Consider the following 56512-nt stretch of genomic DNA (forward strand, 5'->3'; position numbering starts at 1 on the left):
AAGGTCCGTATAGAAGATATCCAAAAGCTGCTCCAGTTTCTAAACCTCTAAAATTAGGAGAAATACCTTCTCTGTAAAAAGGTAAATTATTTATAAAGGCTTTTGTAAAATAACCACTATTAACTGGAGTAGCTAAATTACCAACACAAGGATCAGCAACTGTTTTTACTGCCCATTGTTCTGCTACGCCAATATCATTTGGTTGTACAGAAGTATCTATGTATTTCTCATCAAACTTAATAGAACTTGTTGATTCTGAGAATGATTTTTGAAAGTCGCTCATTTTTTTAATAGTTTAGTGTTTGATAATTTATTCAGTTGCTGTAATTAATCTTCCAATCAATACGATAAAAACAGCAGGCATTGCTATACCAATTAATGGAACAAAAATTGAGGGTAAAAGACTTGGTAAATCAGATGGCATAGTTCTTTAAACATCTTTAAACACTCTAGTATTTATCTGCGAAATAGTGTTAATTTTATTACTGGATGATATAAAAATTATTAACTTTTTACATGATAAATTTTTTCGCAGTTTTACTTATTATTTTTATAGGAATATTACTTCTAGTTTTTAAAAAAAGAAGCTTTAAAAAGTTAATAAATAAAAGCAATATATATTCTATTAAATTAAACAAAAATAATAAATTTGCATCTGATAAAAATAGTTTTTTATACAATCACGAAGAAAAAAAGTACTCAGTATTTTATAAAAATTCTCAAAAAAATAAAATGATTAGTCTTTTTCAGGGTAATACAGAAAATAAATTAAAGGCATTAAAAATTGCGGAAGAATTGGCTGACAAATCAACATTGCCAATTTTAAGAAAAGGCTTAAGAGATATTTCTCCTGAAGTCGTTGAAATTTCAGCTTTATTAATAAGAAAGTTCAAGTAAATAATCAGTTTTGATTAGCACTGTTTATTGATCTAATTCTGTAAATTGGACGACTTTGACTTTCATGATAAGTCCTAATTAAAAGTTCGCTCAATAAACCAAAGCTAAATAATTGAACACCAGCAATTCCTAATATTAATGCAAACATCAGCAACGGACGATTTCCAATATCCTCACCCATTATTTTTAAAACTATCAAATAAGAACTCATCGCAAGGCTAATGAAAATACTTATAATTCCAACAAAACCAAATCCATACATCGGTCTTGTTAAAAATTTAGTCATAAACCAAACAGTTAGTAAATCCATTAAAACTCTAAAAGTTCTATCAATTCCATATTTACTAGATCCATATTGCCTGCTCCTATGATTCACTTTAATTTCTTTGATTCTTGCACCTTCAATATTTGCTAAAACGGGCAGAAACCTGTGAAGTTCGCCATACAACTTGATATCATCTATTATTTCTTTCTTAAAAGCTTTTAATGAGCATCCATAGTCATGTAACTTCAAACCTGTTACATAAGCTATTAATTTATTCGCTATTTTTGATGGAATCTTTCTATTAATTAATTTATCTTTCCTATCAAACCTCCACCCACAAATCAAATCATAACCATCATTAATTTCTGAAATTAATGTAGGAATATCATTTGGATCATTCTGTAAATCACCATCCAGAGTAATGATGATGTCTCCTTTAGAATAATCAAAGCCAGCTGACATTGCTGCAGTTTGCCCATAATTTTTGCGAAGAGAAATTACTGACAACTCCTTAATTTTGAGAGTTAGCTTTTTCAATACTTGATAAGTCTCATCTTTAGAACCATCATTGACAACAATCAGTTCAAAATTATATTCATGACATGACATTACATTTATAACTTCATTCAATAAAAAACCAATACTCTCACTTTCGTTGTAAACAGGGATAATAATAGAAATTAATTGTTTTATATTTTTCATTTTATATTTGATAATATTTATGTAATTTTAACTTAATTTAGAACATTAAAATTAAACAAAAAAAATCACCACAAAAGTGGTGATTTAAATTATTTAATAAGAATTTAACCAAACTTACCTGAAGTGGATGCAATAACAAATGCACCGAATGTAAGAATGTTTCCAATCGTAAAATGTGCTAGTCCAACTAATCTAGCTTGAACGATTGAGAGTGCAACTGGCTTATCTCTCCAGCCAACAAGATTAGCTATTGGAGTACGCTGATGTGCCCAAACTAATGTTTCAATTAATTCTTGCCAGTAACCACGCCATGATATTAGGAACATGAAACCAGTAGCCCAAACCAAGTGACCGAATAAGAACATCCAAGCCCAAGGAGATAAGGAATTTACTCCGAATGGATTATATCCGTTAATCAGTTGAGCAGAGTTTAACCAGAGATAATCTCTGAACCAACCCATTAGATAAGTTCCTGATTCATTAAATTGTGCTACATTACCCTGCCATATTGCTAGATGTTTCCAATGCCAGTAGAAAGTTACCCATGCCAGTAAATTTAATGCCCAGAACATAGCTAAGTACATGGCATCCCAAGATGAACTATCACAAGTACCTCCACGTCCAGGTCCATCGCAAGGGAATGCATAACCTAAATCTTTCTTATCAGGAATTAATTTTGTTCCTCTAGCATCAAGTGCACCTTTGATGAGTATTAAAGCGGTTGTATGAAGACCTAAAGCGATGGCATGGTGAACTAAGAAATCTGCAGGACCGATAGGTAAGAAAGCACTTAAGGCATCTTGTCTATTGATCAGATCCATCCAGTAATGATTCCCTGGTAATGAATTAGCAGCTAGACTTGCTGAACTTGTAGGATCAGATAGTAGAGCGTTAAAACCATACATCATCTTACCTTGAGCAGCTTGAACAAATTGAGCAAATACTGGCTCAATTAAAATCTGCTTTTCAGGATTACCAAAAGCTACAACAACATCGTTATGAACATAAATTCCTAGAGTATGGAATCCAAGCAACATTGTTACCCAACTAAGGTGACTTATCAAAGCCTCCTTTGTTCCAAGAACTCTTGCTAATACATTGTCTTTATTTAATTCTGGATCGTAATCTCTTACAAAGAAAATAGCTCCGTGCGCAAATGCACCAACCATCAAGAACATGGCTATGTACTGATGATGACTATACAAAGCAGATTGGGTAGTGTAGTCCCTTGCAATAAAAGCGTAAGAGGGAAGTGCACCCATATGTTGCGCTACAAGAGAAGTTGCTACACCAAGTGATGCTAATGCTAGCCCAAGTTGGAAATGTAATGAATTATTTACAGTTTCATATATTCCATCATGGTTAATTCCGAAACTACCTTTATGAGGATCATTAGGGTGTCTTGTATTATGAGCTTCTGTAATTTCTTTAAGGCTATGACCAATACCAAAGGTATTTCTGTACATATGACCAGCAATTACAAAAACCGTTCCAATCGCAATATGGTGATGCGCAATATCTGTAAGCCATAATGCTTCGCTTTGAGGATGAAGACCACCTAGGAAAGTAAAGATTGCTGTTCCAGCTCCTTCAGTTGTTCCAAATACTTGATCTAAAGAATCAGGATTTTGGGCATAAGCTCCCCAGTTTAAAGTAAAGAAAGGAGCTAAACCTGCAGGGTGCGGAAGGACTGTTAACCAGTTATCCCAACCTACATGCTGTCCTCTTGATTCAGGTATTGCAACATGGACCAAATGACCTGTCCAGGCGATACTACTAAACCCAAATAAGACAGCCAAATGATGATTTAATCTTGACTCTGCATTTTTAAACCAAGCTAGAGAAGGTCTGAATTTTGGCTGTAAGTGTAACCAACCTGCAAATAGAGTCCAACAAGCCAAAATACTCATGAAGATTGAAGCTTGGAAGAGTTGCTCATTAGTTCTCATTCCAATTGTGTACCACCAATGGTAGAGACCTGAGTAAGCTATGTTCACTGGACCACTAGCTCCAGCTTGTGTCATTGCTTCTGTGATACCAGATCCAAAATGAGGATCCCATATAGCATGAGCAATAGGACGAACGTGGGTTGGATCAAGTACAAATTGCTCGAAGTTACCTTGCCAAGCAATATGAAATAAGTTACCAGCCACCCAGAGGGCGATTATTGCCAGATGACCAAAATGTGTAGAGAAAAGCTTCTGATAAAGCTTTTCTTCGGTCATACCATCATGACTTTCAAAGTCGTGAGCGGTAGCGATTCCGTACCATATTCGTCTGGTTGTAGGGTCCTGAGCTAGACCCTGGTTAAATGATGGAAATTTTGTTGCCATTGAATTAAAAAGGTGAAGTTCAGGTAATTAGCCCAGGCCGAAAAGGCGAGCATGGAAGAAAGCCCATGTGGTAGCTATACCACCGACAAGGAAATGTGTTACACCTACTGCTCTACCCTGTGTGATAGATAAAGCTCTTGGTTGAATGGTTGGAGCAACTTTAAGTTTATTATGTGCCCAAACAATTGATTCAAATAATTCTTGCCAATATCCCCTTCCACTAAAGAGGAACATTAAACTAAATGCCCAAATGAAGTGAGCTCCTAAGAACATCAAACCATACATACTTATGGATTGACCATAACTTGTTAATACTTGAGAAGCCTGAGCCCAAAGGAAATCTCTTAACCAACCATTAATAGTAATGGAGCTTTGCGCGAAATTACCACCAGTAAGTCCCCATACATCACTCTGCATTTTCCAAGAGAAGTGGAAAATAACTATTGATAAACAGTTATACATCCAGAAAAGAGCCAAGAATACGTGATCCCATGAAGAAACTTGACATGTACCACCTCTTCCAGGACCATCACAAGGGAATCTAAAACCTAAAGAAGCTTTATCAGGGATCAACCTTGAACTTCTTGCATAAAGTACTCCTTTGAGAAGTATCAAAACAGTTACGTGAATTTGGAAAGCATGAATATGATGAATCATTAAATCAGCTGTTCCTAATGGAATTGGAGCTATAGCAACCTTTCCACCAACTTCCACTAAACTTCCATTAAAAACTTCACTTAAAGCTTTGTGAGGTAAAGCTTCTGCAGTACCTGCTAAAAGAGAAGTTCCAACAGCAGATGCTTGAATACTCTGAACCCATTGAGCAAAAATTGGCTGAAGTTGGATTGCAGAATCACTAAACATATCTTGGGGTCTACCCAAAGCTCTCATAGTATCGTTGTGAATATAGAGTCCAAAACTATGGAAGCCTAACCACATACATACCCAGTTCAAGTGACTTATTAATGCATCTCTTGCTTTGAGAATTCTGTCTAGTACATTATCAATATGTTTTGCAGGATCGTAATCTCTAACCATTGCAATTCCAGCATGAGCGCCAGCTCCCACTATGAATAATCCACCAATCCACATGTGATGGGTAAATAATCCAAGAACTGTCATATAGTCAGTAGCAATATAAGGATATGGAGGCATCGCATACATATGATGAGATACAAGTATGCTTATTGATCCCAGCATTGCTAGGTTTACAGCAAGCTGGGCATGTCTACTTTCTGCCATGAACTCAAAAAGACCTTGATGACCTTTAGGAGCAGGGAATAATATTGGGTCTCCTTGCTGTGAATCTAATATTTCTTTCATGCTATGACCAATACCGTAATTGGTTCTATACATATGACCACCAATAATTGCTATTACACCAAAAGCTAAATGATGATGCGAAACATCAGTCATCCATAAACTTCCTGTCACAGGGTTAAGTCCACCTTTGAAAGTAAGGAAGTCTGAGAAAGCTAACCAGTTTAAACTAAAGAAATTACCTGTACCACTTGCTAACCCTGGAAAAATCTGACCGATAATTTGAGGATCACAGAGTTGATGCGGCATAGGCATATCAGCAATAGTAGCTATTTCTTTTCCATTTATGACTAAAGGTGAACCTGCATCAATTGCATCTAAGAGAGCTGCAGTAGGAGCTCCGATATGAATACAATGGCCAGCCCAAGCTAAAGATCCTAGTCCTACTAAACCAGCTATATGGTGGTTAAGCATAGACTCAATATCTTGGAACCACTCCATTTTTGGAGCTGCTTTATGATAATGAAAAATTCCGGCATGAAGCATAAGTGCAGCCATTACTACAGCACCTATTGCTAAAGCCATCAGTTCACTCTCGTTAGTAATTCCCCATGCTCGCCACATGTGGAATATTCCAGAACTGATTTGAATACCGTTGTAGTTAGCGCCTAGATCAGCATTAAGCATTTCTTGGCCAACAATTGCCCATACTTGCTGAGCTCCTGGTTTGACATGAGTTGGGTCAGCTAACCAACCTGAATAATTAGAAAATCTCGCTCCATGGAAAAATGCAGCACTCATCCAAATAAAAATGACTGCAAGATGCCCAAAATGAGCTGAAAAGATCTTTCTTGTTGCTTCTTCAGCATCACCTGTATGCACATCAAAATCATGTGCATCAGCATGCAAATTCCAGATCCAAGTTGTAGTTTTTGGACCTTTAGATAATTTACTTGACCAGAAACCTGGCTTATCTAATTTGGCAAAATCAATAGGTCTTGGATCGGCCTTAACAGGATCTTCCAAAACTTTTTTGTTTTTTTCTCCACTTTCTGGTGGGCTGATGGTCATCTAGCACCTCGAAAATAATTGACATTAAAGCCGATTGATCGGAACTTGAACTTATTTTTAATGATAATGTTCAAGAAAACGAATCCCTCGGAACTTTAGATATTCGTTTCAAAAATAATAAGGCAAAGATTCTTTCGTTATGCATTAACGTAACAAATGTTCTAATGATTGTTACTATATGAATATTTTGTTAAATTCTAGTCTATGACTAAATTATGGGTATTTTTACTCAAATTTTATATAAATTTCTTAAATTTTTTTTTATATTTCAAAGAAAATTTTTAAATCCAGCGACAGGATATAATTTCAAGGTAACTGTCAATAGTTTCTGATTTGAAAGGAATTGCTATAGGTCTATCTAATAACTCGAAAGAAATTTTAATAAGACTAAAAAAAACCGAATTTATCGAAAATATATATATTGCAGGTTATTCAAAAGATGATGGACAAGAAAATGAACTTATCCAAGTACAAAAACCTAGGGAAATCTTACTTAAAAAATGGCCGGAGATAGATTTAATAATTTTTATAGGCTCAATTGCTGCATCAATACGAATAATAAATTCTTTTTTAACCTCTAAAGAACAAGATCCAGGTGTAATTGTTATAGATAACAAATGTTCCAAGATAATTCCTTTAATTGGATTACATCAGTCAAATTCGCAAAATATTGCATATCAAATTGCTAATTTACTTGGTGGCGAAATAATAGAAACTAATAACTCTAACGATCAACGCTTCTTAAATCTTGATGCATTTGGGAATCAATGGGGATGGAAAAGATCTGGCAACATAAAGGATTGGTCAAAACTAGTAATTAAACAAGCTAAAAACGAAGAAATATTTTGCAAACAATTATCTGGAAATTGCTTATGGAGGACTTCAGAGTCAGGGGAGATTATTAATAAAATTGATGAAAAAGAGACCGAAAAAAAAGATTCAACTTTTCACGTAAGTATATTCGAAAATCATGAAACAACTTGGCATCCGCCAGTATTATGGATTGGCATTGGTTGTGAAAGAAATACAAGCAAAGAATTAATAGCAAATTCTTTAAATAATTTTTTTGAGTCAAGAAATTTATCACAGCAATCAATTGCGGGATTTGCAACTATTGATATTAAAAAAGATGAGATAGGAATTTTAGAACTTACTGAAGAAAAAAACTTGCCTATAAAATTTTTTAGTAAAGAAGATCTTTCAAAAATAATTGTTCCAAATCCATCAAATGTCGTGCAAAAGGAAATTGGCACACCTTCTGTAGCAGAAGCCTCTTGCTTACTCGCAGCAGGAGAAGAATCAAAATTATTAGAAGAAAAAAGAATTTTTAAAAATCAATCTGGAGCAGTAACTATCGCTGTAGCAGAATCAAAAAATCAATATAAACCAACCCATGGCGAAATACATATTATTGGAAGCGGACCTGGTGATATCTCCTTCCTAACCAATAATGCAAAAAAAGCACTTTCAAGATGTAATGTTTGGATTGGATATAAGATGTATTTAGATTTGATTAAGCCCCTAAAAAGGAGTGACCAAGTTTTAGTTGAAAGTAAACTTACTGAGGAAAAGGAGAGATGCATTAAAGCTATTAAACTTGCTGAAGAAGGAATAAAAGTAGCTTTAATTTCTTCAGGTGAATCTGGATTCTATGGAATGGCAGGTTTACTTTTAGAGTTTCTTCAAAAAATCAAAAAAAGATATAGACCTTACTTTGAAGTACATCCTGGAATAAGTAGTGTTCAATTAGCGGCTGCTCTTAGTGGAGCACCATTAACAAACGACTTTTGTTCAATAAGCTTAAGCGATAAATTAACTCCCTGGTCTTTAATCGAAAAAAGAATTGAGGGAGCTCTCCTGGGTGACTTTGTTATAGCTTTATTTAATCCTCAATCAGTTGAGAGAAATTGGCAGCTAAAAAGTGTTATTGATAAATGTTTAAAATCTAGGCCAGGAAATACCCCCGTTTTAATAGCTAGACAAGTAGGTAGAGAAAATCAATCAAAAAAATTTTTTAATTTAAACGATATCCCTATTAAAGAAATAGATATGTTATCAATAATAATTATTGGGAATTCTCAAACCACATTAGTAGATGGAATATATCTTACTCCAAGAGGATATTTACAAAATTAAGTTAAATAATAAATTATCTGTTGAATTTTTTTCTTTGCTTTTTTTTTATAAGAACACTAATCTTTTATAATAATGATTTAAGAAAATTAATTGAAAAATATTGGTTTAATTTTGTTTGACATAGATGGAGTAATCCGAAACGTAGAAAATAGTTACAGACTTTCATTAAAAAAAACAGTTTACAAATTTTCCGGATGGGAGCCTAGTTATCTAGATATTGATAATGCAAAAAATGAGGGGATCTGGAATAATGACTGGGATTTAAGTTTAGAACTTATAAAAAGATGTATAAAAAAAGATAACTTAAACCTTAAAATTCCTCTTAGAGAGGAAATAGTAAAATGTTTTGAAGAGTTTTACTTTGGTGGAGATCCAAATAAAGATAGTAAATATTGGTCTGGATATATAAACAATGAAGAGTTATTAGTTGATAAAAAGTTTTTTGATTTATTAAAAAACAATGGAATAATATGGGGTTTTGTTAGTGGTGCAGAGTCCGCTTCTGCAAAATTTATTTTAGAAAAAAGAATTGGACTAATATCACCACCGTTAATATCTATGGGAGATGCCCCTGACAAGCCTGACCCTCAAGGTTTTATTAACTTATCAAAAAAGCTTATTGGAGATAAACTTGGCGAATCAAATATTCCCATTGCATATGTAGGAGATACTATTGCAGACATAAATACAGTTATAAACGCTAGAAAGGAAATACCATCTCAGAAATTCATAAGTATTGGAATAGCACCTCCTCATTTACATTTAAAATCTCGATTAAATGAACGTATTGCATACGAAAAAAATCTACAAGATGCAGGTGCTGACTTAATTCTAAATTCTATTAATGAACTAAAATCTATTAATCTTGCTCTATTTTAAAAAAATATAATTTAAAAGATTTTTCTTTTTAAATACGTAGAAGGAGGAAATCTGACTAAAAATATTTGGCAACGCTAGGCAGAGGAAAATAAGTATTATGAATCGTTCTCACAACATTATTCACAACAAAATTTTTTGATTTTTTTCAAAAACAAAGTGTTTATCTGAAGTTATATATTGCAAAAATTACAAAGCTAAAATTAAAATTATAAAAATTCTTCTAAAAATGGATTTTCGTATAATCGAATTGCAAAAACAACTCTCTGAAAACGAAAAAAATACATTTAACTACAAATACGAAAGGCAAAAGAAAACTGTTTCAACTGGAGTGCTTTTAGCTTTATTTGTTGGCGGGTTTGGTATCCATAAGTTCTGGTTAAGCGAAATAGTTCCTGGAGTGCTTTATTTATTATTTTGTTGGACATTTATACCTTCAATAATTGCTTTAATAGAATGTTTCTTTATGAAAAATACCGTCAATAATTACAATTATCGACTTGCACAAGATATTTTCAAAGAAATAGAAATGCTGAGATAATAGATATAATTTTCAAAAATAATGATTAAATTTAATCCTCCTCAAAACAAATTCACTCAAAAGGATTCTCTTCACTGTAAAAATTAAAGGCTAAAAAAATATTAGCCTCACAACATCCCTCACAACATTTTTTTTGATAATCTATGTCATTGAGAGGCAAACTCAAACATTCAAAATTATCAGTTTTCATTGTTGTTACTTAATTTTCTATATTCTTAGCAACCGCAGGTTTTCTCAGACAACCAATTAGGACGGAGAGGGAGTCTTTCAGAGTGAATCAATATGGAATTAAATGACACCATATGGAAGGGAAAAGTAGGCATTTAAGGTATTTCCTACCCTATTTCCTACCCCCTATGAATAGACCTCAAATTCGCCCAAAAGGGCTGACACGATTGAAGTTTAGTGCTATACTATATGCATACAAACGGGATAAAACAATTTAATACTTACGACACTCGAAAGAGTTTTATTCGGTGGAATGCTCAAACCTCCACCTCCATTCGGAAAAGGCAGAAGATAAACAATAATCCCAGATTTAAAGGTCCTGCGACTGATACAAATTACTAATCCTTATAAACATGAAAGGCGATCATCTTATAAAAGGATGCAAATATTGGGTAAAGAGAAGAGAACTTCGGGAAGGTTGGTGTCCTGAAGTTGCCTAAAAATAAAATAAGAGGGCATTTGTTTGCCCTCTTCGAGTCTTATTCACTTCCTTGTCTACAAAGTCGGGGAAGTGCTTTGACTCCTGAATTATTTTTACTCCTAATTCATGGCAAAAGATAGTCGTGACAACCACAAAGCACTAATACTCGGGTAGAAATACCCTATGAATTTCAAGTAAAAAGGAGGACAATATAAGTGTAGATATAGGAGGTCTTATGAAACTCATTACTCCTTTCACTATTCTCAATCGAAAATTCAATGAAATGGATTTGATTAGAGACGCAATGAAAAAAAGAAGACTAGCAACAGAAAGATTGCATGATGATTACAGGAAAATGTACAAAAATCATCAATTTGCATATTGAAAATAGTTGTACTGAAGTTGCTTAATGATGATTTCCTACACCCATCTATTTCATTTCCTACCCCATTTCCTACACCCTTATACTTAATTTCCGTGATATTGTGTGAATATACCTGACTTACTATTTTCTTCTAATTAACTGGTATAACTTAATTCTGGGATTCTATGAATTCTTCTGACACCTAATAATCACGGAGAGGGAGGGATTCGAACCCTCGACAAAAGTTACCTCCTGTAACTCCTTAGCAGGGAGCCGCTTTCAACCACTCAGCCACCTCTCCAGTTCTTATACATTATCAATTTTTTTGCAAACATTCAAAATTTTTTATTTAATCGAAATGTCTAATCAACTTGAACTCTCGGTAATCTATTTTTAAAAGAACAAAGAATTTCCCACGGGATAGTATTAGATTTTCTTGCCCATTCAAGAGGAGAAATTGTTTTGTCTCCGTCAGATCCTAGTAATAACATCGTACTACCAATTCTAATTTCATTTGAACCTGTTATGTCCACCATCATTTGATCCATAGTTATAGATCCAACTTGGGGATAAAATTTTTTATTATGAAGGACTTTTATCTTGCCTGAAAGATTTCTTGGAACTCCATCTGCGTAACCAATACTTAATACAGCTAACTTTGTTCTTCTACTACTTACAAAGTTTCCTCCATAACTTACACTTACACCAGGTTCAATAATCCTAATAAAAGCTACTTTAACTTTCAAAAATAAAGCTGGTTTGAGTGATAAATTTTTATCTATTTTGGCTATTGGACAGTATCCATACATAGAAAGCCCAACACGTACCATGTGATAATGAAAATCTTTGTTAAGAAGCATTCCCGCAGAATTAGCCAAATGAATCTTAATTTTATTATTTCTATCAAGATTAATCTGCTTTAATAATTTATTAAACTTCAGTCTTTGTAATTGAGTAACACTTTTAGGATCAAGTACGTTATTTTCATCTGCAGAAGATAAATGACTATATATTCCTTCTATTGAAATATTCTCAAAAGATATAATCTTTTCAAATTGCTGTACAAATTTATTTAATTCGAATCCTAATCTTGACATTCCGGTATCAACCTTAAGATGTAAGGAAAATTTCAACCCAACGTTCTTCCCGATATTATTGCAAATTAAACACTCTCTTATACTACTGATAGTTGGCATAAGATCATTTTTAAAAGCTATTATTAAATCTCTTTTTGTATAAAGATTTCCTAGAATAAGAATTGGTTTTTTAACTCCAAAAGAACGAAGCTTAATCCCCTCTTTTAAAGTAGCAACCCCTAATTGCGAAGCTCCACCTTTAATAGCGTAGTCAGAAACTACTTTTGCATCATGACCGTATCCATCAGCTTTGACAACCGCCATAAATTGACAATTTTTACTTAGCTTTTTTCTTAACTGCTTTACATTTGTTTCAAGTGCTTTGCCTTTAACCTCTATCCATGCTCTTTGTTTTGGATTTATATCTTGATTAAAAGTTGGATATTTATCAAAATTAAATCCCTGATTAATTTGCCGAATTTGCATTAAATTTGCACAAATAAATGCGCTTATTGAAATATACAGTTAGCATGACATGTAATTCCTATTTTGGCATGGGCCAGACTCTAGTCTTAAATGCATCTTATGAACCTTTAAACATCACTTCTTGGAGAAGAGCTGTCATTTTAATGATCAAAGGTAAAGCAGAAAGCTTAGAGGAAGATAAATCTTATTCAATACATAGCGGAACAAAATTGCCGACAGTTATAAGACTTCGTTATTACGTAAAAGTACCATTTAGAGAGGTTTCTTTAACAAGAAAAAATATTCTTCTGAGAGATAATAATGCTTGCCAATACTGTAATTACAGGGGTAGTGACCTATCAATAGATCATGTTTTGCCGAGAAGCAGAGGTGGAACTGACAACTGGGAAAATGTAACTACAGCATGTCTCAGATGTAATGTACAAAAAGGTAACAGAACCCCAGAAGAGGCAAATATGCCTCTAAAACGAAAGCCTTATCGTCCACTTAGTAATCTCAATTTTGAGGCTACCAGACAAATTGACTCTGGCAGACATAAAGAATGGAGTAAATACGTAATAGGAGTTGCAATTTAAAAAAATAAAATCTTAATTTACTTCGTTATTAAAATCTTCCATCATTCTTTTTTGTTCTTGAGCTATGCATGCATCAATTACTTCGTCCAATTGCCCAGCAAGAATTGGCTCTAGTGAAAAATTAGAACCTAATCTATGATCAGTTGTCCTATTATCTTTAAAATTATAAGTTCTAATTTTTTCACTCCTATCACCCGTACCAACCTGGGAAAGTCTTTGTGATCTCTCTTTTGCATTAGCTTCTTTTAATTGAATTTCATATAATTTAGCTCTTAAAATTTCCATTGCTCGTTCGCGATTTTGCAATTGTGATCTCTCTTGAGTACAAAAAACTCTTATTCCTGTAGGCTTGTGGAGAAGATCAATAGCTGTCTCCACCTTATTAACATTTTGTCCCCCTGCACCTCCTGATCTTGCTGTTCCAACCTCTAAATCAGTTGGATCAATCTTAACCTCTACAGGATCAGCCTCAGGCATAACAGCCACTGTAGCAGTAGAGGTATGGACTCTACCTTGAGATTCAGTGGCTGGAACTCTTTGGACTCTATGTACGCCAGCCTCAAATTTAAGTTGACTATATACAGAATCTCCCTTAACGGAAATGACTAACTCCTTAAATCCTCCCATATCTGACTCGGAAGCACTAACAGGTTTTACAGACCATCCAATTTTTTGTCCATATCTTTCATACATTCTTGCTAAATCACCCGCCCAGATACAAGCCTCGTTCCCTCCAGCACCAGCTCTGATTTCCAACATAACACTTCGCTCATCTCTTGGATCTTTTGGCAATAATGCGATAGTTGTTTTTTGAATCAGTTCATTCTTACATTCTTCTAAATTTATTAACTCCTCATTAATCAAAGATTCCATTTCTTTGTCATTTCTATTCTCTTTTAGTAGATTTTTTGAATCTTCGATCTCTTTATCAGTATCAAGCAACTTATTAAAATCTATAACCAAAGGTTCCAATTTTGACCTTTCTCTTGCTATTGATTCTAATTTTTTTGGATCATTAGCTATATCCGGATCTGCAAGCTGCACTTCCAAATTTTCAAAACTTTCTGAAGCAGTTTTCAACCTTGCAATTAATGTTGAGTATTCCAATTGAAATTGTGCTTAATTTTTGAAAGTTTTATTTTTTAGAGTCTTTTTCTTCTTTTTGCTCTTTTGATGTGGCTGAATTAGCTGAACCCATTCCATATTTTTTCATAAACCTATCAACCCTACCTTCTGTATCAAGAATTTTCTGAGTTCCAGTGAAGAAGGGATGATTACCACTCCATACATCAACATGTAATTCAGGTTGTGTCGAACCACAAGTCATAACGACTTCACCGTTACAAATAACTTTTGCATTTGGATACCATTTTGGATGAATTTCTGATTTTGGCATGATTTAAATTCCTTTAACGTTTAGAGAATTGAGGAGCTTTTCTTGCTTTTTTAAGACCATATTTTCTTCTTTCCTTAGCTCTAGGGTCTCTACTGAGATGGCCTTCAGTTTTGAGTGGTTTCCTATTGTCAGGAGATAATTCGCAAAGTGCTCTTGCTGCTCCTTGCTTGATAGCGTCTGCTTGACCAGTCAATCCACCTCCAAAAACATTAACCAAAATATCATAAGAATTTTCAAGGCCCAATGTTTGCAAAGGTGCTTTTATTGAATTTAAGTGCAAAGGATTAAAGTTTAAATAATCATCGCCAGAACGACCATTAATTTTTATTAGTCCATTCCCTGGAATCAAGCGAACTCTAGCTACTGAAGTTTTTCTTCTTCCAGTCCCCCAATAAACAGCTTTGTTTTTTATTTGACTATTCATTTTGATAAATTCAACTATTTAATAATACAGGATTCTGAGCAGCATGAGGATGATCAGGACCTTTATAAACTTTTAATTTTGTAAATTGCTGTCTTCCCAAAGAGTTATGAGGCAGCATGCCCTTTACAGCTTGCTCGATGATTCTTTCAGGAATTCTCTCTTGCAGAGACTCAAATTTTTCAGTTTTCATTCCTCCTGGTCTTCCAGAATGTCTTCTATACAACTTTTGTGATGCTTTTTTACCTGTTACCTCAACTTTTTCAGCATTTATCACAATGACAAAATCTCCAGTATCTAAATGAGGAGTAAATGTTGGTTTATTTTTACCTCTCAATACAGTCGCAATTTCTGTAGCGAGTCTCCCAAGTGTTTTATCTTTTGCATCAACCAAAAACCAATTTCTTTCAATGGTTTCTAAAGGTGGAGTAATTGTTTTATTCATTTACCAAATCTATACAAATAAATTTAAAGTTAGTATTAAATTCTACCTTATCGGAGGATTATTAAACAACAGTATTGAATGTTTTATTCAAAAAATTCGCTCAATTAAACTTTACTTAAGAAAAACCCTTAATTAAAAATACAGGGAAAAAATCATTTTTGTTAACCTTTTTAAAAACACTCTCTTCATAAACAGCATTTACAAAACATAACCCCTTAGCTGGAGCAGATTCTTTAACATCATTTTTCTTTTTGTTTACCCATCTATCTGTAAAAATTTCTGGCGATATTTTTTTTTCTCCAACTAACACTAGTTGACCAACAATTAAACGAACCATTCCATACAGAAAACCAGAAGCTTTAATATCTACTAAAATTAAATCTTCTACTCTCTTAATATCTATATTTTTTATATTCGTAATAGAGTTTGTCCTGTTACTTCCACTTTTCTGAAAAGCAAAAAAATCATGCTCACCTTCCATTCTCTTGGATGCATTTAACATTAAAACTTCATCTAATTCTTTTTGATATCTATGCCATGACCAATTATTGATAAACAAGTTCGGGAATTTACTATTATTAATAACATATCGATAATGTCTATACATTGCTGAATAACATGCATGCCAATTATCTTTAACCTCAACTGATTCCAAGATCCTAATTGTTGATGGTAAAAGATTATTTAAGACATTAGAATAACTGCCCGCCGGCATAACACAATCTACATCAAAGTGTACTACTTGACCTGATGCATGAACCCCAGCATCAGTCCTGCCAGCAGCAAAAGTCTTTACTGTATGTTCTGTAATCTTTAAGAGAGCTTTGTCTAAAATTTCTTGTACAGTGATTGCATTTTTTTGTCTTTGCCAACCTGAATAATTAGATCCATCGTATTGGATTAGTAAAGCTACCCTTTTCAAAAGTTATTTTCTTATAAAAAAGACCCTTAAGTAACTAACTTAAACAAGCTCAATTATAGCCATCTGAGCATTATCACCTTTTCTAGAGATTGTTCTAACTATGCGTGTATAGCCACCTTTTCTATCTCCATATCTTTCTTTTGCTTTTTCAAATAATGAATGAACTAATTTCTTATCATAAATATATCCTATTGCTCTTCTCCTAGAAGATAAACTACCCTCTTTAGCTAGAGAAATCATCCTTTCAGCCTCATTTCTTAAAGCTTTTGCTCTGGCTTTTGTTGTCGTAACTCTACCTTCCCTAATTAATTGTGTAGTCAAACCTCTTAAAAGTGCTTTCCTTTGGTCAGCAGGTTTACTCAATAATGGAATTCTAAGTTGGTGTCTCATAATCTTAAAAATTGTTAAACAGAAGTTCTGCTTTGTGGAATAGAAATTCCTATGCGCTCAAGAGCTTCAATAACTTCATCTGCAGATTTAGAGCCAAAGTTCTTAATTTCAAGAAGATCTTCATAACTAAAACCCATTAAATCTGACACTGAGTTAACTTGTGCTCTTTTTAGACAATTATATGCTCTAACGGACAAGTTTAGTTCCTCAAGGGGAATTTGAGCTTCAGGAGATGGTTCAGGTTCTTCTGGAATTTCCTCAACCATTGTAACAGTTGCTAGAGGTTGAAAAAGTTCTATTAACTGGTTTGCAGCTTCAGCAATGGCATCATCAGGGCTTGTTGAGCCATCCGTCACAACTTCCATTTTTAATCTTTCTCTACCAGTTCCGCCCTCTGCTACAGCAGTTTCATCAATCGTAAAATTAACTCTCTTTACTGGCATAAATACAGCGTCTATTTGAAGTAAATCAATAGCAGTTGTCTCTTCATTCTTGCGATCGACCGGTCTATATCCTATACCTCTTTCTACATGGATTTCTAGTTCTAAGTTATGACCAGCCTGAATAGTAGCAATCGGTTTTTCACCATCAACAATCTCAACTTGAGAAGAGAATTGAATATCATTCGCCTTCACTTCCATTGGACCAGTTGCAACTAGCCTGCCAATTTCAAGCTCTGGATTAGAACTATTAATTGATAATTGCTTACAATTGAGAAGAATATCTAAAACGTCTTCTCTTACGCCAGGAATAGTTGCATATTCATGGTTGATTCCTGCTATTCTAACTGCGGTCACTGCACTTCCTTCAAGTCCTCCCATAAGGACTCTTCTAAGCGAATTACCCAAGGTTGTAGCTTGTCCCCTTTCTAGAGGGCCAATTAAAAATGTTCCTGTTTGGGAGCGATCATCTGCTATTTGATGGTCGATTCTGTCAATCTGGTATTGCAACACGGAAAAAAATAAAGGTTAAAAGTTTTTTTGGGGGTTTGGAGAATGGTTAAGAACTAAACGCGTCTTCGTTTAGGTCTTCTACATCCATTATGAGGTAATGGAGTTACATCTCTTATTAGAGTTATTTCTAATCCGGCCACTTGTAAAGCTCTTATGGCCGTTTCCCTACCTGAGCCTGGCCCTCTTACTAAAACTTCTATTTGTCTCATTCCTTGATCAAGTGCTCTCCTAGCTGCAGCTTCAGCTGCTGTTTGAGCTGCAAAGGGTGTACCCTTACGAGCGCCTTTAAATCCACTTGCGCCTGCGGAAGACCAAGAAATTACCTGTCCGGAATTATCGGTAATTGAGACAATAGTATTATTGAATGTACTTTGAATGTGCACTACACCATTCGGTATATTACGCTTAGATTTCTTCGAACCTGTTTTTTTTACTGTAGCTGCCATGATGAATAAATTTAATACTGGAAATAGTGAGTAAAACTAATTAATTATTTTTTTCTTCCAGCAACTGTTTTCCTTGAACCCCTTCTTGTTCTTGCATTAGTTCTAGTCCTTTGGCCTCTAACCGGAAGGCTCATTCTGTGCCTCCTTCCTCTCACACAACCGATATCTTGTAAGCGTTTTAGGGCCATTCCCTCTTTTCTTCTCAAATCTCCTTCTAAAGTGAAATCCTCTGTAGCACCTCTAAGTTTTTGCACATCAGAATCAGAAAGATCTTTGACACGAGTGTCTGGGTTAACACCCGTATTTTCAAGAATTAGCTTTGATCTTGTTAAACCAATTCCATAAACGTACGTAAGAGCAATTTCAACTCGCTTTTCGCGAGGTATGTCAATTCCTGCAATCCTAGCCACTTGTTTTGAGTAAGTAAAAGTTTATTTAATGGGTTGTAATTTAACCCTGACGCTGTTTATTGCGAGGTCTTTTCTTGTTGATAACAAAGATTTTACCTCTTCTCCTCACGATCTGATCGTCAGGACTAATTTTTTTGACTGAAGATCTGACCTTCATGGGGGTTTGCAAATAAAACGCTAGTTCTTTATTCTACATCATCATCAAGCCATTTTTTGTTTAATTTCAGAGGAAATAGTTTTAAAATCTCTATCAGCGTCAATATACTCTAGCAATGAAAGATCTTTGAAATATTTAATCAATGGTTCTGTAGTTTTTTTATAAATATCAAATCTTGTTCTAATAGTCTCTTCAGTATCATCTTTTCTTCCTCTTAGAAGCAAACGCTTTATTAAAACTTCTTCTGGAATATCCAAGTAGAAAACTATTTCTAAAGGTTGATTTAATTCAATTAAAACCTGGTTCAATGAATTTGCTTGAGATAAATTTCTTGGATAGCCATCTAGAATCCAACCTTTGTTATTATTATCTAGATTTTGTCTTACTATTTTCAAAACAAGGTCATCGCTAACCAGTTTTCCTTTGTTAATAATATCCTTTACCTGTTTACCAAGAGAAGTATCCATTTCAATTTCTTTTCTTAATAATTCACCTGTAGAAAGGTGCAAATAAGAATTGGATTGACTTAGTAATTCCGCCTGAGTCCCTTTTCCCGCTCCTGGCGCACCTAAAAATAATATATGTTTTTTCATTAATTGTTAATTAGTCCCTCATACCTTTGAGAAATAACATAAGTTTGAATTTGCTTAGAGGTATCAATAGCCACTCCTACAAGAATAAGCAATGAAGTTGCTCCTAAGCCTTGAAAAGTCTGAACATTTGTTGCTCTTTCTACTGCGGCTGGGATTATAGCAACCGAACCAAGAAATAATCCTCCTAATAATGTCAACCTATTTTGTATACCTGATAGGTATTTCGCTGTATTAGTTCCTGGCCTAACTCCTGGGATTGCCACTCCTCCTTTTTTTAAATTTGACGCTACATCAACTGGATTAATTGTAAGAGATGCATAAAAATAGGAGAATCCTAAAATCAATGAAAAAAAAGTAAGAGCATACGGCCATGGATTTGAAGATCCGGGATTTAAACTACTAGCCAATTTAATTAAGACTGGATTGCCCGTAATGTTCGCAATGGTTATAGGTAAAAAAATTAAAGCAGATGCAAATATAATTGGCATTACTCCTCCTGCATTTAATTTCAAGGGTAGATAACTTTGCCTCGTAGGAAGCAATGTTGAATTTCCTATTTGTCTTTTTGCACTAACAATAGGTATACGTCTCGCTCCTTCTTGGACAAAAATTATTCCAATAATTGTTAACAAAAACACTCCAAGTAAAACTGCTATACCTAAAACATCTCCTCGATCACCAGTTTGAGCTTTTTCAATAGTTGAGCTTAAAGCCTTTGGCAAAGTCGAGACAATATTCAAAAAAATTACCAGTGAAGCGCCTTGTCCTATTCCTTTCTCTGTAATAATTTCACTGAACCACATCACCAACATTGATCCAGTTACTAATGCTATGGAGGTTTGCAACACAAATGTGGTTTCACTTATCCCCTGAATTGCATATTGTTTAAGAATTAATGAGAAAATAATACTCTGTAAAAAACCCCAGCCTAAAGAAACATATCTAGTTATTTGAGCAATTTTTCTTCTACCCGCTTCTCCCTCATTTTTTTGTAAATCTTCAAGAACAGGCAATGAAGCAGTTAGAAGCTGAATAATAATTGATGCATTGATAAAGGGGAGTATGCCTAATGCAAATATTCCTAGGGTAGAAATTCCTCCGCCAGTAAAAATATCTAAAAAACCTATTAATTGCCCCCCTTGATCGATAAAACTTTTAAAAGCAACTCTATCGATACCTGGCATTGGGATATATATACCAAGTCTTACTAAAAGAAGAAGACCTAAAGTTGTTAAAACTCTGCTTCTAAGCTCTTTATTTAAAAATAATTGGGAAAGTATTTCAGAAGCGCTAGGATTTCTACTTTTGTTAACAAACATTTTGAACTTACCTAAATTTTTTAGTAAATTTATTTTTTACCGATAAGCTCGCAAGACCCACCTGCGTCCTCAATTTTTTGTTTTGCAGCTTTCGTGAATGCATGAGCTTGGACTGTCAATTTTACATTAACCTTTCCGTTACCAAGAATTTTTAAAGGAAATTTTGGCTTAAAGATCAATCCTTTTTTGACTAGTGAATCTAAATTAACAGTATCGTTATCTTTGAAATCATTTAATTTATTTAAATTTATAATAGAAAAATTCTTTTGATTAATTATTTCAAAGTGCTTTAATTTTGGAACTCTTCTATATAAAGGCATTTGCCCACCTTCGAAACCTGGACGTGTAGGTCTCCCAGAACGTGACTTTTGACCTCTCATTCCAAAACCACATGAAGCACCTTGACCCGCAGCAATACCTCTACCTTTTCTTAACTTTTTCTTTCTAGAGCCAGAGTTTGATTTAAGTGTATTTAATGTTGAAGTCATAATTTTCAAGAATAGAGCTGTTCAAGTGAGATTCCTCTCTCCCTTGAGGCAGATTTGTGTGTTCTTAATTGTGAAAGAGCTACCATGGCAGCTCTTGCATTATTCAAAGGTGTTTTACTACCTAATCTTTTAGCTAAGACATTTTTTATGCCCGCTAATTCTAAAACTGTTCTAATTGAACCACCAGCAATTACTCCTGTACCTGGTGCAGCTGGCCTAATAAGTACATTAGCAGCACCGTCTCTACCTTTAGATAAAGTTGGTATTGAGTTATTTGGAGTTAAAGGAACCCTAACAAGATTCTTTTTCCCATCTGAAACTCCCTTTCTCACCGCACCAATTACATCTCCTGCTTTACCGACTCCAACTCCAACTTGACCCTTCTCATTACCTACAACAACTATTGCTCTAAAACTCATTTTTTTCCCACCCTTAACAGTTTTAGAAACTCGTCGAATTTGAACAACTCTTTCTTGCCAGTCAGAATCTCTCTCAAGATTTTTTGAGTCACCTCTTTTATTTCTTTTTCGATCATTACGATTATTCTTTTTTTGTTCAACAGGCATAGCTCCAGGAACGTTATCGTTCTTGGATTGAATTTCTTGTTTTGTTGGAGTGTCAGTCATAGTAAAAATAAATTAGAATTCTAGGCCAGCTTCACGAGCAGCATCTGCAAGTGCCTTTACTCTGCCGTGATATAAATTACCTCCACGGTCGAAAATTACTTGCTTAATACCTTTTTTTATCGCTCTCTTTGCTAATAATTTCCCAACAATGGAAGAAGAATTACAATCAGAAGGTAATTTATCAGATTTTTCTCTTAGTTCCTTATCAACAGTTGAAGCTGAGCAAATGGTTGTTTGAGCACTATCATCTATAACCTGGGCATAAATATGGTTATTAGAGCGAAAAACAGACAATCTTGGACGCGTTGCATCTCCAATTAAGAATCTCCTTAATCTTCTATGTCTTTTTTGGGTTTGTAATTTCCTGGAAAGTTTGGTCATTTTTTTTAATTGGAATTATTTTTTGCCAGATTTACCAGCTTTTCTGAGAATTCTCTCATCATGGTATTTAATTCCTTTACCTTTATATGGTTCTGGAGGTCTAATTGATCTGATTTTTGCTGCCTCATTGCCAACAATTTCCTTATCAATTCCAGATACAGTAACGTTTGTATTACTCTCAACCTTGTATGTTATACCATCAGGGGGGATCATTTCTACAGGATGACTATATCCTGCACTTACAACTAGATTTTTACCTTTTACTTGCGCTCTCGACCCAACTCCAACAATTTCTAGTTTCTTTGAAAAACCTTGAGTAACCCCTTCAACCATATTCGCAATTAAGGCTCTACATAAACCATGTCTCTGCTTTGAATATATTTTGGTTGTAGTAGGACTTACGACAACAGTATTATCTTTCTTATCAAAACTAACTCCCTCAGGCATGAGACGTTTTAATTCACCCTTTGGGCCTTTCACTGTAACTGTTAATCCATCAAAATCAACTGTAACTTTCTCTGGAATAAGTACTGGTGTTTTTCCGATTCTTGACATAATTAATTCTCCTTAATAAACATAGCAGAGGACTTCGCCGCCAATGCCTTGCTTTCTAGCATCACGATCACTCATAACGCCTTTAGAAGTTGAAATTATGGCAACTCCAAGACCTCCAAGAACTTTTGGTAAACCTCTAGTATTTTTGTATACTCTCAAACCAGGTTTACTAACTCTTTGCATAGATCGGATAGTAGGAAATTTGTTTTTACCACTATATTTGAGGCCGAGTATTATTTGTGATTTATAACCTTCACCTTCCTCATTAATATCAGAAATAAATCCCTCCTTTTGAAGCACTTTGGCGATACTTAAGGACATTTTTGAACCTGGGATTGTTGTGGTTGTATGCTTTTTTTGACTCGCATTTCTAATTCGAGTAAGCATATCTGAAATAGGATCGTGATTTGACATAGTTTTAATTTAATTCTTACTAAAAGGCATTCCTAACTCCTGCAAAAGAGCTTTACCTTCTTGATCTGATTTTGCACTAGTGACAATAGTTATATCCATACCTCTTATTGAATCTATTTTATCAAAAGAGATTTCAGGAAAAATCAATTGTTCTTTCACTCCAACGGTATAATTCCCTCTCCCATCGAAACTTTTTGGATTAACTCCTCTGAAGTCTCTTATTCTTGGTAAAGCAAGATTTATAAATCTCTCCAAAAAGGAATACATCCTATCTCCTCTCAAAGTAACAGTACAACCTATCGGCATGCCCTCACGAATTTTAAAACCCGCGATAGCTTTTTTAGCCCTAGTGACGAGGGCCTTTTGTCCTGTAATTGTTGCCATTTCGTTTAAAGAGGCTTCTAGAGCTTTCGAATTTGAAGCTGCCTCACCAAGACCTCTGTTAACGTTGACTTTGACAACTTTAGGTACTTGATGAATATTTTTAAGACCAAGGTCCTTTAAAAGTTTTGGTCTTATTGATTCTTTGTAGCGATTTTTTAGAGTCATAATTTTTTGTTAATTCTGGTCTTTGTCAGAATTGATAAATTAGAAAAAGTTGAAATCTGGTTTCTGATGAAAAATTAATCAATTACTTCACCAGTTTTCTTCAATCTTCTTTTCTTAACCCCCTCTTTATCAATAAAGTACTCAATCTTACTTGTAAGATTTTTATCCTTCGAAAAAAACATTACATTTGATGCATGTAAAGATGCTTCTTCTGTAAGTATTCTTCCACTTTCTCCTTCCTGTGTTGGTTTTACATGTTTTGTCCTAAGGTTAATTCCCTTAACTATTACTCTATTTTCAAGAGGGATTGTTTTTAAAACTTCGCCAGTTTTGCCTTTTTCCTTTCCGTTAATTACTTTTACTAAATCTCCAGTTTTGATTCTCATTTTAATTTTTTGGAAATTCTTTTTTTGTTTTAATGAATCCAGCATTTAAATTACCTCCGGAGCAAGAGAAACAATCTTAGTATAATTTTTATCCCGCAGTTCTCTAGCCACAGGACCAAAAACTCTAGTACCTTTTGGATTCTTATCCTCATTTATCAAAACGGCAGCATTATCATCAAATCTGATTGAATTACCAGTATTTCTTCTTAATGTTGCTTTTGTTCTAACAATGACAGCTTTAACAACCTCAGATTTCTTAACTCCCATATTAGGAAGAGCATCTTTAACAGTTGCTACTATTACATCTCCGACATGAGCGTATCTTCTATTAGAACCTAAGACCCTAATACATTGAAGTCTTTTTGCACCGCTGTTATCAGCAACTGTTAAATATGTTTCTTGTTGAATCATTTTTTTACCTCCTTTGCCTCAGTTGTTTTATTAAGGATCTCTTCTATTGCCCATCTTTTATGAGCGCTCAGAGGTCTGGTTTCTCTAATTTTAACTCTATCACCTAAAACACATGAATTTTCGGGGTCATGCGCCTTGTATCGAGTAGTTCTACTTACAATTTTTTTATAAGTGGGATGTGGATATCTGTTAATAACAGCAACAACAACTGTTTTGTCCATTTTGTCGCTGACAACAGTACCAATTCTTTCTTTAAGTGCCATAACTAAAATAATTAATCAGAAGTAGTTTTAGAAGCAGATTGACTTTTACTGAGAGTTAGTAATTGCGCAACTTGTTTCTTGATGATTTTAAATTTATGAGTTTCATTGAGCTGTCTCGTAGCTTGCTTGAATCTCAAATCAAAGAGATCTTTTCGTAATTGGTCAATCTTTTCAGAAATTTGATCAGAATTTAATTTTTTAAATTCTTTAAGAGACTCTGAGTTTTTCATTGTTTAACCTCCTCTTGAGATTTTTTACTATTTTTTGCTTCTTCTTGATTTTTATCAATGGATATAAATTTTGTTTTTACAGGAAGTTTGTATTGCGCAAGACGCATAGCTTCCTTTGCAATTTCCTCAGTGATATCATCACCACCCATTTCAAAAAGTATTCTGCCTGGTTTTACAACTGCAACCCAAAACTCTGGATTACCCTTACCAGAACCCATTCTAGTTTCGGCAGGTCTCATGGTTACAGGTTTATCAGGAAAAATTCTTATCCAGATTTGACCTCCACGTTTTATATATCTTGTCATAGCTCGTCTACTTGCCTCAATCTGACGTGCAGTTACCCAACCACAGTCTTGAGCTTGGAGAGCAAATTGACCGAAAGCAATAGTATTACCTTTTGAGGCAACTCCCCTCATTCTGCCTCTATGTTGTTTACGAAATTTAGTGCGTTTTGGACTAAGCATTTTTATACCTCCTATGAATTCTCTTTTGAACGATCCTCAAATTGCTGAGGTCTTCTACTAGCTTTCCTTTTTGGGCTTGCACCCACAGGGATAGTTTGTTCTTCTTTAGGAAGAACTTCACCTTTGAAAACCCAAACTTTGATGCCTAGAACACCGTAAGTTGTATTAGCTTCACGTGTTGCATAGTCAATCTCAGCTCTCAAAGTATGCAAAGGTACTCTACCTTCTCTGGTCCATTCAGTTCTAGCTATTTCAGCGCCATTTAACCTTCCACCTACTTGAATTTTAAGACCAAGAACTCCGGCCCTTTGGGCCCTTTGCAGGGCCATTCTTATAGTTCTTCTAAATGCAACTCTTTTTTCAAGTTGTTGGGCAATATATTCTGCAAGTAAAAAAGCATCTGCATCAACTCTCTCAACTTCTACTACATTTATTCTAACTTGCCTTGTCCTATCCCCTATAGTTTTTTGAATTCCAGATCTTAATTCTTCAATCCCACTTCCTTGTCTTCCAACTATCACCCCTGGTCTTGCTGTTTTTAATTCAAGTTCCAATTGATCAGCTTTTCTAGCAATTAATACATCGCTAATTCCCGCTGCACCATATTTTTTCTGTATGAAATTGCGAATTTTAAAATCTTCTTGGAGAAGAATTGGATACGTCTTTGAAGTAGCAAACCATTTGGAGCGATGTTCTTGTGTAATTCCTAGTCTTAGTCCTGAAGGATGTATTTTTTGTCCCATTAGTTTTGTACCTCCGCATTAGTTTGAGTAGGAGCAGATTCAACAGAAATACTAATATGGCAAGTCTGTTTTTTAATTGAAAAAGCTCGACCTTGAGCTCTGGGCCTATACCTTTTCATTACAGGACCATTATTAGCCCATGCAGATGAAATCACTAGGGTAGATGGATCCATACCAAGATTATGCTCTGCATTAGCAACCGCAGATCTTAAAACTTTAGTAATGGGATCAGTAGATCTGTAAGGCATAAATTCCAACATAATCAATGCATCTCTGTAAGACCTACCCCTTATCTGATCCAAAACTCTTCTTACTTTAGAGGCTGATCCTCGAATATAGTTCCCATGAGCAATGGCTGTTTTTGTTATTTCAGGTGTTTTTGTCATGATTTTGCTCCTTTCTTATCTCTTATGTGACCTCGGTAAGTCCGTGTAGGAGCAAATTCACCGAGTTTATGACCAATCATTTGTTCAGTAATAAATACTGGAATGTGGCTCTTGCCATTATGTACAGCGATTGTGTGACCAATCATTACAGGTAAAATAGTAGAGGATCTCGACCAAGTTTTGATAACAGACTTGTCATTATCAGTATTTTGTTTTTCTACCTTTTTAAGCAGGCTATCTGCTATAAAAGGTCCTTTTTTTAGTGAACGTCCCATGATTATGTAATAGAAATTGGAATAATAAATGAAGTAATCAAGAGTCTCTTCCTCCTCTACTCCTCTTAGAAACACGACGACGTCTTCGAACAACTAATTTATTACTTGGCTTGTTCTTTTTACGTGTCTTTAACCCAAGAGCTGGTTTACCCCATGGAGTAACTGGGCCTGCTCTACCAATTGGTGCTTTTCCCTCTCCTCCTCCATGTGGATGATCACATGGGTTCATCACGCTACCTCTTACTTGTGGCCTTCTTCCAAGCCATCTTCTTCTTCCTGCTTTACCTAGGCTAGTATTCCTTATTTCTGAGTTACCAACTTCTCCAAGAGTTGCGTAGCATTCTTTTCTAACAAGTCTAACTTCAGTAGATGGGAGTTTTAAAGCAACATAATCTCCCTCTTTTGCCATAACTTGTGCACTAGCTCCGGCAGATCTAACCATCTGAGCACCTCTTCCTGCATATAACTCAACACAATGAACACTAGATCCTAACGGCATAACAGAAAGTGGCATTGCATTTCCATCTTCAATTGGAACACTTTCTCCAGATATAACAATCTGTCCAACTTTTACACCTGCTGGAGCGATAATGTATCTTTTCTCTCCATCTTCATAAAATAAAAGCGCAAGCCTTGCATTTCTATGCGGATCGTAGTGTATAGCTGCAACTTTAGCATTAATATTTCTTTTATCTCTTCTGAAATCGACTAATCTATATTGCCTTTTATGTCCACCTCCACGATGACGACAAGTAATAACTCCACGATTATTCCTTCCTTTAACTCTGTGTTTTGAAACTACAAGTGATTTCTCACGTTTTGAACTTGTTATTTCACTGAAATCTGTAACTACTCTCTGTCTAGTGCCAGGTGTATAAGGTTTAAATTTACGAATTGCCATGATTAAAACTCCTTAGGATTCTGGGAAAAGTTGGATTTTGTCTCCTTCTGCAAGACGTACAATTGCCTTCTTGACCTGAGAACGTCTACCGGAAAATTTTCCGACTCTTCTTGTTCTCCTAGGAGGATTCATAGTGTTAACTCCTATAACTTTAACACTGAATAAGGCTTCAATAGCTGCCTTTATTTGTGGCTTTGCCGCTCTATGATCTACTTCAAAAGTATATTGGTTAAGATCTAGCGCGTTTGTAGCTTTCTCAGTAATAACTGGCTTTCTTATTACATCGGCTAAACGAGAATCGAATAACTTACTCATGATGCATAAACCTCCTGAATTTTATTTACTGCAGATTGACCTATTACCAATTTATTAGCATTGAGAATATCAAATACATTTAATTGATCGGCGGCAATTAATTTTACTTTTTCAATATTGTTGATGGATTTTTTTATGACATCGGACGGATTATCAAGAATAACCAAAACTTTTTCAGTTTTTTGTATACCTAATCGAGCAAGGCCATTTATGATATCGCTTGTTTTAGGCTGCTTTAGAGTAGATCCAAAATCTTCAACAGCCTTCATATCAGATACTCTGGACATAAGTGCTGTTCTAAGAGCTAATCTTCGTTCCTTGCGATTCATATCAAGATTATAAGAACGTGGCTTCGGTCCAAAAATAATTCCGCCACCTGGTCTTAAAGGTGTCCTTATTGAACCTTGACGAGCTCTTCCTGTACCTTTCTGTTTGTATGGCTTTCTGCCGCCGCCACGTACTTCAGATCTTGTCAAAGTTGATGCTGTCCCTTGTCTTTTATTTGCAAGCTGCCTAAGAACTGCTCTATGAATTAAGTCTGCTGAAGAGGTTTCTTTAGCAACTGCTAAATCAAGATTAACTTTTCCTGATTTTTTGCCGTCCCACTTGAGAGTTTCGAGTGTTGTCATGATTTTTCACCTCCTTTTTTGCCCACAACATTATTTGGCTTAATGTTGACAATTGAACCAGGTTTACCTGGGACAGAACCTTTCACTACAAGCAAATTTTTCTGATCATCAATTTTTAGAACTAACAGACCTTTCGTAGTTATCAGTTTTCCTCCATATCTTCCTGCCATTCTTTTCCCTGGATAAATTCTTCCTGGAGTTGTTCCTGCTCCTGTAGATCCGGGAGCCCTGTGATTTTTTGAACCATGACTCATAGGACCTCTGCTAAAACCATGTCTTTTCTGGTAACCAGCAAAACCTCTACCCATAGATTTGCCACTGATATCAACTTTTTGACCAACCTCAAAGTTTTTTACAGTTATTTGATTTCCTATTTCATAGGGTGAAGTTTCCTCAACCCTATATTCTTTCAAGTGCTTTAAAAGTTCTGTACCTGATTTCAACAAATGTCCCTTTTCAGGTTTGCTTATATGCTTATCTTTAGACAAGCCATAACCTAACTGAACGGCAGTATAACCATCCAAAGCTGTAGTTTTTAATTGCGTGACACGGCAGGGACCAGCTTCAATAAGAGTAACTGGTACGGCATTACCTTTGTCGTCGAAAAGTTGGGACATGCCCAATTTCTTTCCTAAAATTCCGATAGACATAAGACTAAATTAGGCTAGCTATTAATGATTTTTAAATTAATTAAATCTTCAGTGATTGAGATTTATTTGAATAAAAAAACAATTAGTAAGGTTGAGACTTTTCTAAAACTAAGATAGTTTCTCTTGAGATAAACCCACCTGAATTTTTTAACGAAACGCTAAAAAATGTGAAATTTTGTAGAGGCTCGGCTAGCTTGCGAGCTTAAAAATTCACTAAGTTACAATTGTACATCATCAAGTACCATAAAATAAAATAATATAGAAATAAAGGAAATTTTTATGCCATTACTTCTCACAGGGAAAAAATTTCATAACGATTTAAAAACTAACAAATGTCTTGCAATATTTGCCCCTCTTGAAGGTGGTTATGAAACTCGTCTTTTGAGGAGAATGAGAGCCAAGGGCTTTAAAACTTACATAACATCAGCAAGAGGGCTTGGAGATCCAGAAGTATTCTTGCTCAAATTGCATGGCGTTAGACCACCTCATCTTGGTCATCAAAGTGTAGGAAGAAACGGAGCGCTCGGGGAAGTTCAACAAGTAATTCCTCAAGCTTCTGAATTATTTAATGAAAATGAAAAAAATAAATTACTTTGGTTGTTAGAAGGTCAAGTATTATCTCAATCTGAATTAGAGAGCTTAATAGAGATTTGCACTAAAGATAACAAACTAACAATTGTTGTTGAAATGGGGGGTTCAAGAAAACTTGAATGGAAGCCATTAAGTAATTATATTTTGGATGAATTTGAAAGTTAAATTGTTTGATTAAAATCAAGAATAAAAACGATAAATGGATTAAGTTAATTTGTGGTGCCAGTAATGAAGATATTGTTGCCATAGAGGATTTATGTGCAATTTATACTGCTGCCGGTGTTGACTATATAGATGTTGCCGCAGAAGAATCTATAGTTCATGCAGCAAAAAAAGGAATCCAGTGGGCAAAAAAAGTCTTTAATAACTTCCCTGGATTAATGATAAGCATCAGTGACGGTAATGATATCCACTTTCGTAAAGCAATATTTGATCCATTAAAATGTCCCCCTAATTGTCCAAGACCGTGCGAAAAAGTCTGCCCAACCTTTGCAATTGATCATTCTGGGATCACAAAGAGTAAATGTTATGGATGTGGAAGATGCTTAAATAGCTGTCCCTTGAATCTAATTAGTGAATATGAATATAATTTGTCAAAAGATGATTTAGCATACACACTTCAAAAAATAAAGCCTGATGCAGTAGAAATTCATACAGAAATCAATCGCCTAGATTCTTTTACGAAAGTTGTCAGTATCCTTAAAAATTCTGGAATGAAATTCGACAAGATCTCTGTAAGTTGTGGATTAAATCAATCTTTCAAAAAATCACGAGAACCCGAAGATCTATTGAAAGCTCTTTGGGAAAGATACGAAATTCTTAATGAGCTCAATATTCCCCTCATTTGGCAGCTAGATGGAAGGCCAATGTCTGGTGATCTTGCTCCTGCAACAAGCAGAGCAGCAGTTAAGTTGTTTGAAAAAATCGGTTCAGATCTGCCACCAGGATTAATTCAATTGGCAGGAGGAACAAATGCAAAAACTCATGAATTTTTGAAGTCAAACAATCTTCCAGACGGAATAGCATTTGGAAGTGCTGCAAGAAAAATTATGCAGCCACTTATTGAATTTGCTCAAAAAAATAACAAAAGAATCTATGATTATCCTGAAATAATGGCTATAGCGATCAAAAAAGCTAAGAAATTTCTAGAGCCATGGAAATCGAGCTAATATATAAATACTTTGTATTTTTTTGATAGAAAAAAATCTTTTCGTGTATTAAAATAGAAAATCAATGGGCCGTCGCCAAGTGGTAAGGCATCGGGTTTTGGTCTCGACATTCCTAGGTTCGAATCCTAGCGGCCCAGTTTTACTATTCAATTAGTGTCTTCTCAAGAAATATTTTTATTTGATTTTGATGGAGTAGTTGTCGATGGAATGAACGAATATTGGAATAGTTCCTTACTCGCCTGTGAAAAATATTTAAATTCACCATTCATCTCTCTTGATCAAAAACTTTATAAAAAAGTACCTAATTCTTTCATAGAAATTAGGCCTTGGGTTAAATATGGCTGGGAAATGATTCTAATTGTTCACGAAATTATAAAAACAGAAAATCCATTAAAAAATCATAATAAAGATGATTTCATTAATAATTATCATCAAAATTGCCAGAGGATTTTAAAAGACAATTCCTGGATTGCTGAAGATTTACAAAACATATTAGATAAGGCTCGCAAGTACCAAATTGATAAAGATTTTAAATCGTGGGTAAATTTACATAATCCATTTTTTGAAGTTATAAATTTTATGAAAGAATTAAGGAGAAGAGAAATAAAAACCGGAGTTATAACAACAAAAGGTGGAATATTTGCAGAAAAAATTCTTAAACAATTAGATATTTTTCCAGAATTAATTTTTGGTTATGAATCCGGAACAAAAACCAAAATAGCTGAAAAGCTCACACAAACGTATGAAATATTAGGTTTTATAGAAGATAGAAAAAAAACACTGATTGATATTAAACAAAATTCAGCAACTTCTCATATTCCATGTTTCCTAGCTGATTGGGGGTATTTAAAAGAGTCAGATAGATATAATTTAAGTAATGAAATCAAATTATTAAAGTTAGATAACCTAGAGGCATTTAGTTGCAATTTAAAGAACATTAGCTAGAGTACGGATGTACTATAATTTGTATTTATGAAGTTTGGTTTAAATAAAAAAATCCAAATTTAGAATAATTACAAGCACTTTAACCGATAAATCAAACAATGAGCCTTGAAGAACAGAAAAAAACTGAATCAAAAGAAAAAGACAAAGCATTAAGTCTCGTCTTAGGTCAAATAGAAAGAAATTTCGGAAGAGGATCAATAATGAGACTTGGTGACGCCTCAAGAATGAAAGTAGAAACAATATCTACTGGAGCGCTTACCTTAGATTTAGCATTAGGAGGAGGCTATCCCAAAGGAAGAGTAGTAGAAGTTTACGGACCAGAAAGTTCAGGAAAAACTACCTTAACGCTTCACGCGATTGCGGAAGTCCAAAAAAATGGAGGAGTAGCTGCATTTGTAGATGCTGAGCATGCACTGGATCCAGTTTATGCAGCTTCTTTAGGAGTTGATGTTGAAAATTTGTTAGTTTCACAACCAGATACTGGAGAAATGGCTCTAGAGATAGTTGACCAACTTATAAGATCGAGTGCAGTAGATCTTGTAGTTGTTGACTCGGTCGCAGCACTAACACCAAGAGCCGAGATAGAGGGAGAGATGGGAGATCACGTAATTGGAAGTCAAGCAAGGCTAATGAGCCAAGCAATGAGGAAAATAACAGGTAATATCGGTAAATCTGGATGTACGGTAATATTCCTAAATCAATTACGACTAAAAATTGGCGTTACATACGGCAATCCAGAGACAACCACAGGAGGTAATGCATTAAAATTTTATGCCTCAGTGAGACTTGATATCAGAAGAATTCAAACTCTTAAAAGAGGTACTGAAGAATATGGTATAAGAGCAAAAGTGAAAGTAGCAAAAAACAAAGTTGCACCACCATTTAGAATTGCTGAGTTTGATATTCTCTTCGGAAAAGGTATTAGTACAACAGGATGTTTATTAGATTTAGCAGAAGAGACTAATATCATAATAAGGAGAGGTGCTTGGTATAGTTATGAAGGAGAAAATATTGGACAAGGAAGAGATAATACAATTATTTGGCTTGATCAAAACTTAGAAATCAGGAATAAAGTAGAATCCATGGTTAAAGAAAAATTAACAGAAGGTACTGAAGTCAGTTCTAATTCAATGAAAGCATTAAATAGCAATCCTGCTAATACAATCGCTGTTAATGATATAAAAACAGTAGCTTAGAATTTACAAAGTATCAGCCAAAGTCCACCATCCAGCAGCAGGACCTATAAATCTAACAACAATCCATAAGATTACTAACCCTCCGATTCCAAACCAACTAGCCTTAATACTTAATTTAATTAGTTGATCTCTTTGATTAATGGTTAAAGGAAGCCATTCAAACAATCTTGGAGAATCATCAAATTTAGTTTTAGTGTTATTTTTTTTTGGAGGTAAACCAAGTGTTTTACGTCTTTTTGCTTCTCCCATATTTATTAAGTTATTTACAAAATCATAACCTAATCAAAAGGTAGCATATAGTTAATTTGTTTTGAGGGTTGAATGTTTTGCAAAAGTAATCTTCCCCAGTTTCTTTTATTTGCTCTTCCATCTAAAATTATTAACTTACCTGAGTTCCTTCTTAAAGGAGAAATAGATCTTTCGAGTTTTATTCTGGCTTGAGGAAGAAAGAAATCTCTAAACCAATCTTGAGAAAGCTTGTTTTTGTGAGAAACTGTAATTGCATTAATAGGTTCTGTCATATTAGGAATCGGAAGTAGAGGAATGATAATTTGTTCTGGAATTTGAATTAAATTAGAATTCATAATCCACCAGTCAAAACTAGAGCAAAGAATTTCATTTTTACCGGAGGGAATTGTCTCTAGCAATACCCTCTTACCGTACTTAGAAGCTAATTCTGTAGCAAGATTAGTTTTTAAATCAATATCGTCAGTCAAAACTAAAGTTAAACCCTTTCTAAAAAGTATTAACTTTTTACATTTATCTAAGATTGAATTGATAAAAAGAGGATTATTAGGAAGCAACTGTCTAGGAGGTACATATAATGATATTTTTTTCTCTTCAAAATTACTTTTAAAATTAATAACCAAGTCAATATCTAAACTGTGCTTTTTAAGATACTTTTGAAAAAAATTATCTTTTCTCAATGCTGATAAAAAAACAAATTTATTATTTGAAAAGAATTCCCTAATTTGAGAAAGTTCATCGATTGGCTGCAAATACAAATTCCACTCTAAATTCGTATCATTTAATTTTACCCAGCATGCCCATCCTTGAGATAATGCTTTATTAACACTTAAAAATTTTTCAGAAAAAAAAGAATTCTCATAAAAAAAATTTGACAAAAAACTAATTTCTTTTTCATCTAAATTAATAAAACTATTGCCTAAAACTTTTCTCATGAAAAACTTTTTCTTTAAAGAATCATATACGTTTATAAATTTTTGATTGATTAATTCAAATTCTTTAGTATTTCTTGTCCAATCCTTTTTTAGTAAAGAAATTCTAAAATGATTTTTTAAATCTTGTTTTATACCCTCAATTCCAGAGTAAACTATTCGATGATTTTTCAGATTAAGTAAATTGGGATCATTGAGTAAATCTTGAATTGTTATCAAGCGAACAAGATGATTTGCAAAAATTAGTTGATCATTTTTAAGAATGAAATTAAAACCTAGATTCTTCATTAAATCAATCTGAAATTGCCTTATATATTGAATTTTTTGTTTAGATAAAACCAAAATTGAATCTTTTTCTTTTAAAAAAAGAGAAATTAAAATTGGAGGTAGCCATTCATCAGTAAAAAAAATTTCTGAATTAATTAAATATGTAGAATCATTTTCAATACACTTTGAAATTATTCTCCCAAAAGAATATATATGTTTCCATTTGATACTTTGATCTCTCAAAAAGTTTTTCAAATAACGATGACTTAAAATTTCAAGCATTTATAATTAATTTAATTTCAAACATATGCAAAATTTTATGAACCTAATATACAAAAAATTGTTATCAATATAAGAAAGTCTCGAATTTATTAATTTATGAAAATTGGAATAGTAGGATTAGGTTTAATAGGAGGATCATTAGGATTAAAACTCCAAAGTCTGAACCATACAATTTATGGTATAGCTAATAATGAAATTAATAAAAAAAAAGCTAAAGAAAAAAAGCTCGCCAATTTTATTAGCTGTGATCTTAACTTATTAAAAGAATGTGAACTCATAATTTTGGCATTGCCTATTAAGGATCTAATTAATCCATCTGAACGATTAGTAGCATCAATACCACAAGAATCTTTCTTAACTGATGTAGGCTCTGTTAAAGAACAAATTGTCGATAAATGGGAAAAATTACATCCTAAATTTATTGGATCTCATCCAATGGCAGGTACAGAAAAAAGAGGAGTTGATTCGGGTTTTGAAGGTCTTTTTAAAAATGCAATGTGGGTTATTACCCCTACAGAAAATAGTGATTTAAATGCAATTAAAACTATTTCAGAACTAATCAAGTCGATGGATTGCGCAATTTGTCAAGCCACACCAAAAGAGCACGATAAAGCAGTATCTCTAATTTCTCATTTGCCTATATTTTTAGCTTCTGCCCTAATTGAAGCTGCACATACAAAAAATAATCAATCCGTAGCAGACCTCGCACAAAAATTGGCATCTACAGGATTTTCAGACACTTCCAGAGTTGGAGGCGGTAATGAACAACTAGGCTTAGAATTAGCTATGAATAATCAGATGAATATTTTAAATGCAATTAATATTTTTAAAAATAAACTAAATTTATTGGAATCTCTTATAAAAGAAAAAAATTGGGAGTTACTTGCTAAAAAACTTACTGAAGCAAAAGAAATCAGGAAAATATTTATAAATTAAAATTTTTTATTCCTTTGGAAGCTAAAATTTGCCTCGAAACCATTAAGGCAGACTGACTCACACCTGCAGTTCCCTCTCCTGGATAAATTGAATCTCCACATATCCATAAACCTTCAAAAGGAGTCCTACTTGATAATCCAAATAAACCAAAAATCTCTGGATTTTGACCAAGTCCGCCAACTATTCCATTTGGTCTATTTGTCCATTTTTCAAATCCCAATGGAGTTGCTAATTCCCTATGTAGCCAATTTTCAGGAAGAATATCAAATTGACTTTCCAATTCAAGTGATATTTTTTTCATGAAATCTTTTTTTCTCCTTAAATAATTTTGTTTATCTAAATCAAACCAATCTTTTGTCTTAGTAAAAATACTTGCTATTAAAGTAACCTCTCCTATAGGTGCTCTGCCATCACCATCTTCGCTAATTGAAACAAATAATGAACCAAATTCATTCGAAACAAATTGATAATGATTAGAAAAAATTTTTTTTATATGTTCTTTTTTTAATGCGGAATAGAAAACTACTGCTCCACTTGGATCAGGCAAATTAGTAAGTCGATTTTTATAAGTTAGTTTTCTATTAAGTGGTCCCTTCAAATGCTTCAGCAAAGATTGAGGTGGCGCGGTATAAATCAAATCTTTTGCTTCATAAACAAAAGAATTTTTTTTCGAATTAGCAGATAATTTCCAACGAATATTTACATCATCAAAATTTATAGAATTGACTTTTTGGCCAAAAATCAAATTAACTCCAGTTTTTTTTAATGAACTTTCTAATGCTTCACTTAAAGACTGCATAGATTTTTTAAGATGCCAAAGACCATGTGGTTGTTGACATATTTGTAAAACAGTTGATCCATATAATGCTGCAGTGTTATAAACATCCTCTTGGGAATAGAGTTTAAGTTGAAGATTTAAGAATTTTATCAAGCGCTCGTTCTTAGATAATCCACATATACGCAATAAATCAAAGATAGTAGATTTAAGTAAGATCCCAGTGACGAGGTTTGACGGAACTAGTGCTTTAAGAAGTTGAGAAAAATCCCAAAAGTTACTGATTGGCAGCACTGGATTATTATTTGCAAATAACCAATTGCTTTGATGTATTCGGTTACAAAGATTCCAAAATCGACTACTTCCTGGAAACTGCATTTCTTGTTCAGCAATCCATTTACTTTTTTCATACCAAATAGATATTGGCTTTAGACCATCTTTCAAATCCACAATGCAAGCAGGGTCTAAAATAGTAGCTTCAGGAGATTGAATATCTAAAAAATTAAAAATTCTTGAATGTATTCCTCCTTTCTCTAAACCCGCAACTTGAGTTGCGCCAACATCAAAAATATAATTCTTTCTTTTAAAAGTGCCTGCACATCCACCTGCTTGCGAATGAGATTCTATTAAAGTTACAGATAAACCTTGCTTTGATAAAATTGCTGCAGATGTTAGTCCTGCTATACCAGCACCCACAACAACAACTTCAGACTTACTCATTACAATGCAAAAATTATCACCTTTTGAAGTTAGCGAAATTTGTAATGAATTAGGTGAACCTTATCCAAAAAGTATTGAACAAGTTCATGGGGGTGATATTCATAGTGCATGGAAAATAGAATTTGCAAACAAAAAATTATTTCTCAAAAGAAACGATAGGCACAAAAACTTTCTTGAATTTGAAAAATATTGTCTACAAAATTTGAGAGATTATAGTAACGAAAAAAACTTAATTATTCCTGAAGTTATTACATTTAGAAATTTTAAAAATGTAGAAATTCTTCTGATGGAATGGATAGATATGCAAAATTTTGATCAAAAAAACCTTGGTAAAGGTTTAGGAGAAATGCACTTAAATTCAACAGAATCTAATCCAAAAATTTTTGGGTATCCGATTGAAGGTTTTATAGGATTAACAGATCAGTTGAAAGGCTGGGAACATAATTGGGTAGATTGTTTTTTAAACTTACGAATAATACCTCAATTATCAATTCTTAAATCAAATTTTTTAAACAAAGAAACCATAAATAAAGTTAATGAAAAAATTAGATCAGAATTGCTGAAGCATAAACCAATAAATACTCTTATTCATGGTGATTTGTGGTCAGGGAATGTTGGAATAGATAAAAGTGGTAGAGGAGTTATATTTGACCCAGCATCTTGGTGGGCAGATAATGAAGTAGATATCGCTATGACAAGACTATTTGGAGGTTTTGATAAAGAATTTTATGATGAGTATCATAAAATTTTTCCCATAAGAGAAGGATTCGAAAAGAGAATTATAATTTATAATTTTTACCACATATTGAATCACGCCAATATGTTTGGAGGTACATACTTTAACCAAGTAAAAGATTACGTTAAATCAATACTTAAAATGTAATCTATAACTAACCAAGATATGTTTTTTTAAGATTTTGTACTTTATCTAAAACAGCTTCACGATTTTCACTAGTGCGAAGATTTTGCCAGCTCCATTGACCAACAACAATTACTCCAAGAAGTTCTAGTAATCCAGGTAGAATTGGGAAAAAATTAATTGTGTCAATAATAACTTTAATTATTATCTGAGCTATTACGACAACAGCAATTATGCCTGCCGCTTTGCCATACTTACCCATTTGAGTCCAATCAACCTTACCAAGGGTCTCATTGACTTTTCCCATTACATCAGAGTACTTGTCTGAAAAGCTTTTAGTTTCTGAGCTTGTAGCGGAGCCGGAGTCTTGATTAGACTCTGGTGTGTTATCACTCATGAAATCAGTAATCTCAATATATTGACCAGACAATAACGGAAAATTCTTCTATTTGCTACCTTTTTTTCATGTGTGATTCCGAACCGACACATTTTGTATTTTTTTGGATGTATTGATATATTTCAATATTGAATATATTTTTGAAGAAAATTTTATTTATGAATAATTTTCATTATTAAGTTGTTCTAACAAAAACATTAATAAATCACACAAATAGCGATTCTTCAAAAGATTAAATTTTTAATTGTAATTATCATACCTTCATAAGATTAATTTGCGAAATGAAAAATGACATTTTCAAAAGATATCAAATTTAATTTATTAACTGCAGACGAACAAGAAAGATACCAAAAGCATTTAACACTCAAAGAGATAGGAAACGAAGGGCAATTAAAACTCAAAAACAGTTCAGTACTATGCATAGGAGCAGGAGGCCTAGGATCTGCAGTATTAATTTATCTAGCGGCGACTGGGATTGGGAAAATCGGCATAGTAGATAATGATCACGTTGAGAAGTCAAATCTCCAAAGACAGATAATTCATGAAACAAAAACTATAGGCAATCTTAAAGTTGATTCTGCCCGAGAAAGAATAAAAAAATTTAATCCTAATTCTGAAGTATTAACATTTGCAGAGAGAATTAATCCAAATAATGCCCTAGAAATAATTAGAGAATTTGATATTATTTGCGATTGTTCAGATAACTTTGCCACTAGATATTTGATAAATGATTCATGCCTGATACTTAATAAACCTTTAGTCTTTGGAAGTGTACAAGGCTTTGAAGGGCAAGTAAGTGTTTTTAACCTTAATAAAAAGAGTCCTAATTTGCGAGACTTGCTTCCAGAATCACCTTCAAAAAAGGCTGTCCCTAGTTGCACAGAATATGGGGTAGTTGGAGTTTCAACAGGTTTAATAGGAATTTTTCAAGTAAATGAAATTATCAAAATAGTTTTAAAAAAAGGTGAAACTCTGGATGGAAAAATTTTAGTTTTTGATCTCTTGAATATGAGTATGAAAAAATTGCATTTAAAAAGAGATATTTTAAATCAACAAATTAATAATCTTTCTAAGTTTGCAGATTTTTATGATGATGATGATTATTGTTCTGAAAAAAATCATAAAATCAGGAGAATCAATGCTATTGATTTTCATAACTTATACAAAGCAAATCCTAACAAAATTCTTCTAATTGATGTTAGAGAAAATGAAGAATTTTCTGATTCTAGAATAGAGGGTTCCATATCAATCCCCCTAAGTCATTTGGACCAAGATTTTGACTTAGAGTTTATTAAAAAAGAAAGTTTAATTAAAGAAGTTTTTACCATATGTAAATCAGGGAAACGTTCTGAAAAAGCTTCAAAAATCTTATCTCAATTCAAAATTCAATCAAGATCTATTGAGGGTGGTATTGAAAAGGTAAAAAGAATTTTATCCAATTAATATAATAAAAAATACTTAATAATCCACACCTCTTTTCAAATCAACTCCAACATTTGCATAATGCTTATGACAGACCATTTCAGAGTAAACATCAGCGAGTTCAAAGTATGAAGGTTCATTTTTACATCTCCCAGTAATAACAACTTCTGTTTCTGCTGGTTTTTTTAAAAGCGTCTGATGTATTGATTCAACAGGTAGCAGCTCTAAATCAACAGTTGGGTTCAATTCATCCAAAATAATTGTTTTATACAAACCACTCAAAATAGCAGCTTTAGCAATTTCCCATGCTCTTTCAGCCTCAACATAATCAATTGGTTGTTGCTGACCTCTCCAAACAATCGCATCTCTACCTGAGCGCAAATGATCTACCAAGTGTGGGTAACTTTCTCTCAAAGCTTCAATAGCGGCATCTTCGGTATACCCATTCCCACCTTTTAACCACTGTAATATTAAAACTCTATGACTTTTATCTTGAGATATTCCTTTGCCTATAGCTTGAAGTGCTTTGCCAAGCGCACTCGTGGACTTCCCTTTCCCTTCACCTGTATAAATCTCAATTCCACCATTAAATCTCTTTTGCCCGGATTTGTTTGATAGATCTCCTATTAAACGTGGTCTCATTTCTGAATGAAGTTGCGATATTCGTACCAATGAGGCAGGTGCTGCCCTTCCAGTTATGATTATTTCTAACCCGTCAGGACGATTTTGAAGAGAATCAACTACTTCCTGAGTATCCAGCATTCCTAAATCAAGAACTGGATTCAACTCGTCTAGTACTACTACAGAATAAAGAGAACTAGCAATTGCTCCTTTAGCAATATTCCAACCTCTCTCAGCCTCCCCTATATCAAACTTTGTCACCTGATCAGCATTAAAGAATTCAGATCTTCCTGTCCTTACATGGTCAATTAAATGTGGAAAACCTCTTTGCAATGCCTCTATTGCTGAATCCTCATCATATGACCTCTCAGGACCTTTCAAAAATCTCAGAAGTAGGACTCTCGACTGTCTGTTTTCGCATATTCCTAATCCTATGGTCCTAAGGACAACACCCAAAGCAGCCTGACTTTTACCCTTACCTTCACCATCATAAATATGTAGTTGACCTTTTGATCTTTCTTGACTGTCACTGGCTGTGACAATACCAATACCTCTATTTCTAATTTTATTCGTCAATTGAACAAAGTTAATGAACTTAATCTAAGATATAGTTAAGAATATTATTAAAAATTTAATAATAAATTCAACCTATTCATAGGTACTTTGAATTTTAAAGTAAATAGCATGTTCAATCAACTAGAAATTCTTTCTGATGAACAAAGTGAAAAGCTTTATACAATTAGAAGATACATAAAGAATCTTGATAGTGTTTGTATTGCTTATTCTGGGGGAGTTGACAGTACATTAGTAGCATCATTAGCATTCGAGCAACTAGGTAGCAAGGCAATTGCGATTACAGGAATTTCCCCTGCATTAGCCAATACACTTCGTGAAGAAGCAAGAAGTCAAGCAAAATGGATTGGTATGAAGCATATAGAAATTGAAACATCAGAATTAGACCAATCAAGATACAGTAAAAATCCAAAGGATAGGTGCTTTGCATGCAAAAAAGAGCTTCACAAACATACAACATACATATCTAAAAAGTTTAATTACAAAAATGTTGTAGATGGAGTCAATCTGGATGATCTTAGTGATTATAGGCCAGGTATAGAAGCTGCAAAAAAAGCAGGAGTCGTCTCGCCCCTTGCAGAATTAAAGTTCTCCAAACAAGATATTAGAGATATATCAAGAGCGTTAGGTTTTCCTTGGTGGGATAAGCCTGCTCAGCCTTGCTTATCATCAAGATTTCCTTATGGCCATGAAATAACCAGTGAGAGGCTAAAAATGGTTGAAAGGGCTGAAGAATATCTAAAAAAAGGAGGTCTATCAGAGGTTAGAGTAAGATGCCAAGGCTTAACTGCAAGAATCGAAATCCCCCGAAATGAACTAGGTTATTTTTTTAAAAAATATAATTTTGATGATTTAGTGGAGTATTTTTCTAATTTAGGATTTAATTGCACAAGCCTGGATCTTGAAGGACTTATTAGCGGTAAATTAAATAGATAAATATTTCATCTAAACAACCGTTCGCATCTGTTTCAGCACTGTCGAAGGAGGGTTTCGCTCAATGACACGTAAGGAATGTTCTTTAGCATTCAAAGCTTTAATTAAATATTGACTAGCAAGTTCAGGCAACATATTTTGACCACACGTAAATATATCGATGGCAGAATAATTAGATTCAGGCCAAGTATGTATTGAAATATGAGATTCAGCCAATAACGCAATTGCTGTAACACCTTGGGGCTCGAATTTATTACTTATCAAATTAAGAACAGTTGCCTTTGCCAATTTGGCAGCTCTATTTAATATACAACGCAAAAAGGATTCATCATTTAATTTTTCGTAATCACATCTATAAAGTTCCAACAATAGATGTTTACTTTGATGAATTAATTTTTGTTCATTACTAAACGTATTGAAACTTTGGTTATTTTTTTGGACTTCCATTAAATGAGTTTATATAAATCTAAGATTAGCTAAAAATCGTAACTTTTAGAACTACAAATGAATCATTTGAGAAGAGCCTAAGAAAGACTGATTGAATTTGTCTAGGTGTGTTGCACTAATAAAACATTGACTATCTTTACCAACAGAATTTAATAACAAATTTTGCCTAGTTATATCTAATTCTGCCAAGACATCATCCAATATAAGTATTGGCGGGGCTTCTAGTGTTTTGGTTAACAAATCTAGTTCAGCCATCTTTAAAGCCAAGACAAAAGTTCTTTGCTGACCGGATGAACCATATTTTCTAACTGAAATTTTATTAATTAGAAACTCAATATCATCACGATGAGGTCCAAAATTACATTTTCCAGTCAATGCTTCTATTGAACGTTGATTAAATAGTTGTTCTGCTATTTTCTTACTAATAAATTCTTCTTCTTCTTCTTCTGGGCTTATATTTTGCATCCCAGAAAGATAATTTATACTTATTTGCTCCCGAGATTTGCTTAAATGATTATGCCAATATTCAACATATGGTTTTATTTTTAATAAAGCCCTTCTTCTACGCCTAAAAATTCTTGTACTAATTATTGACATTTGAATATCAAAACTTTCAATAATGGCTGAGGATTTGTCATTAAGGAAGCTTTCTGAACGCCAAAAATGGCTTCTTTGTTTTAAAAGTCGGTTAAATCTAATTATTAAATCTAAATATACTGGCTCAAGCTGAGATACAACTTTATCAATCCATGTCCTTCTATAACTAGGGTCACTTTTTACAACATCTATATCATTAGAACAGAAACATACGCTCCGAATATAATTCTTTATTTCACTCTGCCTTTTCAAGATAGATTCATTGACATAAACTCTTTTAGGACCCTTTCGGAATAAATTTAACTTTAAATCATCTTTAAAATTTATTTGTCCCATGATTTCAGCCATATCACTATCATTTTCTATTAAATCTTTATCACTCAATGCTCTATTCGATTTCAATTGACTTAAAAATTCAACAGATTCAAGTAAATTTGACTTGCCAATACCATTACAGCCAAGAACAATTGCTCTTTGTTTTTTAAGGTCAATTTCAAAACTTTTATGGTTCCGAAAATTTTTAATTTTTAATTTATTTAAAAAAATTTTTTTTGTGCATTCATTAATTAAATTAGCTAAATTTAAATTATTTAAATTTTTCTTAAAGAAATTGAAAAATTAGAGGGCATGTAGCTCAGTTGGATAGAGCATCAGATTCCGGTTCTGAGAGTCGGGGGTTCGAATCCCTCCATGCTCGTAAAATGATTTTTAAAGTTTATATCCCATTACTCTTATCCCATTGGGATCTAATATAAATCCACTTTCTTCTAAACTTTTAAATGAAGAAACTGGAGCCTGGACAGAAATACTGCAACCAGGCATTTCTCTATTTATTTTCTCGAGAGTCACCTTAAGCAATATTGAATAAAAAAGTTGCTGATTATTACCTGATGCAGCACTTAAATTCCATAAGTTTGCATTCAATCCTCGGTCAGATGTAACTCTTACAAAGCCATATAATTGATTCTTAAATTCATTCTGAATGGTAAAAAAGAAATTACTTTTCTCAATAGCCTCAGAAAGAGGTTTTATTGGAAATATCTCACAACCACAGTTCGCTAAAAGTTTATTAACTTCTTTAGCTGATGGGACTTGAGAAGAATTAACAAAATAACCCTCTGGAAGAACAAGTTTCTTTTTAGGAAAATATTGCAATTATCAACCTGTATTTCTCATACCTGCTGCTATACCATTAATAGTTAAAAGTGCCCCTCTCAATAGCTCACTTCTACTATAAGCTCTTCTAGATTCATCTTTTTCAATAAGAAATTCGCTAATTGGAGGTTGTCTTGTTTGATCTCTAAGTCTTCTTAAAAGTGAAACCTGCAAAAATCCCAATGGGATAATCGTCTTATTTCTTAAGCTTACTGATGATTTTAGATCTCTATCAGATTCAAGGAGCATATTTTTGCCGGTAATTTGAAGTATTAAAGATTTTGTAAGATTATATTCTTTAGATATTACTTCAAAAATATCATCAAAAGAATCTTTATTTTCTTTACTACCAAGAGTATCAACATAATATCTAGCAACCTCTAAATCCACTTTAGATAATGTCATTTCTACTTTAGATATAAGCATCCTAAAAAATGGCCATCTTTGATGAAGAACTCTTAATAATTCAATTTGTTGTGGGTCTGAATTCAATTCAGTTGATAATGCAGTTCCCACGCCAAACCAACTTGGCAACAGAAATCTACTTTGTGTCCAACCAAATACCCATGGAATAGCTCTTAAACTTGACAAATCTTTTGCACCTTTTTTTCTTCGTGCAGGCCTGCTTGATATCTGTAATTTACTTATTTCTTCTATTGGCGTGACCTCTTGAAAGAAATTTAACAAATCAGGATTCTCATGCACTAATTTTCTATAGTGAGACCTTGATGTCTCTGCCAGCCTAGACATTAATTGATTCCATTCTGGTGTAGCATCAAGTCTATTATTTACCAAACTATTTTGGATAACAGCTGTAGTGACAGTTTCAAGATTATACAAAGCTAATTCAGGGAGACTATATTTAGAAGCTAAAACTTCACCTTGTTCTGTTATTTTTATTCGCCCTTTTAGAGTGCCGCTCGGTTGAGCCAATATTGCCTGATACGCTGGTCCACCCCCTCTTCCTACAGAACCACCTCTTCCATGAAACAGTCTCAACAAAATGTTATTTCTACTAGCAAGATTTTGTAGAGCTATTTGGGCTCTATGAATTTCCCAATTACTAGAGACAAATCCTGAATCTTTATTGCTATCAGAATATCCAAGCATTAATTCTTGAAGAGGTTTAAAAGATTCGCCAACTTTTGGCAATAATGATTTGTAAAAATCTAATTTAAACAACTTTTCCATTACTTCTGGCGCTCTTTTAAGATCTTCAACAGTTTCAAAAAGAGGAACGACTAATAATTTTGACTTTTGTGAATGTTGATCAAGGAGTCCCATTTCTTTTGCCAGCAAGAGAACTTCAAGTAAATCAGATGCACTATGACTCATTGAAATTACATAAGAATGACAAATACGACTTCCAAATTCTTGTTGCAGCCTCTTTACCATTTTAAAAACTGAAAAAGTTTCTTCAGTAGTTTTTGTCCAGTTAACTTCAGAAGGAATTAAAGGCCTTTTTGTATTTAATTCGCTTACTAGCCATTTAATTTTCTCTTCTTCAGACATTTTGTTATATGGCAAAGATAAATCAAGATAATTTGTAAGCTCTTGTATAGCGTCGCTATGCCTTGTGCTTTCTTGACGAATATCTAAACTTGCTAAAGAAAATCCAAAAATATGAACCTGAGTAAGTAAGGTATTTACAGCCTCACACGATAAATCTGTACTAATCAAGCTATTTTTAATTAGTTCGAGATCATAGGTAAATTCGTTTACTGATTTGTAATATAAATTTTCAACTTTATCTATATTTTTAGTATCTACTTCTCCCTCCAACTCAAATTTCCAACCATTGTCAGCTAGCAAATTATTCCTTTCTTGAGTTAGTCTTAATTTTTCTAAAATGTAACTTAATTTCAATCTATAAGGCTCTGATCTGTATCTTGTCGCCCTAGCTTCATATATTTCTGGGAACTTAACCCTATCAGTTTCTAAAGATTCTAATAGAGAGGAACTGACTTGACTCCATTGCATTGAAACACTTAACTGATCCCTTAGGTTTGATGACGCATTAATATATCTTTCCAACATCAACTGTCTTTGGTAGCAAGCAGTTCTCCATGTTATCTCAGGAGTTACGGATGGATTACCATCCCTGTCTGAGCCTACCCATGAACCAAAGTTACAAAAAGATTCAGAGGGCATTTGAACATCTGGATAGTTTTCCGTAAGAGCTTCAGAGATTCGGCCTCTCAATTGAGGCATTGCATTAAATAAAACTTGTTGAAAATAATGCAAGGCATAATCAACTTCGTCTAGAACTGAAGGTTTAAATTGATGTAATTCATCTGTCCTCCACCAAAGTCTTACCTCCTCTTTTAATTGTGTTTTTAGAGAGTTTTTTTCTTCTTTTGTTAAAAATTGCTCAACCTGTATTTTTTTTAACAAATTTGCAACTATCGTTTGCTTATGTCTAATTGTATGTCTAACTATCTCGGTCGGATGTGCCGTAAAAACTAAACGAATATCCATCTCCTGCAGTAAAGCTTCTAATTTACCTGGTGGTACATTTAATTTCCTAAGCCTATAAAATAATTCTCTGAAAGTTACAGGAGCATTTTGTCTGGCCAATGCCGGGGCAAAAGGATCAAGATTATCGGGCGATTTTTGAACATTTTTATTAGTAAAGCTTTGTATGTATCTATCTTCCTCGACTCTTTGTTCTAAGATATTGACTAATTGAAAATACAATGAAAAAGCCCTTGCTGCTGCTATGGATTCTGCTAAATCCATTGAATTCACAATATCTACAATTTCATTCTTCAAACTTTTTGAACTTTCTCCATCAATATGTTTTGAATAACTTAATTCTTTGAGCTGTATCAATCTCTCTGCCTGATCATCTGGGCATTCTTCTCTGAGTACAGATTCCCACAGATCTTCTATTAGAAGACGATTTTTATCAAGTGGATCATTGTTACTTATCAGATCCACGTTATTATTTTTTATCTGTCGAAAAGATTCCATATACTCATTATGTCATAAGTGAAAATATTCAGATCAAAAGTTTATTTGAATAATCAAACATTCTCGCCTTCACTCCTAATCATATCTTCAATAGAAATTTTCATTATTTGCTCAATAGAAAGACCTTTTTCATATTGATTTATCCATTTCATTGATTGATTACCTTCTGCAAGTACTTTATAGATAGGATTCAAAAGATGCTTCATACCAAAATTTTCTGCTGTGGATGACAAATCTGACAATAAGTTTTGAATCCACTCTCTACAAATAACTTTTTTGCCATCTTGCCAGTGAATTAATTCTGAATTCAGACTATCTTTAGCAGCATTAGTTTCATTTTGATCACATATTTCTGATAATTTATCAATAGAACAAAAACTGGCATTCAAAGGATCTAAAGTATTTATATTTTCAAAAAGATTTAAAATCCTTAGTTCTATCATGGCTGTTATTCCTAAAAGCAAGTTAATATCAAAAACAAAATCACAGATTCTTAATTCCAAACGATCAAGAATAAAAGGTCTTTGAGGACCATTTGGTCTTATTGAAGACCAAAAATGTCTGATATTTTGCATATTTTTATTAGCTATATTTTCCTCGATCCAATCGATGTAAGAATTATGATTCACAAAAAAAGGTACTTTACTTGGAGTTTTAGGAAACTGCATCCATCTTTGAGAATGATTTTCCGTAATTTTATTATTTAAAAAAGGTGAACTAGCACTTAGTGATAAATACAAAGCAGCCTCAGATCTTATTAGTCTGATAGCAGCAAAAAGCATATCTAAATCATCTATTCCTAAGTTTATATGTACACTAGAAGTTGCAATAGAGGTTCCATAATTATCTTGTATAAATTGATGATACACATTTTCAATATCAGATCTTTGGAATTGATTATCGTGTTTAAAACAAAGAGTAGATGAAGGAATGATTGTTAAATTTTTAGTATTGAGCCACTTTCTTAACTTTTTTCTTGGATTTATTAATTTCTCATATAAAAAATCGTAATCTTTTTCAGGTGTTGTTATGTATTCAACGTTTCTGTTATCTGGCTCTTTGACAAAATCAGGAAATTTTTTCTCAATTTCAGCCGAAACACCAATATGAGAATTTAACGAACCTGTGAAAAGTTCTACCTCAAAACCCTTATAAAGATTATTTTGATCCATTTATTTATCCAAACAGGCTAATGCTTTTAGTATCCCCTTTGCTTTATTAATAGTCTCTTGATATTCATTTTCAGGGAAAGAATCAGCAACTATTCCAGCTCCTGCTTGCACTGAAACATCATATTTCCCATCTCTTGATGGTTTAACTATCATTGTTCTTATCGTGATTGCAGTATTTAATGCCCCGTTAATATCAATAGATCCGTAAACACCAGCATAAGGTCCTCTAGCATCTTTTTCAAAGTCTTTAATTAACTGCATAGCTCTTATTTTTGGTGCACCAGTTACTGTACCTGCGGGAAAAGATGCTTTTAACAAATCCCATACATCAGCATTGTTTTTTAAGATTCCCTCAACTTCACTAACTATATGCATAACATGTGAATATTTCTCAATAACCATTAAATCCTTGACCTTCACAGTACCAATTTGACAAACTCTTCCAAGATCATTTCTCCCAAGATCTATTAGCATTACATGCTCAGCTATCTCTTTTGGATCTTTTAGTAAATCCTTTTCTAATTCCAAGTCCTGTTGATTATCAGTCCCTCTTGGTCTTGTGCCAGCTATTGGTCTTAAGCTAGCAATAATCTGATTATTTTTATTTTTTTCAGCTTTAACCATAACTTCAGGACTTGAACCTATCAGATACCAAGAGCCAAAATCAAAAAATGACATATATGGAGATGGATTAACCATCCTCAAACTTCTATATAAATTAAAGGGGTCATTCTTGACTTGCGTTTGAAATCTTTGACTTATAACTATTTGGAAGATATCGCCCTTTCTTATATATTCTTTTGCAGAGAGAACTGCATTCTCAAAATCTTTTTTCTTCCAATTACTTTCTAGATTTAAATTCAAATTCTTATTTTCATGCCAATCTAAAAACTCGTTTTCTTTTAGAGGAACTCTCATTAAATTTCTAGTTTTCTCAATTTTTGAAATTGAGTTTAGATATATTTCCTCAATCGAGGACTCTTTTGAAAAAGTGGTATCTGCATAAACCACTGCAGTAATACATCTTTTTATTTGATCAAAAACAACTAACTGATCAAAAAACATCCAGGATCCAGAAGGGATATCGTTTTCTGGTAATTCATTTACTGGAACACTTGGTTCTATTCGATTTATTAATTCATAACCCCAAGAGCCATATAACTGTCCAATTGATGGCAAGTCATCAAGCATGGTTGACTTATATTCCTTTGTCCAACTTTTTAAAATATCAAAAGGATCACCTTTATGTGTTTCAGTTTTTCCATTATTCCAAGTTCTAACAATTTCATCTCCATAACAGACCGCTTCCCAAAGAGGCTTAGTAGCAACAATACTCCACCTACCCAAACTTTCACCGCCCTCAACAGATTCAAGAAAAACGCCATGGGAATTTTTTGAGGACAATTTTAACCAAGTTGACAATGGAGTCTCTAAATCTGCTGGCCAAGTTTGAGTAATAGGTATAAAATTTTTACCTTCTTTGTAAGCTTTTAAAAAACAATCTTTCTGTGAGCTGATCATACTAATACTGTCAACCCAAATTATAATTATTTTCTTCTTTTATATCAACTTTAAGAAAGTTAATCAAAAGTATTCTTAGTTGTAAATTTCAAACCAGCTGGATTAGGATTCTCACCTATTCTTCTAGGATTATGACCAACTTTCTCTCTACCTTCATTTACTTTTTCAGAGAAAACCCCATCTTTTGGATGTAAAAATTCAATATCGCCACCTGGGAAAATTCGGTAGATTTTAAAGTCTTCAATTCTTGGCTTGAAAGCTCTTAATTGTGTGCCTAATGCAAGGCATTGTTCTTTTCTTGCAAAGTACATTAAATTATCACCTTCATGCATAATAGCCGCTCCACCAGTGGGCAATTCAAATGCTTGTTCCTTTGAACTTTTCCATACAATTGCATATTTTTCTTCGGTTTCTGCTGAGTTTAATAAACCACCAGTACTTCCTATATGCTTTGGAAATTGACCAACTAAAGTTTCAGTCATCCTAGATTTTGAGTTATTTATAATAAGAAATTAGCATTCATATTTTGCAAAATTCGAAATTTACATGAAATTTTCTACATTATTTAATATATGAAAAATTTATTTTCATTTTATTTTGAATCTGAAATGGGAAAAAATACTGTCAAACCTGTATCACGTCTTTGTGTGACATGCCCTCCTAAACTAGCTAACAATTTTTGGGTGGCATTTTGACTAAGTTGCAGACTTCCCGTTTGAGGATTCCAATTTAAAACAGGGCCGATATCAGAACCATTGTCTTTTTTTAGAATTTCTTTTTGATTATTATCTAATTTTTGTACTTTTAATTGAAGTTTTAATTTTTGACCAGCGGGTCTTAATTCTAAAATCAATGTACTGCCTTCTTTTAATCCTCTAGTATTTTTATCAATTAATCCTCTTAACATTAATTCTAATTTTTCAGAATCACTCATAATTTGCGGAAGTTGATTAGGAATATCAATCTTTAAAGAAATCCCACGTCGATTTAATTGGTCATTCCATAAAGGAGCAAGCTTATTAAAAATTTCGGATAAATTAATTTTTGCCAAGTTATTTAATGACGGAACTTCATTACTAACTAATTCTGCTGCATTAAAGATTAAACCAAACCTATCTATTTGTTCATTACATTCATTATCTATTTGAATTAAACGATTTTTCATTGATTCGTCCATCTTATATTTTTTTAAAGTAGAACTTATTAGGGTTCTTATTGTTGCTAAAGGCGTTCTTACTTCATGAGATATTGCACGTAATAATTTTGCTTCAGTTATTTGCACATTTTTCTCATCGTTTTTTCCAGAATTCTTTATTTTATGGTTTGGAGTAATAGACGCTAATCTTGCCGATAATATTGGCCAAAATAATTCTTCAAATTGATTATTAATATTAAGCTCACCTAAATTATTAATTGCATTACGAAATTTTACTCCTTCCTCAAAATTTTCTTGATTTAATTTTGCATGCATTAATTCAATTGAAAGTTTTAGACTTTCTTCATCACACTTCATCAATAGAATTTTCTTACCTTTTTCTCCTACGATTGATAATACACACTGAAAATTTGGGGTGATTATCATCAAAAAAGGTTCATAACCATCTTCTTGACTAAGATTTAAGACTTTATAATTACAAATTAAATCTTTTTTTATCTTGTCTGAATTATTGATTGGCAAAAAACCTGCATTCTCATTTTGAAAGTACGGAAACCCCTCAGGAGACCAAAGCCATCCATGAAGTTGATTTAAAAATTTTTTATCATTAAAAGCTGGCAAAGGCGAGGCAACCCAAATCCCCCCGTGTTTATAATTCTGAGATAAGAAGTCTTTTTGAATAACTTCTAGAGAAGCCCACCACATTCTTCTGGATGTATCATCATCCACATAAATAGTTTGAACTCCTTTAAGCAATAGGTCTTGAATTTTTTTTATAGTTGTTTGTGATTTCATCAATTTCTTAGTGATCTAGAACGTTTCAATATAGATAAAACAAATCCAATTGATATAAAATTAGTCACCAATGAGGTTCGACCATAGCTCATAAAAGGAAGAGGAATCCCAGTAACTGGTCCTAATCCAATAGTCATAAATAAGTTAATAATTATTTGGAATAAAAAAGTTGAGGCTATTCCAATAACAATTAGAGATTCAAAGCTAGTCCTAGCAATTATTGCAGTATTAATAAGATTTTTAATCAAAAAAAAGAACAAAAATAAAACTATTATGCACCCCACAAAACCCAATTCTTCGCCTAAAGCACTGAATATAAAATCAGTATGTTGTTCTGGTATAAATTGCAAATTAGTCAGCTTACCTCTTAGCAAACCAGTCCCAAATAATCCTCCAGAACCAATTGCAATTTGACTCTGTATCAAATGATATCCACCACCTAATGGATCTCTATTTGGATCTAGAAATAAAACTAATCTATCTTTTTGATATTCCTTTAGACCATATTCCCATAAAATTGGTGTCAATTTGGCAACTAATAAATGGAAAGAAATCGCAAGAGTAGAAAAAATAATTTTCTTTTTCGAAGATCTATATGCAAGATATCCTATAACTGGAATCCAGAAAATAAGAATATTTGGTAGGGTTAAATACAATATAGAAGTGACAATACAAAACACTAATATCAAAATCCACTCTATAGGCATTTGTGACCAATAAAGCATCACACCTGTTAAAACAAGTAAAACTAAAGAGGTACCCAAGTCCGGTTGAAAGAAAATTAATAACCAAGGAACTGCTACTAATAATAAAGGCAATACTAAATCTCTTGCTGTTGAAATTAATTTTCTATCGAGTACTAAAGCGAGAGTTAATACAGTACTCAATTTAGCTACTTCAGAAGGCTGAAAAGAAAAGATGCCCAAGTTTAACCATCTTTGAGCTCCAGAAACTGTGATCCCAAAAAAATAAATTAGTAATAAGGATATTAAAGTAAACAAATAAAATGGAACCAAATATTTTTTTATTCTCTCTAAGGGTACATAAGAAATAAAAAATGCTAAAAAATAACCTAGAAAACCAGTTAGGATATGACTTAAATAATTCGATACAATTAGATTTCCCTGAACACTTTTTATTAATAAACCCGAAATTATAACTAAAAACAGGGGAATTAAAAGTAGTGGGGAAAATAAAAAACCTCTACTAAAGTTGCCTTTTTTTGATAAAAATCCTCGCTTATTTAATAAAGAAATTCTCCTAACCATCAATTATCTTTTAACAAAATTTTTTCTTAATTAATTGAGCTAAATTACCAAATACAATAGAACTTTCTATATTTGGCTGGCTTATTGAGATTGGTACACCTTTATTGCTTTCATCAACGAGAGGGATTTCAATAGGAATTTGGGCTAATAATGGTAAATCATTTTCTTTAGCTAATATTTGTCCACCACCTTTGCCAAAAATTTCATATTTTTTACTTGGCATATCCGGCGGAATAAATACTGACATATTTTCTACAATTCCCAGTAGAGGCACTCCAAGTTGTTTAAACATTGCTAACCCCCTCCTTGCATCTTGCAAAGATACTTGTTGAGGAGTAGTTACAACAATAGCTCCAGAAATAGGAACAGATTGAGAAAGGGAGATTTGAGCATCTCCTGTTCCTGGAGGCAAGTCAATAACCAAAAAATCAAGATTATTCCATTCAACTTGGTACAAAAATTGTCGGATTATACTATTAAGCATTGGTCCTCTCCATATAACTGGCTGACCTTCTTCTATGAGAAAACCCATTGATACTAATGAAATTCCATATTTATTTATTGGTATTAACCTTTGATCACTGCCACTACCTTCTGTAACCTTTGGATACTGTTCGGCAACTCCCATCATTGAGGGAGTATTAGGTCCATATATATCCGAATCCAGTAAACCAGTTTTTAAGCCTAATTTAGCTAGAGAACAAGCTAAATTAACAGCAATGGTACTTTTTCCCACTCCACCTTTACCACTGCTAACAGCTATGATATGTTGAATTCCATCAATCTTCTGCAAATCAGGAACATTACTTTGATTTTTAGATTCTGTTTTGGAAGGATTATTATCTATCTCTATTTGAACATCATCAATATCTTCAAAATCCAGTAATACTTTTCTAACCTCTTTCACAATTCTTTCTCTCTGAGAATTCGCAAATGATGGTAATGATAATGTTACGATTACTCTCGGTATAGATACTCTTACGTTTTTAATCCAAGCTAATTCAATTACATTTTTCTGTGATCCAGCATCTAAAACTTTCTGTAAAGCAAAATTCGCATCTTCTATTGTGGTCATTAAATTTTTAAATATTTTGGCAAGATAGTCGACTGTTTAAAAGATTAAGAACTATGTCGAACTATCAAATAATAGGCAATAAGGACCCCCTAAGAGAAATTATAAAGGGAAACTTATAATTAACCAAAACATTTTTTTCTTCAATATTTACTAAATACATGTTCAGAGAACCTCCTAAAAACTCGAGAGAGAAAACTAAAAATCTCTTATTAACTCTACAAGACAAAATTTGTTCAGGACTTATAAACGTTGATGGAAAAGGTAAATTTATAGAAGAATCCTGGCTAAGAGAGGAAGGTGGTGGTGGAAGATCAAGAGTATTAAAAAATGGTTCCATTTTTGAGCAAGCAGGAGTAAATTTCTCTGAAGTACATGGAAAAGAATTACCTCAATCTATAATCTCTCAAAGGCCCGAAGCAAAAGGTCATGAATGGTTCGCTACGGGAACTTCTATGGTATTGCATCCTAAGAATCCTTATATTCCTACAGTTCATCTGAATTATCGATATTTCGAGGCTGGTCCTGTTTGGTGGTTTGGAGGAGGTGCAGACTTAACCCCTTTTTATCCTTATCTTTCTGATGTGCGAAATTTCCACAACGAGCATAAAAAAGCTTGTGAGAAAATTGATAAAGATTTGCATAAAGTTTTCAAACCATGGTGTGATGAATATTTCTTTTTGAAGCATAGAAATGAATCAAGAGGTATAGGAGGTATTTTTTATGATTATCAAGATGGTTCAGGGAAGATTTATAGAGGAAATAATAAAAATGGAGAGGCATCAAAAGCTTCACAAAATATCGGCAAATCTAATCTAAATTGGGAGAATTTATTTTCTTTAGCGAAAAACTGCGGGGACGCATTCCTACCCTCTTATCTACCAATTGTTGAAAACAGAGCTTCTCAAAAATATACTTCTCATGAAAGAGAATTCCAGCTATATCGAAGAGGTAGATATGTCGAATTCAATTTAGTTTGGGACAGAGGGACAATTTTTGGACTACAAACCAACGGCAGAACTGAATCTATATTAATGTCATTACCGCCTTTAGCCAGATGGGAATATGGCTATAAAGCTAAAAATGGTTCACGAGAGGAATTTCTCACATCAATTTTTACAAAACCCCAAGACTGGTTAAATGATAAAAAGTTAGAGAAATTCTGTATAGAGAATAATATCTTTGATTAAAAATTATCGAACAAATAAAAGTACCTTAAATAGGTGTTTTAAATAAAGAACCGTCACTTTTCAATTGGAGCTTTTCTCCAAGTTCATTTTCTAAAGAGATTAATTCATCTCTATGGGCCCTTAATCTCATTAAAGTTGAATCATTATCATTTTCATTTATCAACCTTAATTCAAACTTCTCCTCTCTTGCTGATTTTTTGAAATAAACAATGCCCGACAAAGGGCCACCAATTAATCCTAAAAGAATTGGCCACCAACCAAATTCAGGATATATTTGAATAATTACTAATCCCAAAGCACAAGAACCAAAACCGCCAAGAAAACCTAAAAAAATTGCTAAAAATTTACTAGAAACAACTTGTCCCTTAAATATTAAAATTCTTTTTTCAAAATCTCCTCCTGTTTGCTTCCATCCCCTCAAATTAAGCCATTCACATAAACCATTTAAAACCTTTATTGGTTTTTGAGAAGATGAAATCTCAACGACGGTTGTTCTATCTTTGCTTGAAGCCCTAAGAAAAAAAAATAATCCTATGAATAAAAGAATTGTCAGCAATAATGTTGAATTTAAGGAATAGGACATTAAATAAATATTTTTAGTAGCTTGAAAATAAAATTAAAGTTACATCATATTATAATTTTTCAGTTTTATTCTGTAAAATAAGCTCAGTTTTATGTAAATTCTTAATTAAGTAAATTCCTAAATAATATCTTAAAATCTTAAATTACTTTGATACTTATTAAATATGACTATTGAAAATATAAATATTGATTTTCTTTATAACGATTTAACAGCAGATTTATACAATCTTTATAAAAAATCATCCTACTTAGCTATAGACAGTGAAGCAATGGGTTTGATTCATGGAAGAGATAGACTTTGTTTAGTACAAATATGCAATGAATTCAAAAGAACATCCTGTATAAAAATCGAACTAAACACATCTTCTTCA

The 56512-nt window shown here is 33.3% G+C and carries 68 protein-coding genes and 3 tRNA genes (2 of these 71 only partly in view); 18 read left to right on the forward strand and 53 right to left on the reverse strand.

What is annotated here, in order from left to right:
• Both HA151_RS08250 and HA151_RS08255 read right to left on the reverse strand, forming a co-directional pair.
• On the reverse strand, nucleotides 1–283 hold the 5' portion of the coding sequence (locus HA151_RS08250; protein ID WP_209106974.1) for a photosystem I reaction center protein subunit XI. 317 nt of this gene lie to the left of the window's left edge; the window shows 283 of its 600 coding nt (coding positions 1–283); its start codon is at nucleotides 281–283; its stop codon lies beyond the left edge, outside the window.
• A gap of 27 nt (nucleotides 284–310) precedes the next feature.
• Entirely contained in the window at nucleotides 311–424 is a 114-nt protein-coding gene (locus tag HA151_RS08255; protein WP_011863629.1) for a photosystem I reaction center subunit VIII, read from the reverse strand.
• 308 nt (nucleotides 425–732) lie between these two features.
• Here HA151_RS08255 and HA151_RS09325 point away from each other — a divergent pair, with 308 nt between their 5' ends.
• Nucleotides 733–897 (forward strand): hypothetical protein, encoded by a 165-nt coding sequence (locus HA151_RS09325; RefSeq protein WP_245151634.1) that lies wholly within the window; start codon nucleotides 733–735, stop codon nucleotides 895–897.
• A gap of 4 nt (nucleotides 898–901) precedes the next feature.
• Here HA151_RS09325 and HA151_RS08265 read toward each other — a convergent pair whose 3' ends face one another.
• The 3 genes from HA151_RS08265 to psaA form a co-directional block, all read right to left on the reverse strand.
• On the reverse strand, nucleotides 902–1864 hold the full coding sequence (locus HA151_RS08265) for a glycosyltransferase family 2 protein (protein WP_209106976.1): 963 nt from the start codon (nucleotides 1862–1864) through the stop codon (nucleotides 902–904).
• 104 nt (nucleotides 1865–1968) lie between these two features.
• On the reverse strand, nucleotides 1969–4197 hold the full coding sequence (psaB, locus tag HA151_RS08270) for a photosystem I core protein PsaB (RefSeq protein ID WP_209106977.1): 2229 nt from the start codon (nucleotides 4195–4197) through the stop codon (nucleotides 1969–1971).
• A gap of 27 nt (nucleotides 4198–4224) precedes the next feature.
• Nucleotides 4225–6528, reverse strand: coding sequence for a photosystem I core protein PsaA (gene psaA, locus HA151_RS08275; RefSeq protein WP_025889445.1), 2304 nt, complete (start codon nucleotides 6526–6528; stop codon nucleotides 4225–4227).
• A gap of 333 nt (nucleotides 6529–6861) precedes the next feature.
• On the opposite strand from psaA, the gene cobJ reads away from it, so the two are divergent.
• The 4 genes from cobJ (at nucleotide 6862) to HA151_RS08295 (ending at nucleotide 11115) form a co-directional block, all read left to right on the forward strand.
• Nucleotides 6862–8664: a precorrin-3B C(17)-methyltransferase gene (gene cobJ / locus HA151_RS08280; protein WP_209106978.1), complete on the forward strand. Its 1803-nt coding sequence runs from the start codon at nucleotides 6862–6864 to the stop codon at nucleotides 8662–8664.
• 90 nt (nucleotides 8665–8754) lie between these two features.
• Complete coding sequence (locus HA151_RS08285; protein ID WP_209106979.1) at nucleotides 8755–9543, forward strand: TIGR01548 family HAD-type hydrolase; 789 nt, start codon at nucleotides 8755–8757, stop codon at nucleotides 9541–9543.
• A gap of 226 nt (nucleotides 9544–9769) precedes the next feature.
• Nucleotides 9770–10081: a TM2 domain-containing protein gene (locus tag HA151_RS08290; protein WP_209106980.1), complete on the forward strand. Its 312-nt coding sequence runs from the start codon at nucleotides 9770–9772 to the stop codon at nucleotides 10079–10081.
• Between the two features lie 884 nt (nucleotides 10082–10965).
• Complete coding sequence (locus HA151_RS08295) at nucleotides 10966–11115, forward strand: hypothetical protein (RefSeq protein WP_197049586.1); 150 nt, start codon at nucleotides 10966–10968, stop codon at nucleotides 11113–11115.
• 191 nt (nucleotides 11116–11306) lie between these two features.
• Here HA151_RS08295 and HA151_RS08300 read toward each other — a convergent pair.
• Both HA151_RS08300 and alr read right to left on the reverse strand, forming a co-directional pair.
• Nucleotides 11307–11395, reverse strand: a tRNA-Ser gene (locus HA151_RS08300).
• A 61-nt stretch (nucleotides 11396–11456) separates the two neighbouring features.
• Nucleotides 11457–12656 (reverse strand): alanine racemase, encoded by a 1200-nt coding sequence (alr, locus tag HA151_RS08305; RefSeq protein ID WP_209106981.1) that lies wholly within the window; start codon nucleotides 12654–12656, stop codon nucleotides 11457–11459.
• A gap of 17 nt (nucleotides 12657–12673) precedes the next feature.
• Here alr and HA151_RS08310 point away from each other — a divergent pair, with 17 nt between their 5' ends.
• Nucleotides 12674–13231 (forward strand): HNH endonuclease, encoded by a 558-nt coding sequence (locus HA151_RS08310; RefSeq protein WP_209106982.1) that lies wholly within the window; start codon nucleotides 12674–12676, stop codon nucleotides 13229–13231.
• 12 nt (nucleotides 13232–13243) lie between these two features.
• Here the strand turns inward: HA151_RS08310 and prfA are convergent, their stop codons facing one another.
• From prfA to rplC, 30 genes are all read right to left on the reverse strand, one after another.
• Complete coding sequence (gene prfA / locus HA151_RS08315) at nucleotides 13244–14338, reverse strand: peptide chain release factor 1 (RefSeq protein WP_209106983.1); 1095 nt, start codon at nucleotides 14336–14338, stop codon at nucleotides 13244–13246.
• A 28-nt stretch (nucleotides 14339–14366) separates the two neighbouring features.
• On the reverse strand, nucleotides 14367–14627 hold the full coding sequence (gene rpmE / locus HA151_RS08320; RefSeq protein ID WP_209106984.1) for a 50S ribosomal protein L31: 261 nt from the start codon (nucleotides 14625–14627) through the stop codon (nucleotides 14367–14369).
• Between the two features lie 13 nt (nucleotides 14628–14640).
• Entirely contained in the window at nucleotides 14641–15051 is a 411-nt protein-coding gene (gene rpsI, locus HA151_RS08325; RefSeq protein ID WP_011819147.1) for a 30S ribosomal protein S9, read from the reverse strand.
• Between the two features lie 10 nt (nucleotides 15052–15061).
• Entirely contained in the window at nucleotides 15062–15493 is a 432-nt protein-coding gene (rplM, locus tag HA151_RS08330; RefSeq protein ID WP_209106985.1) for a 50S ribosomal protein L13, read from the reverse strand.
• A 115-nt stretch (nucleotides 15494–15608) separates the two neighbouring features.
• Nucleotides 15609–16415: a tRNA pseudouridine(38-40) synthase TruA gene (truA, locus tag HA151_RS08335; protein ID WP_209106986.1), complete on the reverse strand. Its 807-nt coding sequence runs from the start codon at nucleotides 16413–16415 to the stop codon at nucleotides 15609–15611.
• Nucleotides 16416–16454: 39 nt separating this feature from the next.
• Complete coding sequence (gene rplQ / locus HA151_RS08340) at nucleotides 16455–16805, reverse strand: 50S ribosomal protein L17 (protein WP_209106987.1); 351 nt, start codon at nucleotides 16803–16805, stop codon at nucleotides 16455–16457.
• Between the two features lie 14 nt (nucleotides 16806–16819).
• The gene (locus HA151_RS08345) at nucleotides 16820–17758 is read right to left on the reverse strand and encodes a DNA-directed RNA polymerase subunit alpha (RefSeq protein ID WP_209106988.1); all 939 of its coding nucleotides are present in this window, start codon (nucleotides 17756–17758) and stop codon (nucleotides 16820–16822) included.
• A gap of 53 nt (nucleotides 17759–17811) precedes the next feature.
• Nucleotides 17812–18204, reverse strand: a complete 393-nt coding sequence (gene rpsK, locus HA151_RS08350) for a 30S ribosomal protein S11 (RefSeq protein WP_209106989.1) — start codon at nucleotides 18202–18204, stop codon at nucleotides 17812–17814.
• Between the two features lie 44 nt (nucleotides 18205–18248).
• Nucleotides 18249–18614: a 30S ribosomal protein S13 gene (gene rpsM, locus HA151_RS08355; RefSeq protein ID WP_209106990.1), complete on the reverse strand. Its 366-nt coding sequence runs from the start codon at nucleotides 18612–18614 to the stop codon at nucleotides 18249–18251.
• A gap of 40 nt (nucleotides 18615–18654) precedes the next feature.
• Nucleotides 18655–18771 carry a 50S ribosomal protein L36 gene (rpmJ, locus tag HA151_RS08360; protein WP_075537754.1) on the reverse strand — a complete coding sequence of 39 codons (117 nt, stop codon included), beginning with the start codon at nucleotides 18769–18771 and terminating at the stop codon, nucleotides 18655–18657.
• Nucleotides 18772–18815: 44 nt separating this feature from the next.
• Complete coding sequence (locus tag HA151_RS08365; protein ID WP_209106991.1) at nucleotides 18816–19364, reverse strand: adenylate kinase; 549 nt, start codon at nucleotides 19362–19364, stop codon at nucleotides 18816–18818.
• The gene (secY, locus tag HA151_RS08370; protein WP_209106992.1) at nucleotides 19364–20683 is read right to left on the reverse strand and encodes a preprotein translocase subunit SecY; all 1320 of its coding nucleotides are present in this window, start codon (nucleotides 20681–20683) and stop codon (nucleotides 19364–19366) included. Before secY ends, HA151_RS08365 begins: the two co-directional genes overlap by 1 nt.
• A gap of 29 nt (nucleotides 20684–20712) precedes the next feature.
• Nucleotides 20713–21171, reverse strand: coding sequence for a 50S ribosomal protein L15 (rplO, locus tag HA151_RS08375; RefSeq protein ID WP_209106993.1), 459 nt, complete (start codon nucleotides 21169–21171; stop codon nucleotides 20713–20715).
• 5 nt (nucleotides 21172–21176) lie between these two features.
• Nucleotides 21177–21797 (reverse strand): 30S ribosomal protein S5, encoded by a 621-nt coding sequence (gene rpsE, locus HA151_RS08380; RefSeq protein ID WP_025938706.1) that lies wholly within the window; start codon nucleotides 21795–21797, stop codon nucleotides 21177–21179.
• Nucleotides 21798–21809: 12 nt separating this feature from the next.
• The gene (gene rplR, locus HA151_RS08385; RefSeq protein ID WP_209106994.1) at nucleotides 21810–22178 is read right to left on the reverse strand and encodes a 50S ribosomal protein L18; all 369 of its coding nucleotides are present in this window, start codon (nucleotides 22176–22178) and stop codon (nucleotides 21810–21812) included.
• A gap of 15 nt (nucleotides 22179–22193) precedes the next feature.
• Nucleotides 22194–22733, reverse strand: a complete 540-nt coding sequence (gene rplF, locus HA151_RS08390; RefSeq protein ID WP_209106995.1) for a 50S ribosomal protein L6 — start codon at nucleotides 22731–22733, stop codon at nucleotides 22194–22196.
• Between the two features lie 12 nt (nucleotides 22734–22745).
• The gene (gene rpsH / locus HA151_RS08395) at nucleotides 22746–23147 is read right to left on the reverse strand and encodes a 30S ribosomal protein S8 (RefSeq protein ID WP_032525066.1); all 402 of its coding nucleotides are present in this window, start codon (nucleotides 23145–23147) and stop codon (nucleotides 22746–22748) included.
• A gap of 9 nt (nucleotides 23148–23156) precedes the next feature.
• Nucleotides 23157–23696: a 50S ribosomal protein L5 gene (rplE, locus tag HA151_RS08400; protein WP_011819160.1), complete on the reverse strand. Its 540-nt coding sequence runs from the start codon at nucleotides 23694–23696 to the stop codon at nucleotides 23157–23159.
• Nucleotides 23697–23770: 74 nt separating this feature from the next.
• On the reverse strand, nucleotides 23771–24127 hold the full coding sequence (gene rplX, locus HA151_RS08405; RefSeq protein WP_209106996.1) for a 50S ribosomal protein L24: 357 nt from the start codon (nucleotides 24125–24127) through the stop codon (nucleotides 23771–23773).
• Entirely contained in the window at nucleotides 24128–24493 is a 366-nt protein-coding gene (rplN, locus tag HA151_RS08410; protein WP_002807235.1) for a 50S ribosomal protein L14, read from the reverse strand.
• Nucleotides 24490–24756 (reverse strand): 30S ribosomal protein S17, encoded by a 267-nt coding sequence (gene rpsQ, locus HA151_RS08415; protein WP_209106997.1) that lies wholly within the window; start codon nucleotides 24754–24756, stop codon nucleotides 24490–24492. The genes rplN and rpsQ overlap by 4 nt, the downstream gene beginning before the upstream one ends.
• 11 nt (nucleotides 24757–24767) lie before the next feature.
• Nucleotides 24768–24986: a 50S ribosomal protein L29 gene (rpmC, locus tag HA151_RS08420; RefSeq protein WP_209106998.1), complete on the reverse strand. Its 219-nt coding sequence runs from the start codon at nucleotides 24984–24986 to the stop codon at nucleotides 24768–24770.
• A complete protein-coding gene (gene rplP / locus HA151_RS08425; RefSeq protein WP_209106999.1) occupies nucleotides 24983–25450 on the reverse strand; it encodes a 50S ribosomal protein L16 in 468 nt (155 codons plus the stop codon). Before rplP ends, rpmC begins: the two co-directional genes overlap by 4 nt.
• A gap of 11 nt (nucleotides 25451–25461) precedes the next feature.
• Nucleotides 25462–26193, reverse strand: coding sequence for a 30S ribosomal protein S3 (rpsC, locus tag HA151_RS08430; protein WP_209107000.1), 732 nt, complete (start codon nucleotides 26191–26193; stop codon nucleotides 25462–25464).
• Complete coding sequence (gene rplV / locus HA151_RS08435) at nucleotides 26193–26579, reverse strand: 50S ribosomal protein L22 (protein WP_209107001.1); 387 nt, start codon at nucleotides 26577–26579, stop codon at nucleotides 26193–26195. The genes rpsC and rplV overlap by 1 nt, the downstream gene beginning before the upstream one ends.
• Entirely contained in the window at nucleotides 26576–26854 is a 279-nt protein-coding gene (gene rpsS / locus HA151_RS08440) for a 30S ribosomal protein S19 (RefSeq protein ID WP_025930944.1), read from the reverse strand. The genes rplV and rpsS overlap by 4 nt, the downstream gene beginning before the upstream one ends.
• Nucleotides 26855–26891: 37 nt before the next feature.
• Nucleotides 26892–27755 (reverse strand): 50S ribosomal protein L2, encoded by an 864-nt coding sequence (rplB, locus tag HA151_RS08445; protein WP_209107002.1) that lies wholly within the window; start codon nucleotides 27753–27755, stop codon nucleotides 26892–26894.
• Between the two features lie 12 nt (nucleotides 27756–27767).
• Nucleotides 27768–28070: a 50S ribosomal protein L23 gene (locus HA151_RS08450; protein WP_209107003.1), complete on the reverse strand. Its 303-nt coding sequence runs from the start codon at nucleotides 28068–28070 to the stop codon at nucleotides 27768–27770.
• The gene (gene rplD / locus HA151_RS08455) at nucleotides 28067–28699 is read right to left on the reverse strand and encodes a 50S ribosomal protein L4 (RefSeq protein WP_209107004.1); all 633 of its coding nucleotides are present in this window, start codon (nucleotides 28697–28699) and stop codon (nucleotides 28067–28069) included. Before rplD ends, HA151_RS08450 begins: the two co-directional genes overlap by 4 nt.
• The gene (gene rplC / locus HA151_RS08460; protein ID WP_209107005.1) at nucleotides 28696–29349 is read right to left on the reverse strand and encodes a 50S ribosomal protein L3; all 654 of its coding nucleotides are present in this window, start codon (nucleotides 29347–29349) and stop codon (nucleotides 28696–28698) included. The genes rplD and rplC overlap by 4 nt, the downstream gene beginning before the upstream one ends.
• A 279-nt stretch (nucleotides 29350–29628) precedes the next feature.
• Between rplC and ndhN the strand changes: the two genes are divergently transcribed.
• From ndhN to recA, 5 genes are all read left to right on the forward strand, one after another.
• The gene (ndhN, locus tag HA151_RS08465) at nucleotides 29629–30105 is read left to right on the forward strand and encodes an NAD(P)H-quinone oxidoreductase subunit N (protein WP_209107006.1); all 477 of its coding nucleotides are present in this window, start codon (nucleotides 29629–29631) and stop codon (nucleotides 30103–30105) included.
• Nucleotides 30106–30110: 5 nt separating this feature from the next.
• Nucleotides 30111–31109 (forward strand): LdpA C-terminal domain-containing domain, encoded by a 999-nt coding sequence (locus HA151_RS08470; RefSeq protein WP_209107007.1) that lies wholly within the window; start codon nucleotides 30111–30113, stop codon nucleotides 31107–31109.
• 65 nt (nucleotides 31110–31174) lie between these two features.
• A tRNA-Gln gene (locus tag HA151_RS08475) sits at nucleotides 31175–31246 on the forward strand.
• A gap of 16 nt (nucleotides 31247–31262) precedes the next feature.
• The gene (locus HA151_RS08480; RefSeq protein ID WP_209107008.1) at nucleotides 31263–32054 is read left to right on the forward strand and encodes an HAD family hydrolase; all 792 of its coding nucleotides are present in this window, start codon (nucleotides 31263–31265) and stop codon (nucleotides 32052–32054) included.
• A gap of 98 nt (nucleotides 32055–32152) precedes the next feature.
• A complete protein-coding gene (gene recA / locus HA151_RS08485) occupies nucleotides 32153–33250 on the forward strand; it encodes a recombinase RecA (RefSeq protein WP_209107009.1) in 1098 nt (365 codons plus the stop codon).
• Between the two features lie 3 nt (nucleotides 33251–33253).
• Here the strand turns inward: recA and HA151_RS08490 are convergent, their stop codons facing one another.
• Together HA151_RS08490 and HA151_RS08495 are read right to left on the reverse strand one after the other, a co-directional pair.
• Nucleotides 33254–33499 (reverse strand): DUF2839 domain-containing protein, encoded by a 246-nt coding sequence (locus HA151_RS08490; protein ID WP_209107010.1) that lies wholly within the window; start codon nucleotides 33497–33499, stop codon nucleotides 33254–33256.
• Nucleotides 33500–33528: 29 nt separating this feature from the next.
• Complete coding sequence (locus HA151_RS08495; RefSeq protein WP_209107011.1) at nucleotides 33529–34977, reverse strand: DNA helicase; 1449 nt, start codon at nucleotides 34975–34977, stop codon at nucleotides 33529–33531.
• Nucleotides 34978–35073: 96 nt separating this feature from the next.
• Here HA151_RS08495 and HA151_RS08500 point away from each other — a divergent pair, with 96 nt between their 5' ends.
• On the forward strand, nucleotides 35074–35913 hold the full coding sequence (locus tag HA151_RS08500; RefSeq protein ID WP_209107012.1) for a prephenate/arogenate dehydrogenase: 840 nt from the start codon (nucleotides 35074–35076) through the stop codon (nucleotides 35911–35913).
• Here the strand turns inward: HA151_RS08500 and crtD are convergent.
• Nucleotides 35903–37408: a C-3',4' desaturase CrtD gene (gene crtD / locus HA151_RS08505; RefSeq protein ID WP_209107013.1), complete on the reverse strand. Its 1506-nt coding sequence runs from the start codon at nucleotides 37406–37408 to the stop codon at nucleotides 35903–35905. The two genes, HA151_RS08500 and crtD, sit on opposite strands and share 11 nt — an antisense overlap.
• A 4-nt stretch (nucleotides 37409–37412) precedes the next feature.
• Between crtD and HA151_RS08510 the strand changes: the two genes are divergently transcribed.
• Nucleotides 37413–38291, forward strand: a complete 879-nt coding sequence (locus HA151_RS08510) for a fructosamine kinase family protein (protein ID WP_209107014.1) — start codon at nucleotides 37413–37415, stop codon at nucleotides 38289–38291.
• Between the two features lie 7 nt (nucleotides 38292–38298).
• On the opposite strand, the gene HA151_RS08515 is transcribed toward HA151_RS08510, so the two are convergent.
• Entirely contained in the window at nucleotides 38299–38664 is a 366-nt protein-coding gene (locus HA151_RS08515; RefSeq protein WP_209107159.1) for a CAAD domain-containing protein, read from the reverse strand.
• A 288-nt stretch (nucleotides 38665–38952) separates the two neighbouring features.
• Here HA151_RS08515 and moeB point away from each other — a divergent pair, with 288 nt between their 5' ends.
• A complete protein-coding gene (gene moeB, locus HA151_RS08520) occupies nucleotides 38953–40107 on the forward strand; it encodes a molybdopterin-synthase adenylyltransferase MoeB (RefSeq protein ID WP_209107015.1) in 1155 nt (384 codons plus the stop codon).
• 15 nt (nucleotides 40108–40122) lie between these two features.
• On the opposite strand, the gene HA151_RS08525 is transcribed toward moeB, so the two are convergent.
• Complete coding sequence (locus HA151_RS08525) at nucleotides 40123–41283, reverse strand: cob(I)yrinic acid a,c-diamide adenosyltransferase (RefSeq protein ID WP_209107016.1); 1161 nt, start codon at nucleotides 41281–41283, stop codon at nucleotides 40123–40125.
• A 108-nt stretch (nucleotides 41284–41391) separates the two neighbouring features.
• Between HA151_RS08525 and larE the strand changes: the two genes are divergently transcribed.
• Nucleotides 41392–42216 carry an ATP-dependent sacrificial sulfur transferase LarE gene (gene larE / locus HA151_RS08530; RefSeq protein WP_209107017.1) on the forward strand — a complete coding sequence of 275 codons (825 nt, stop codon included), beginning with the start codon at nucleotides 41392–41394 and terminating at the stop codon, nucleotides 42214–42216.
• A gap of 9 nt (nucleotides 42217–42225) precedes the next feature.
• Here the strand turns inward: larE and speD are convergent, their stop codons facing one another.
• Nucleotides 42226–42660: an adenosylmethionine decarboxylase gene (speD, locus tag HA151_RS08535; protein ID WP_209107018.1), complete on the reverse strand. Its 435-nt coding sequence runs from the start codon at nucleotides 42658–42660 to the stop codon at nucleotides 42226–42228.
• Between the two features lie 51 nt (nucleotides 42661–42711).
• Nucleotides 42712–43824, reverse strand: a complete 1113-nt coding sequence (gene recF, locus HA151_RS08540; RefSeq protein ID WP_348535631.1) for a DNA replication/repair protein RecF — start codon at nucleotides 43822–43824, stop codon at nucleotides 42712–42714.
• Between the two features lie 56 nt (nucleotides 43825–43880).
• On the opposite strand from recF, the gene HA151_RS08545 reads away from it, so the two are divergent.
• Nucleotides 43881–43954: transfer RNA gene (locus tag HA151_RS08545), tRNA-Arg, on the forward strand.
• Nucleotides 43955–43965: 11 nt separating this feature from the next.
• Here HA151_RS08545 and HA151_RS08550 read toward each other — a convergent pair.
• The 8 genes from HA151_RS08550 to HA151_RS08585 form a co-directional block, all read right to left on the reverse strand.
• Nucleotides 43966–44412 carry an N-acetyltransferase gene (locus HA151_RS08550; RefSeq protein ID WP_209107019.1) on the reverse strand — a complete coding sequence of 149 codons (447 nt, stop codon included), beginning with the start codon at nucleotides 44410–44412 and terminating at the stop codon, nucleotides 43966–43968.
• 3 nt (nucleotides 44413–44415) lie between these two features.
• Complete coding sequence (gene ppc / locus HA151_RS08555) at nucleotides 44416–47385, reverse strand: phosphoenolpyruvate carboxylase (RefSeq protein ID WP_209107020.1); 2970 nt, start codon at nucleotides 47383–47385, stop codon at nucleotides 44416–44418.
• A 53-nt stretch (nucleotides 47386–47438) separates the two neighbouring features.
• Nucleotides 47439–48557: a glutamate--cysteine ligase gene (gene gshA / locus HA151_RS08560; protein ID WP_209107021.1), complete on the reverse strand. Its 1119-nt coding sequence runs from the start codon at nucleotides 48555–48557 to the stop codon at nucleotides 47439–47441.
• Entirely contained in the window at nucleotides 48558–50078 is a 1521-nt protein-coding gene (locus HA151_RS08565) for an anthranilate synthase component I family protein (protein WP_209107022.1), read from the reverse strand.
• Between the two features lie 59 nt (nucleotides 50079–50137).
• Nucleotides 50138–50560 carry a photosystem I reaction center subunit II PsaD gene (locus HA151_RS08570; protein WP_002807018.1) on the reverse strand — a complete coding sequence of 141 codons (423 nt, stop codon included), beginning with the start codon at nucleotides 50558–50560 and terminating at the stop codon, nucleotides 50138–50140.
• A gap of 110 nt (nucleotides 50561–50670) precedes the next feature.
• Nucleotides 50671–52029: a sensor histidine kinase gene (locus HA151_RS08575; protein WP_209107023.1), complete on the reverse strand. Its 1359-nt coding sequence runs from the start codon at nucleotides 52027–52029 to the stop codon at nucleotides 50671–50673.
• Nucleotides 52029–53297 (reverse strand): rod shape-determining protein RodA, encoded by a 1269-nt coding sequence (gene rodA / locus HA151_RS08580; RefSeq protein ID WP_209107024.1) that lies wholly within the window; start codon nucleotides 53295–53297, stop codon nucleotides 52029–52031. Before rodA ends, HA151_RS08575 begins: the two co-directional genes overlap by 1 nt.
• 10 nt (nucleotides 53298–53307) lie before the next feature.
• Entirely contained in the window at nucleotides 53308–54372 is a 1065-nt protein-coding gene (locus HA151_RS08585) for an Mrp/NBP35 family ATP-binding protein (protein WP_209107025.1), read from the reverse strand.
• Between the two features lie 158 nt (nucleotides 54373–54530).
• Between HA151_RS08585 and hemF the strand changes: the two genes are divergently transcribed.
• A complete protein-coding gene (gene hemF / locus HA151_RS08590) occupies nucleotides 54531–55559 on the forward strand; it encodes an oxygen-dependent coproporphyrinogen oxidase (RefSeq protein ID WP_209107026.1) in 1029 nt (342 codons plus the stop codon).
• 25 nt (nucleotides 55560–55584) lie between these two features.
• Here the strand turns inward: hemF and HA151_RS08595 are convergent, their stop codons facing one another.
• A complete protein-coding gene (locus HA151_RS08595) occupies nucleotides 55585–56142 on the reverse strand; it encodes a cofactor assembly of complex C subunit B (RefSeq protein ID WP_209107027.1) in 558 nt (185 codons plus the stop codon).
• 163 nt (nucleotides 56143–56305) lie between these two features.
• Between HA151_RS08595 and HA151_RS08600 the strand changes: the two genes are divergently transcribed.
• On the forward strand, nucleotides 56306–56512 hold the beginning of the coding sequence (locus HA151_RS08600) for a ribonuclease D (RefSeq protein ID WP_209107028.1). 429 nt of this gene lie beyond the right edge of the window; only the first 207 of its 636 coding nucleotides appear in the window; it begins with the start codon at nucleotides 56306–56308; its stop codon lies off the right edge, out of view.

The sequence above is a fragment of the Prochlorococcus marinus XMU1419 genome (assembly GCF_017695955.1).
GTDB classification, from domain to species: Bacteria; Cyanobacteriota; Cyanobacteriia; order PCC-6307; family Cyanobiaceae; genus Prochlorococcus_A; species Prochlorococcus_A marinus_AD.

Bases quoted from the DNA above. Each gene is read 5' to 3' on its own strand.
- HA151_RS08255 (WP_011863629.1), bottom strand. From the start codon at position 424: ATGCCATCTGATTTACCAAGTCTTTTACCCTCAATTTTTGTTCCATTA.
- HA151_RS09325 (WP_245151634.1), top strand. From the start codon at position 733: ATGATTAGTCTTTTTCAGGGTAATACAGAAAATAAATTAAAGGCATTA.
- HA151_RS08265 (WP_209106976.1), bottom strand. From the start codon at position 1,864: ATGAAAAATATAAAACAATTAATTTCTATTATTATCCCTGTTTACAAC.
- psaB (WP_209106977.1), bottom strand. From the start codon at position 4,197: ATGGCAACAAAATTTCCATCATTTAACCAGGGTCTAGCTCAGGACCCT.
- psaA (WP_025889445.1), bottom strand. From the start codon at position 6,528: ATGACCATCAGCCCACCAGAAAGTGGAGAAAAAAACAAAAAAGTTTTG.
- HA151_RS08290 (WP_209106980.1), top strand. From the start codon at position 9,770: ATGGATTTTCGTATAATCGAATTGCAAAAACAACTCTCTGAAAACGAA.
- HA151_RS08295 (WP_197049586.1), top strand. From the start codon at position 10,966: ATGAAACTCATTACTCCTTTCACTATTCTCAATCGAAAATTCAATGAA.
- alr (WP_209106981.1), bottom strand. From the start codon at position 12,656: ATGCAAATTCGGCAAATTAATCAGGGATTTAATTTTGATAAATATCCA.
- HA151_RS08310 (WP_209106982.1), top strand. From the start codon at position 12,674: ATGCGCTTATTGAAATATACAGTTAGCATGACATGTAATTCCTATTTT.
- rpmE (WP_209106984.1), bottom strand. From the start codon at position 14,627: ATGCCAAAATCAGAAATTCATCCAAAATGGTATCCAAATGCAAAAGTT.
- rpsI (WP_011819147.1), bottom strand. From the start codon at position 15,051: ATGAATAGTCAAATAAAAAACAAAGCTGTTTATTGGGGGACTGGAAGA.
- rplM (WP_209106985.1), bottom strand. From the start codon at position 15,493: ATGAATAAAACAATTACTCCACCTTTAGAAACCATTGAAAGAAATTGG.
- rplQ (WP_209106987.1), bottom strand. From the start codon at position 16,805: ATGAGACACCAACTTAGAATTCCATTATTGAGTAAACCTGCTGACCAA.
- rpsK (WP_209106989.1), bottom strand. From the start codon at position 18,204: ATGGCAGCTACAGTAAAAAAAACAGGTTCGAAGAAATCTAAGCGTAAT.
- rpmJ (WP_075537754.1), bottom strand. From the start codon at position 18,771: ATGAAGGTCAGATCTTCAGTCAAAAAAATTAGTCCTGACGATCAGATC.
- HA151_RS08365 (WP_209106991.1), bottom strand. From the start codon at position 19,364: ATGAAAAAACATATATTATTTTTAGGTGCGCCAGGAGCGGGAAAAGGG.
- secY (WP_209106992.1), bottom strand. From the start codon at position 20,683: ATGTTTGTTAACAAAAGTAGAAATCCTAGCGCTTCTGAAATACTTTCC.
- rplO (WP_209106993.1), bottom strand. From the start codon at position 21,171: ATGACTTCAACATTAAATACACTTAAATCAAACTCTGGCTCTAGAAAG.
- rpsE (WP_025938706.1), bottom strand. From the start codon at position 21,797: ATGACTGACACTCCAACAAAACAAGAAATTCAATCCAAGAACGATAAC.
- rplR (WP_209106994.1), bottom strand. From the start codon at position 22,178: ATGACCAAACTTTCCAGGAAATTACAAACCCAAAAAAGACATAGAAGA.
- rplF (WP_209106995.1), bottom strand. From the start codon at position 22,733: ATGTCAAGAATCGGAAAAACACCAGTACTTATTCCAGAGAAAGTTACA.
- rpsH (WP_032525066.1), bottom strand. From the start codon at position 23,147: ATGTCAAATCACGATCCTATTTCAGATATGCTTACTCGAATTAGAAAT.
- rplE (WP_011819160.1), bottom strand. From the start codon at position 23,696: ATGACTCTAAAAAATCGCTACAAAGAATCAATAAGACCAAAACTTTTA.
- rplX (WP_209106996.1), bottom strand. From the start codon at position 24,127: ATGCTGGATTCATTAAAACAAAAAAAGAATTTCCAAAAAATTAAAATG.
- rplN (WP_002807235.1), bottom strand. From the start codon at position 24,493: ATGATTCAACAAGAAACATATTTAACAGTTGCTGATAACAGCGGTGCA.
- rpsQ (WP_209106997.1), bottom strand. From the start codon at position 24,756: ATGGCACTTAAAGAAAGAATTGGTACTGTTGTCAGCGACAAAATGGAC.
- rpmC (WP_209106998.1), bottom strand. From the start codon at position 24,986: ATGAAAAACTCAGAGTCTCTTAAAGAATTTAAAAAATTAAATTCTGAT.
- rplP (WP_209106999.1), bottom strand. From the start codon at position 25,450: ATGCTTAGTCCAAAACGCACTAAATTTCGTAAACAACATAGAGGCAGA.
- rpsC (WP_209107000.1), bottom strand. From the start codon at position 26,193: ATGGGACAAAAAATACATCCTTCAGGACTAAGACTAGGAATTACACAA.
- rplV (WP_209107001.1), bottom strand. From the start codon at position 26,579: ATGACAAAAACACCTGAAATAACAAAAACAGCCATTGCTCATGGGAAC.
- rpsS (WP_025930944.1), bottom strand. From the start codon at position 26,854: ATGGGACGTTCACTAAAAAAAGGACCTTTTATAGCAGATAGCCTGCTT.
- rplB (WP_209107002.1), bottom strand. From the start codon at position 27,755: ATGGCAATTCGTAAATTTAAACCTTATACACCTGGCACTAGACAGAGA.
- HA151_RS08450 (WP_209107003.1), bottom strand. From the start codon at position 28,070: ATGAGTAAGTTATTCGATTCTCGTTTAGCCGATGTAATAAGAAAGCCA.
- rplD (WP_209107004.1), bottom strand. From the start codon at position 28,699: ATGACAACACTCGAAACTCTCAAGTGGGACGGCAAAAAATCAGGAAAA.
- rplC (WP_209107005.1), bottom strand. From the start codon at position 29,349: ATGTCTATCGGAATTTTAGGAAAGAAATTGGGCATGTCCCAACTTTTC.
- ndhN (WP_209107006.1), top strand. From the start codon at position 29,629: ATGCCATTACTTCTCACAGGGAAAAAATTTCATAACGATTTAAAAACT.
- recA (WP_209107009.1), top strand. From the start codon at position 32,153: ATGAGCCTTGAAGAACAGAAAAAAACTGAATCAAAAGAAAAAGACAAA.
- HA151_RS08490 (WP_209107010.1), bottom strand. From the start codon at position 33,499: ATGGGAGAAGCAAAAAGACGTAAAACACTTGGTTTACCTCCAAAAAAA.
- HA151_RS08495 (WP_209107011.1), bottom strand. From the start codon at position 34,977: ATGCTTGAAATTTTAAGTCATCGTTATTTGAAAAACTTTTTGAGAGAT.
- HA151_RS08500 (WP_209107012.1), top strand. From the start codon at position 35,074: ATGAAAATTGGAATAGTAGGATTAGGTTTAATAGGAGGATCATTAGGA.
- crtD (WP_209107013.1), bottom strand. From the start codon at position 37,408: ATGAGTAAGTCTGAAGTTGTTGTTGTGGGTGCTGGTATAGCAGGACTA.
- HA151_RS08510 (WP_209107014.1), top strand. From the start codon at position 37,413: ATGCAAAAATTATCACCTTTTGAAGTTAGCGAAATTTGTAATGAATTA.
- HA151_RS08515 (WP_209107159.1), bottom strand. From the start codon at position 38,664: ATGAGTGATAACACACCAGAGTCTAATCAAGACTCCGGCTCCGCTACA.
- moeB (WP_209107015.1), top strand. From the start codon at position 38,953: ATGACATTTTCAAAAGATATCAAATTTAATTTATTAACTGCAGACGAA.
- larE (WP_209107017.1), top strand. From the start codon at position 41,392: ATGTTCAATCAACTAGAAATTCTTTCTGATGAACAAAGTGAAAAGCTT.
- speD (WP_209107018.1), bottom strand. From the start codon at position 42,660: ATGGAAGTCCAAAAAAATAACCAAAGTTTCAATACGTTTAGTAATGAA.
- ppc (WP_209107020.1), bottom strand. From the start codon at position 47,385: ATGGAATCTTTTCGACAGATAAAAAATAATAACGTGGATCTGATAAGT.
- gshA (WP_209107021.1), bottom strand. From the start codon at position 48,557: ATGGATCAAAATAATCTTTATAAGGGTTTTGAGGTAGAACTTTTCACA.
- HA151_RS08565 (WP_209107022.1), bottom strand. From the start codon at position 50,078: ATGATCAGCTCACAGAAAGATTGTTTTTTAAAAGCTTACAAAGAAGGT.
- HA151_RS08570 (WP_002807018.1), bottom strand. From the start codon at position 50,560: ATGACTGAAACTTTAGTTGGTCAATTTCCAAAGCATATAGGAAGTACT.
- HA151_RS08575 (WP_209107023.1), bottom strand. From the start codon at position 52,029: ATGAAATCACAAACAACTATAAAAAAAATTCAAGACCTATTGCTTAAA.
- rodA (WP_209107024.1), bottom strand. From the start codon at position 53,297: ATGGTTAGGAGAATTTCTTTATTAAATAAGCGAGGATTTTTATCAAAA.
- HA151_RS08585 (WP_209107025.1), bottom strand. From the start codon at position 54,372: ATGACCACAATAGAAGATGCGAATTTTGCTTTACAGAAAGTTTTAGAT.
- hemF (WP_209107026.1), top strand. From the start codon at position 54,531: ATGTTCAGAGAACCTCCTAAAAACTCGAGAGAGAAAACTAAAAATCTC.
- HA151_RS08595 (WP_209107027.1), bottom strand. From the start codon at position 56,142: ATGTCCTATTCCTTAAATTCAACATTATTGCTGACAATTCTTTTATTC.